Origin of the sequence: Alcaligenes faecalis (genome assembly GCF_002443155.1) — a bacterium.
Lineage (GTDB): Bacteria > Pseudomonadota > Gammaproteobacteria > Burkholderiales > Burkholderiaceae_B > Alcaligenes > Alcaligenes faecalis.
In genome coordinates this window covers 3,660,385-3,718,055 of sequence record NZ_CP023667.1, presented here as the reverse complement: position 1 = coordinate 3,718,055, position 57,671 = coordinate 3,660,385, and the positions used below count along the sequence as shown (strand labels likewise).

The 57,671-nt window shown below is 56.7% G+C and carries 50 protein-coding genes (2 of these 50 only partly in view); 36 read left to right on the top strand and 14 right to left on the bottom strand.

What is annotated here, in order from left to right:
• From CPY64_RS19330 to rpsQ, 12 genes are all read left to right on the top strand, one after another.
• Positions 1–1,810, top strand: partial view of a glycine betaine ABC transporter substrate-binding protein gene (locus tag CPY64_RS19330; RefSeq protein ID WP_042489249.1) — the 3' portion only. 125 nt of this gene lie to the left of the window's left edge; only the last 1,810 of its 1,935 coding nucleotides appear in the window; its start codon lies beyond the left edge, outside the window; its stop codon occupies positions 1,808–1,810.
• Positions 1,807–2,649: an ATP-binding cassette domain-containing protein gene (locus CPY64_RS17270; RefSeq protein ID WP_042489264.1), complete on the top strand. Its 843-nt coding sequence runs from the start codon at positions 1,807–1,809 to the stop codon at positions 2,647–2,649. The genes CPY64_RS19330 and CPY64_RS17270 overlap by 4 nt, the downstream gene beginning before the upstream one ends.
• 240 nt (positions 2,650–2,889) lie before the next feature.
• Complete coding sequence (gene rplC, locus CPY64_RS17265; protein WP_003803046.1) at positions 2,890–3,564, top strand: 50S ribosomal protein L3; 675 nt, start codon at positions 2,890–2,892, stop codon at positions 3,562–3,564.
• 3 nt (positions 3,565–3,567) lie between these two features.
• Entirely contained in the window at positions 3,568–4,188 is a 621-nt protein-coding gene (gene rplD / locus CPY64_RS17260; RefSeq protein ID WP_009462425.1) for a 50S ribosomal protein L4, read from the top strand.
• Entirely contained in the window at positions 4,185–4,481 is a 297-nt protein-coding gene (gene rplW / locus CPY64_RS17255; protein ID WP_003803043.1) for a 50S ribosomal protein L23, read from the top strand. The genes rplD and rplW overlap by 4 nt, the downstream gene beginning before the upstream one ends.
• Before the next feature lies 1 nt (position 4,482).
• The gene (gene rplB, locus CPY64_RS17250) at positions 4,483–5,310 is read left to right on the top strand and encodes a 50S ribosomal protein L2 (RefSeq protein WP_042489246.1); all 828 of its coding nucleotides are present in this window, start codon (positions 4,483–4,485) and stop codon (positions 5,308–5,310) included.
• 12 nt (positions 5,311–5,322) lie between these two features.
• Positions 5,323–5,598 carry a 30S ribosomal protein S19 gene (gene rpsS / locus CPY64_RS17245; RefSeq protein ID WP_003803039.1) on the top strand — a complete coding sequence of 92 codons (276 nt, stop codon included), beginning with the start codon at positions 5,323–5,325 and terminating at the stop codon, positions 5,596–5,598.
• 3 nt (positions 5,599–5,601) lie between these two features.
• Positions 5,602–5,931: a 50S ribosomal protein L22 gene (gene rplV, locus CPY64_RS17240; protein ID WP_009462426.1), complete on the top strand. Its 330-nt coding sequence runs from the start codon at positions 5,602–5,604 to the stop codon at positions 5,929–5,931.
• A gap of 9 nt (positions 5,932–5,940) precedes the next feature.
• Positions 5,941–6,714 (top strand): 30S ribosomal protein S3, encoded by a 774-nt coding sequence (gene rpsC / locus CPY64_RS17235; RefSeq protein ID WP_003803035.1) that lies wholly within the window; start codon positions 5,941–5,943, stop codon positions 6,712–6,714.
• Positions 6,715–6,717: 3 nt separating this feature from the next.
• Positions 6,718–7,134, top strand: a complete 417-nt coding sequence (gene rplP / locus CPY64_RS17230) for a 50S ribosomal protein L16 (RefSeq protein ID WP_003803033.1) — start codon at positions 6,718–6,720, stop codon at positions 7,132–7,134.
• 9 nt (positions 7,135–7,143) lie between these two features.
• The gene (rpmC, locus tag CPY64_RS17225; protein WP_003803032.1) at positions 7,144–7,335 is read left to right on the top strand and encodes a 50S ribosomal protein L29; all 192 of its coding nucleotides are present in this window, start codon (positions 7,144–7,146) and stop codon (positions 7,333–7,335) included.
• Between the two features lies 1 nt (position 7,336).
• Complete coding sequence (gene rpsQ, locus CPY64_RS17220; protein WP_003803027.1) at positions 7,337–7,612, top strand: 30S ribosomal protein S17; 276 nt, start codon at positions 7,337–7,339, stop codon at positions 7,610–7,612.
• A 201-nt stretch (positions 7,613–7,813) separates the two neighbouring features.
• Here rpsQ and CPY64_RS17215 read toward each other — a convergent pair whose 3' ends face one another.
• On the bottom strand, positions 7,814–8,782 hold the full coding sequence (locus CPY64_RS17215) for an AraC family transcriptional regulator (protein ID WP_042489240.1): 969 nt from the start codon (positions 8,780–8,782) through the stop codon (positions 7,814–7,816).
• 129 nt (positions 8,783–8,911) lie between these two features.
• Between CPY64_RS17215 and CPY64_RS17210 the strand changes: the two genes are divergently transcribed.
• The 5 genes from CPY64_RS17210 to CPY64_RS17190 all read left to right on the top strand — a co-directional run bounded on the left by CPY64_RS17210 (position 8,912) and on the right by CPY64_RS17190 (position 13,388).
• Complete coding sequence (locus CPY64_RS17210; RefSeq protein WP_009462432.1) at positions 8,912–9,472, top strand: carboxymuconolactone decarboxylase family protein; 561 nt, start codon at positions 8,912–8,914, stop codon at positions 9,470–9,472.
• Positions 9,457–10,548, top strand: a complete 1,092-nt coding sequence (locus CPY64_RS17205; RefSeq protein ID WP_042489237.1) for an acyl-CoA dehydrogenase family protein — start codon at positions 9,457–9,459, stop codon at positions 10,546–10,548. The genes CPY64_RS17210 and CPY64_RS17205 overlap by 16 nt, the downstream gene beginning before the upstream one ends.
• Positions 10,545–11,354: an ABC transporter ATP-binding protein gene (locus CPY64_RS17200; RefSeq protein WP_042489234.1), complete on the top strand. Its 810-nt coding sequence runs from the start codon at positions 10,545–10,547 to the stop codon at positions 11,352–11,354. The genes CPY64_RS17205 and CPY64_RS17200 overlap by 4 nt, the downstream gene beginning before the upstream one ends.
• Before the next feature lie 10 nt (positions 11,355–11,364).
• Entirely contained in the window at positions 11,365–12,561 is a 1,197-nt protein-coding gene (locus tag CPY64_RS17195; protein WP_042489231.1) for an ABC transporter substrate-binding protein, read from the top strand.
• Positions 12,562–12,638: 77 nt separating this feature from the next.
• On the top strand, positions 12,639–13,388 hold the full coding sequence (locus CPY64_RS17190; protein ID WP_042489260.1) for an ABC transporter permease: 750 nt from the start codon (positions 12,639–12,641) through the stop codon (positions 13,386–13,388).
• Between the two features lie 257 nt (positions 13,389–13,645).
• On the opposite strand, the gene cysG is transcribed toward CPY64_RS17190, so the two are convergent.
• From cysG to CPY64_RS17125, 13 genes are all read right to left on the bottom strand, one after another.
• Positions 13,646–15,100, bottom strand: a complete 1,455-nt coding sequence (gene cysG, locus CPY64_RS17185) for a siroheme synthase CysG (protein ID WP_042489228.1) — start codon at positions 15,098–15,100, stop codon at positions 13,646–13,648.
• A 1-nt stretch (position 15,101) separates the two neighbouring features.
• Positions 15,102–16,811, bottom strand: coding sequence for an assimilatory sulfite reductase (NADPH) hemoprotein subunit (gene cysI, locus CPY64_RS17180; protein ID WP_042489225.1), 1,710 nt, complete (start codon positions 16,809–16,811; stop codon positions 15,102–15,104).
• Between the two features lie 11 nt (positions 16,812–16,822).
• Complete coding sequence (locus CPY64_RS17175) at positions 16,823–18,655, bottom strand: assimilatory sulfite reductase (NADPH) flavoprotein subunit (RefSeq protein WP_042489222.1); 1,833 nt, start codon at positions 18,653–18,655, stop codon at positions 16,823–16,825.
• Positions 18,656–18,809: 154 nt separating this feature from the next.
• The gene (locus tag CPY64_RS17170; RefSeq protein WP_042489219.1) at positions 18,810–20,474 is read right to left on the bottom strand and encodes an AMP-binding protein; all 1,665 of its coding nucleotides are present in this window, start codon (positions 20,472–20,474) and stop codon (positions 18,810–18,812) included.
• Positions 20,475–20,497: 23 nt separating this feature from the next.
• The gene (locus tag CPY64_RS17165) at positions 20,498–21,070 is read right to left on the bottom strand and encodes a chalcone isomerase family protein (protein ID WP_042489216.1); all 573 of its coding nucleotides are present in this window, start codon (positions 21,068–21,070) and stop codon (positions 20,498–20,500) included.
• Positions 21,071–21,089: 19 nt separating this feature from the next.
• Positions 21,090–21,608, bottom strand: coding sequence for a DUF4442 domain-containing protein (locus CPY64_RS17160; protein ID WP_026484839.1), 519 nt, complete (start codon positions 21,606–21,608; stop codon positions 21,090–21,092).
• Between the two features lie 9 nt (positions 21,609–21,617).
• Positions 21,618–22,943, bottom strand: a complete 1,326-nt coding sequence (locus tag CPY64_RS17155; protein WP_042489213.1) for an OmpP1/FadL family transporter — start codon at positions 22,941–22,943, stop codon at positions 21,618–21,620.
• Positions 22,944–23,068: 125 nt separating this feature from the next.
• Complete coding sequence (locus CPY64_RS17150) at positions 23,069–25,012, bottom strand: 3-hydroxyacyl-CoA dehydrogenase NAD-binding domain-containing protein (protein WP_042489208.1); 1,944 nt, start codon at positions 25,010–25,012, stop codon at positions 23,069–23,071.
• Positions 25,009–26,304 (bottom strand): acetyl-CoA C-acetyltransferase, encoded by a 1,296-nt coding sequence (locus CPY64_RS17145; protein WP_042489205.1) that lies wholly within the window; start codon positions 26,302–26,304, stop codon positions 25,009–25,011. Before CPY64_RS17145 ends, CPY64_RS17150 begins: the two co-directional genes overlap by 4 nt.
• A complete protein-coding gene (locus CPY64_RS17140) occupies positions 26,301–28,646 on the bottom strand; it encodes an acyl-CoA dehydrogenase (RefSeq protein WP_042489202.1) in 2,346 nt (781 codons plus the stop codon). The genes CPY64_RS17145 and CPY64_RS17140 overlap by 4 nt, the downstream gene beginning before the upstream one ends.
• A gap of 203 nt (positions 28,647–28,849) precedes the next feature.
• On the bottom strand, positions 28,850–29,503 hold the full coding sequence (locus CPY64_RS17135) for a TetR/AcrR family transcriptional regulator (protein WP_042489201.1): 654 nt from the start codon (positions 29,501–29,503) through the stop codon (positions 28,850–28,852).
• Between the two features lie 106 nt (positions 29,504–29,609).
• Positions 29,610–31,037 carry an NAD-dependent succinate-semialdehyde dehydrogenase gene (locus CPY64_RS17130; protein ID WP_042489195.1) on the bottom strand — a complete coding sequence of 476 codons (1,428 nt, stop codon included), beginning with the start codon at positions 31,035–31,037 and terminating at the stop codon, positions 29,610–29,612.
• Between the two features lie 958 nt (positions 31,038–31,995).
• Positions 31,996–32,964: an IS5 family transposase gene (locus CPY64_RS17125; protein WP_054513305.1), complete on the bottom strand. Its 969-nt coding sequence runs from the start codon at positions 32,962–32,964 to the stop codon at positions 31,996–31,998.
• A gap of 107 nt (positions 32,965–33,071) precedes the next feature.
• On the opposite strand from CPY64_RS17125, the gene CPY64_RS17120 reads away from it, so the two are divergent.
• The 19 genes from CPY64_RS17120 to secY all read left to right on the top strand — a co-directional run.
• Positions 33,072–34,589: a TolC family outer membrane protein gene (locus CPY64_RS17120; protein ID WP_080723860.1), complete on the top strand. Its 1,518-nt coding sequence runs from the start codon at positions 33,072–33,074 to the stop codon at positions 34,587–34,589.
• Positions 34,590–34,631: 42 nt separating this feature from the next.
• Positions 34,632–34,853 carry a hypothetical protein gene (locus tag CPY64_RS17115; RefSeq protein ID WP_022983326.1) on the top strand — a complete coding sequence of 74 codons (222 nt, stop codon included), beginning with the start codon at positions 34,632–34,634 and terminating at the stop codon, positions 34,851–34,853.
• Positions 34,837–37,020, top strand: a complete 2,184-nt coding sequence (locus CPY64_RS17110) for a type I secretion system permease/ATPase (RefSeq protein ID WP_223253974.1) — start codon at positions 34,837–34,839, stop codon at positions 37,018–37,020. The genes CPY64_RS17115 and CPY64_RS17110 overlap by 17 nt, the downstream gene beginning before the upstream one ends.
• 71 nt (positions 37,021–37,091) lie before the next feature.
• On the top strand, positions 37,092–38,378 hold the full coding sequence (locus CPY64_RS17105; protein WP_223254112.1) for an HlyD family type I secretion periplasmic adaptor subunit: 1,287 nt from the start codon (positions 37,092–37,094) through the stop codon (positions 38,376–38,378).
• Positions 38,379–38,486: 108 nt separating this feature from the next.
• Entirely contained in the window at positions 38,487–39,101 is a 615-nt protein-coding gene (locus CPY64_RS17100; RefSeq protein ID WP_042489187.1) for a response regulator transcription factor, read from the top strand.
• A 175-nt stretch (positions 39,102–39,276) separates the two neighbouring features.
• Entirely contained in the window at positions 39,277–49,818 is a 10,542-nt protein-coding gene (locus tag CPY64_RS17095) for a retention module-containing protein (RefSeq protein ID WP_096917406.1), read from the top strand.
• Positions 49,819–50,242: 424 nt separating this feature from the next.
• The gene (locus CPY64_RS17090; protein WP_042489415.1) at positions 50,243–50,875 is read left to right on the top strand and encodes a transglutaminase-like cysteine peptidase; all 633 of its coding nucleotides are present in this window, start codon (positions 50,243–50,245) and stop codon (positions 50,873–50,875) included.
• A 99-nt stretch (positions 50,876–50,974) separates the two neighbouring features.
• The gene (locus CPY64_RS17085) at positions 50,975–52,915 is read left to right on the top strand and encodes a bifunctional diguanylate cyclase/phosphodiesterase (RefSeq protein WP_042489412.1); all 1,941 of its coding nucleotides are present in this window, start codon (positions 50,975–50,977) and stop codon (positions 52,913–52,915) included.
• 278 nt (positions 52,916–53,193) lie between these two features.
• The gene (gene rplN / locus CPY64_RS17080; RefSeq protein ID WP_003805375.1) at positions 53,194–53,562 is read left to right on the top strand and encodes a 50S ribosomal protein L14; all 369 of its coding nucleotides are present in this window, start codon (positions 53,194–53,196) and stop codon (positions 53,560–53,562) included.
• A gap of 13 nt (positions 53,563–53,575) precedes the next feature.
• Entirely contained in the window at positions 53,576–53,896 is a 321-nt protein-coding gene (gene rplX / locus CPY64_RS17075) for a 50S ribosomal protein L24 (RefSeq protein WP_003805373.1), read from the top strand.
• Between the two features lie 12 nt (positions 53,897–53,908).
• On the top strand, positions 53,909–54,448 hold the full coding sequence (rplE, locus tag CPY64_RS17070; protein ID WP_042489408.1) for a 50S ribosomal protein L5: 540 nt from the start codon (positions 53,909–53,911) through the stop codon (positions 54,446–54,448).
• 10 nt (positions 54,449–54,458) lie between these two features.
• A complete protein-coding gene (gene rpsN, locus CPY64_RS17065; protein ID WP_042489405.1) occupies positions 54,459–54,764 on the top strand; it encodes a 30S ribosomal protein S14 in 306 nt (101 codons plus the stop codon).
• Positions 54,765–54,775: 11 nt separating this feature from the next.
• Entirely contained in the window at positions 54,776–55,171 is a 396-nt protein-coding gene (rpsH, locus tag CPY64_RS17060) for a 30S ribosomal protein S8 (protein WP_026484822.1), read from the top strand.
• Between the two features lie 12 nt (positions 55,172–55,183).
• The gene (gene rplF, locus CPY64_RS17055; RefSeq protein WP_042489402.1) at positions 55,184–55,717 is read left to right on the top strand and encodes a 50S ribosomal protein L6; all 534 of its coding nucleotides are present in this window, start codon (positions 55,184–55,186) and stop codon (positions 55,715–55,717) included.
• 21 nt (positions 55,718–55,738) lie between these two features.
• Positions 55,739–56,092: a 50S ribosomal protein L18 gene (gene rplR, locus CPY64_RS17050; protein WP_009459977.1), complete on the top strand. Its 354-nt coding sequence runs from the start codon at positions 55,739–55,741 to the stop codon at positions 56,090–56,092.
• 12 nt (positions 56,093–56,104) lie between these two features.
• Complete coding sequence (gene rpsE, locus CPY64_RS17045) at positions 56,105–56,626, top strand: 30S ribosomal protein S5 (RefSeq protein WP_003805367.1); 522 nt, start codon at positions 56,105–56,107, stop codon at positions 56,624–56,626.
• Between the two features lie 3 nt (positions 56,627–56,629).
• Positions 56,630–56,815: a 50S ribosomal protein L30 gene (rpmD, locus tag CPY64_RS17040; protein ID WP_003805366.1), complete on the top strand. Its 186-nt coding sequence runs from the start codon at positions 56,630–56,632 to the stop codon at positions 56,813–56,815.
• A gap of 11 nt (positions 56,816–56,826) precedes the next feature.
• Complete coding sequence (gene rplO / locus CPY64_RS17035) at positions 56,827–57,267, top strand: 50S ribosomal protein L15 (protein ID WP_022983333.1); 441 nt, start codon at positions 56,827–56,829, stop codon at positions 57,265–57,267.
• 12 nt (positions 57,268–57,279) lie between these two features.
• Positions 57,280–57,671 carry the start of a preprotein translocase subunit SecY gene (gene secY / locus CPY64_RS17030; protein WP_003805363.1) on the top strand. The gene runs 934 nt beyond the window's last position, so 392 of the gene's 1,326 nt are visible here — the first part of the coding sequence; its start codon is at positions 57,280–57,282; its stop codon lies beyond the right edge, outside the window.

The window sequence follows — 57,671 nt, the reverse complement described above, 5'->3', positions numbered from 1 at the left end:
TCTGAGTTGGGAAAGCGCAGCATTCAGCACCGAGCTGTATCAGCAGATTCTGGAGAAGGCTTACGGTTGCAAGACCGAGCGGGTGCCAGGGTCCTCGGCGGCTCTGGAAAGTGCGCTGGCACAAAATGATATTCAGGTGATTGGCGAGATCTGGTCAGGACGTACCGAGATCATCGAAAAGGCCATCGAAGCTGGTCAGGTCCAGGTGCTAGGCAATACTTTGAAGGGCGGAGCCGAGCAGGGCTGGTATGTACCGGACTATGTCGTCGACGGCGACCCGGACAAGGGAATCAAGCCAACTGCTCCCGATCTACAGAAAGTGGAAGATCTAGGGCGCTACGCCACTGTTTTCAGCGACCCGGAGCAGCCGAATAAAGGCCGCTTCTATAACTGCCCCTCCGGTTGGGTATGTGAAACCTTCAATAGCCGCTTGTTCGATCTCTATGGGCTGGGCGAGCATTATCAAAACTTCCGGCCTGGCACAGGTGCGGCGCTGGACGCCGCAATCAGTGCGGCCTATGACAGGCGAGAACCCATCCTGTTCTACTACTGGCAGCCTGCTGGCCTTATGGCCAAATACTCCTTCAAGAAGCTGGCCAGTGCTCCTTTTAATGAAGGCTGCTGGGAGGCTGCAGTTTCCGGCAAGGGCAAGATTTGCCCGACGGACTTTATCCTGGCGCATATAGGCGTAGCGGCTTCTACTCCTTTCGTGGAGTCTTATCCCGAGCTGGTGGCTTTGTTTGAAAAGATCCAGCTGGAGCCCGAGCAGATGAACAAGATCATTTTGGGCATGACCGAAGGCGGGCAGAACGCCAGCACGCAGGTACAGAAGTTCCTGAAAGAAAACGAAGAGCAATGGCGTCAGTGGATGCCGGTGGCGCAGGCAGATCGCTTGCAGGCTGCCTTGGAGCCACAGGCGACAAAACCCGCAGCCACCGCGCAGTCCCGTTTCTTCCCGGAGTGGTCCGCTGCTGATTGGGTGAACCGTCAGTTGCTGGTTGCCGTACAGGATTGGGGCACGGGTTTTCGCCAGATCAGCGCCTGGATTCTGACGCATGCCATCTTGCCGGTAGAGCGTGTCTTGCAGCAGGTGCCGGCCTGGGCGATTCTGGCCTTGACCGGTTTGTTGGCCTGGTGGGGGCAGCGACGTTTTCTGCCCGTCCTGCTCTATGTGGGTGGCTTGTATCTGATCGGAGCCATGGGTCTGTGGGACAAGCTGATGCAAACCTTCACTCTGGTGCTGGTAGCGACCGTCTTCTCCGTGCTGATCGGTGTTCCGGTTGGCATTCTGAGTGCTCGCAGTCGCCTGCTAAGAAAAGTGCTGACGCCTGTGCTGGATGTGATGCAGACCATGCCCAGTTTTGTGTATCTGATTCCGGTGCTGATGCTGTTTGGCCTGGGCAAGGTGCCCGCTGTTCTGGCTACCGTGGTTTATGCCGTCCCTCCTTTGATTCGTCTGACCAGCCTGGGTCTGCGACAGGTGGACAAGCATGTGATGGAGGCGGCACAGGCCTATGGGGTCACGCGCTGGCAAATGCTGACCAAGGTCACCTTGCCCTTGGCGCGGCCCAGCATTATGGCGGGCATTAATCAAACCACTATGATGGCCTTGTCCATGGTGGTGGTTGCCTCCATGATTGGTGCTCAAGGTCTGGGTGAGGACGTATTGGCCGGCATTCAGACCCTGGATATAGGACGTGGCTTGCAGGCGGGGGTAGCGATTGTGATCCTGGCCATTGTCATTGACCGAATCTCTCAATCCTTTGGTCGCTCCCAGCGTCACCGCCGCAAGGTCAGGAGGCAAGCATGAATACCATTCCTACGTCGTCCGGCGAGCAGGCCTGCAAGATAGAGTTGCGAGATGTCTATAAAGTCTTTGGCAATCGGGCACCCGAAGCTGTGGAACTGTTAAAGCAGGGAGCCGACAAACAGGCCGTACAAAAGCAGACGGATTGCATCGTGGGCCTGGCTGGCGTGGATGCCTGCTTCCCCGCGCAACAGATATCCTGCGTCATGGGCTTGTCCGGTTCGGGCAAGTCCACCTTGGTGCGTCACATCAATCGCCTGATTGACCCCAGTGCCGGACAGGTGCTGGTGGACGGACAGGACATACTGCAACTGGACATGGCCAGCTTGCGACAATTCCGTCGCTATGGAATCAGCATGGTTTTTCAGGCCTTTGGTTTGCTGCCCCATTTAACGGTGGTGGAGAACGTTGCCTTTGGCCTGGAAGTGCGGGGTGACAAGCGTTCACAAGCCAGAGAGCAGGCTCGGCTATGGCTGGAGCGTGTGGGTCTGCAAGACTATGCGGATAACTACCCTGATGAATTGTCAGGCGGGATGCAGCAACGGGTTGGTCTGGCCCGAGCCTTGGCCGTTGATGCCGATATTCTGTTGATGGACGAGGCCTTCTCGGCCCTGGACCCCCTGATTCGCTACGAGATGCAGGACGAGCTGCTACGCCTGCAAAGCAGCCTGAACAAAACCATCATCTTTATTACTCACGATATTGATGAAGCATTGCGGCTTGGCCAACACATCGTGGTGCTGCGCGAGGGCAGGGTGGAACAAAGCGGTACTCCGGCTCAAATTCGTGATGAGCCGGTGAACGAATACGTGGCCCGTTTCGTCAATAAGGCACATCAATAGAAAATTGGTCATGAATCAATTTTCCTGATCATGACCGCATGGCCACGACGGCCAAATTCGAAAAAACTGTTGTCAATCAAGCAGTTTAGGGCAGATTTTTGCAGTAAATCTTGCTTGGCTTTACAGCCACGTGCTATATTTACTAGCTTAGCCAAAAAGTTTTGGCTATGGTCGTCGCGCAAATCATTGCGTGTACTCTCAGTTAGCCCTGACCAATCGTAGTCAGGAATGGAGAAAACGATGTCGAACTCGACACCTACGCCTGCCGCGTGGCGGCTGGGCCTTGTTGGGCGTAAAGTTGGCATGACCCGTGTGTTTACAGAGGAAGGCGAGTCCATCCCTGTGACCGTTCTGGACGTGTCCAACAACCGCATCACCCAGGTCAAGACGCCCGCAGTTGACGGTTACGCTGCTGTACAGGTTGCCTTTGGCACCCGTCGTGCAACACGCGTTACCAAGCCCCAGGCAGGGCACTATGCAAAAGCTGGCGTTGAAGCTGGCAGCATCCTGAAAGAATTCCGCCTCGACCCCGCTGCTATCGCCGAGCTTTCCGCCGGTTCCGTAGTTGCTGTGGAAAGCATTTTCGAAGCGGGTCAGAAGGTTGACGTTACGGGCACCACGATTGGTAAAGGCTTTGCCGGTACCATCAAACGCCACAATTTTGGCGGCCAGCGTAACAGCCACGGTAACTCGCGCTCGCACCGCGTACCCGGTTCCATTGGTCAAGCCCAGGATCCAGGCCGTGTGTTCAAAGGTAAAAAAATGTCGGGCCATATGGGTGACGTTACCCGTACGGTTCAGAATCTTGACGTGATCCGCGTCGACGCCGAGCGTGGCTTGTTGCTGGTCCGGGGCGCTGTCCCAGGTCACAAGAATGCCAATATCGTTGTGCGCCCTGCTGTGAAAGGAGCCTAATCCATGGAACTGAAGCTCCTGAACGAACAAGGCCAAGCTGCATCCACATTGCAGGCCAACGAAACCGTTTTCGGTCGTGAATTCAACGAAGCACTGGTTCACCAGATCGTTGTTGCATACCAAGCCAATGCTCGCAGCGGTAACAGCAAGCAATTGACTCGTGCCGAAGTCAACCACAGCACCAAGAAGCCATGGCGCCAGAAAGGCACCGGCCGCGCTCGTGCTGGTATGACATCCTCGCCCGTGTGGCGTGGAGGCGGTCGTGCATTCCCCAACACCGGTGAAGAAAACTACGCACACAAGGTCAACAAGAAGATGTACCGCGCCGGTATCAGCGCGATTCTGTCTCAGTTGGTCCGTGACGAGCGTCTGTTGGTTGTTGATTCCTTCACTCTGGAAGCACCCAAGACCCGTCTGGCAGCCAACAAGCTGAAAGACCTGGGCCTGGAATCCGTGCTGATCATCACCGACGCGCTGGACGAGAACGTGTACCTGGCTACGCGTAACCTGCCTCACGTTGCTGTGGTTGAACCACGCTACGCTGACCCGCTGTCCCTGATCCACTACAAAAAAGTGTTGGTCACCAAAGCGGCTGTCGCTCAGTTTGAGGAGATGTTGGGATGAACGCCGAACGTCTATTGCAAGTAATTCTGGCTCCTGTCGTGACTGAAAAAGCCACGTACGTTGCCGAAAAAAATCAGCAAATCGCTTTCCGCGTCGCTCCTGATGCTACCAAGCCTGAAATCAAAGCTGCTATTGAACTGCTGTTCAAGGTAGAAGTTGAATCGGTGCAGGTGCTCAATCAGAAGGGCAAGGAAAAGCGCTTTGGCCGTTTCATGGGTCGCCGCCGCAGTGTGCGCAAGGCATATGTCTCGCTCAAGCCCGGTCAGGAACTCGACTTTTCTGAGGTGAACTAATATGGCATTGGTAAAAGTAAAACCAACGTCGCCAGGTCGCCGTGGCATGATCAAAGTAGTTCACCCTGAACTGCACAAAGGCGCTCCTTACGCTGCTCTGCTCGAGAAAAAATCCAGCAGCGCTGGCCGTAACAACAACGGCCATATCACGGTTCGTCACCGTGGCGGCGGTCACAAGCAGCACTACCGTATTGTCGACTTCCGTCGCAACAAGGACGGTATTCCTGCGAAAGTAGAACGTCTGGAATACGACCCTAACCGCAGCGCTCACATCGCATTGGTGTGCTACGCAGACGGCGAGCGTCGTTACATTATCGCCCCTCGTGGTCTGGCAGTGGGTGCAACGGTTGTGTCTGGCGCGGAAGCTCCTATCCGTTCCGGCAACACCTTGCCTATCCGCAACATTCCTGTGGGTCAAACCATTCACTGCATCGAGATGCTGCCTGGTAAGGGTGCTCAAATCGCTCGTTCCGCTGGTGGTTCCGCTGTGTTGCTGGCTCGTGAAGGCACGTACGCTCAAGTACGTCTGCGTTCCGGTGAAGTCCGCCGCATTCACATCGACTGCCGCGCCACGATTGGCGAAGTCAGCAACCACGATCACAGCCTGCGTCAAATCGGTAAAGCCGGTGCTGTTCGCTGGCGTGGTATTCGTCCTACCGTTCGCGGTGTGGCGATGAACCCAGTCGATCACCCGCACGGTGGTGGTGAAGGTCGTACGGGTGAAGGCCGTGAGCCAGTCAGCCCATGGGGTACGCCTGCCAAGGGCTACCGCACCCGTCGTAACAAGCGCACAGACAACATGATTGTTTCGCGCCGTAAGCGCAAGTAAGGGGCGAACACTATGTCACGTTCGATTAAAAAAGGCCCATTCGTTGATGCTCACCTGATCAAAAAGGTTGACGCAGCCGTTGTGGGTAACGACAAGCGACCAATCAAAACCTGGTCGCGCCGCTCTACCATCCTGCCCGAGTTCATTGGGCTGACGATTGCCGTTCACAATGGCCGTCAACACATTCCCGTTTACATCAACGAGAACATGGTTGGCCACAAGCTCGGCGAGTTCGCTTTGACCCGTACTTTCAAGGGTCACGCTGCGGACAAAAAGGCCCGGAGATAAGTGATGGAAACTACAGCAATTATTCGTGGAGTCCATATTTCGGCGCAAAAAGCACGTCTGGTTGCGGACATGGTCCGCGGCAAGTCCGTCGCTCACGCTCTGAATACGCTGACTTTCACTCCCAAGAAAGCCGCTGGCATCATCAAGAAAGCTCTGGAATCGGCTATTGCCAACGCTGAGCACAATGACGGCGCCGACATCGACGAACTGAAAGTCACCTCCATTTACGTGGACAAGGCCCAGTCGTTGAAGCGTTTTTCTGCACGAGCCAAAGGCCGCGGTAACCGTATTGAGAAGCAGACTTGCCACATTGTGGTCAAAGTCGGCGCTTAAGGAGTCACAATGGGACAGAAAATCCACCCAATTGGGTTCCGCCTGGCTGTTAACCGTAACTGGAGCTCGCGTTGGTACGCTGACGGTGCTGAGTTCGGTACGATGTTGGCTGACGACATCCGTGTGCGCGAATACCTGAAACGCAAGCTGAAAAGCGCCTCCGTTGGCCGTGTGGTCATCGAGCGTCCTGCCAAAAATGCTCGCATCACTATTTACTCGGCTCGTCCTGGTGTAGTGATCGGCAAGCGCGGCGAGGACATCGAAAGCCTGAAGGCTGACCTGCAGCGCCTGTTGGGCGTGCCAGTGCACGTTAACATCGAAGAAATCCGCAAACCTGAAACCGACGCTCAACTGATCGCCGACTCCATTGCCCAGCAATTGGAAAAGCGCATCATGTTCCGTCGTGCGATGAAGCGTTCCATGCAAAACGCCATGCGTCTGGGTGCCCAAGGCATCAAGATCATGAGCTCGGGTCGCTTGAACGGCATCGAAATCGCTCGTACCGAATGGTACCGCGAAGGCCGTGTGCCTCTGCACACCCTGCGCGCTAACATCGATTACGGCACTTCCGAAGCGCACACGACGTACGGGATCATCGGTATCAAGGTCTGGGTCTACAAGGGCGACATGCTGCCTAACGGCGAGATGCCTGTTGACACCGTAGCCCCTGAAGAGCGCCGCCCACGTCGTCCACGTGGTGACCGCCCTGAAAACCGCCGTCCAGGTGGTCGTGGTCGCGGTCCTCGTAAAGACGCTGCTCCTGCTGCGTCCGAAGGAGAATAAAACATGCTGCAACCTTCTCGCAGAAAGTACCGCAAAGAGCACAAAGGCCGTAACACCGGTCTGGCAACTCGCGGTGCGCAAGTTTCGTTTGGCGAATTTGGTCTGAAAGCCACTGACCGTGGCCGTCTGACTGCTCGCCAGATCGAAGCAGCACGTCGTGCAATTAACCGTCACATCAAACGTGGTGGCCGCATCTGGATCCGTATCTTCCCCGATAAGCCAATTTCGCAGAAACCTGCCGAAGTTCGTATGGGTAACGGTAAGGGTAATCCAGAGTTCTGGGTCGCTGAGATTCAACCAGGCAAGGTCCTGTACGAAATGGAAGGTGTTAGCGAAGAGCTGGCACGCGAAGCATTCCGTCTGGCCGCTGCCAAGCTGCCTATCTCGACGACGTTCGTAACGCGTCAGATCGGTGCTTAAGGAGACGTCATGAAAGCCAGCGAACTCCGTACCAAAGATGCCGCCGAGCTCCAGAAAGAGCTCGAGAGCCTGTTGAAAGCACAATTTAACCTGCGCATGCAGCGTGCTACTCAACAGCTTTCCAACACCAGCCAATTGGGCAAAGTACGTCGCGACATCGCTCGTGTCCGTACTGTCATGGCTGAGACCGCAGGAAAGTAAGATGAGCGAAACTCAAACTACCGAAAAACGTCAACGTACCCTGATTGGTCAAGTTGTCAGCAACAAGATGGACAAAACTGTCGTCGTTCTGGTTGAACGCCGCGTTAAACATCCCTTGTATGGCAAGATCATCGTCCGCTCCAATAAATACAAAGCGCACGACGAGACCAACCAGTACAACGAAGGCGATACCGTTGAGATTTCCGAAGGCCGTCCTATCAGCCGCAGCAAGTCCTGGACTGTTGTGCGTCTGATCGAAGCAGCCCGCGTGATCTAAACGCTTGCTCAGATGCCCAGGCTTCGGCCTGGCTCTGGTAGGTCAAAAAAACCCCGATCTGGTTACAGATTGGGGTTTTTTTATGCCCGGTTGTTTGTCGACGGGCACGGGAACAAAATCCTAGGCTCGGGCCATTGACCTGCATGGATGATTGGGCTGAAAACAGAGGCTGGTTGCGGCCGTAAGTTGCATACAGTCGACTTAGCTACGCGAGTCTTGCTTGCGCCACTGTGCCGGGCTGACCCCCACACTACGCCTGAATGCGGCGCTGAAGGCGGCGGCGGAGCTATAGCCGATACGTTCGGCTATCTGTTCCATGGTCAGACCTTGTTCCAGCTGACGTTTGGCCAATTGCATACGTAGCTGCAGCAGCACCTGGGCTGGTGCCATGCCGCACAGCAAGGTAAAGCGGCGGTGAAAGGCAGCGCGCGACATGTTCAGATAGGCAGCCATATCATCAACTGACCAGGCTTTGGCAGGCTCACGCAGCAGTTGTTCTATCAGGCCGCCAAACGCAGAATCGCTGGCCAGATGAATCAGGCCAGCTGGCAGAGCTCCTTCAGCCGGTGTCTGCCCGATTTGCTGGCGCAAGGTATAGAACAACAATAGCTCCACCAGCTTTTCCAGCAAGCTGGAGTTGGCCTGTGGCTGACGCTGCATCTCGGCCTGGATCAAGTCCAGCAAAGGACGTCCAGAGTCCGCATCTGCCTGAGAACCATCAATCAACAAAACATCAGGCACGGTTGCCAGCAGCAATTCGCTCAAACCACGGCCCAGATCCAGAAAACCACAGAGCAAACCCGTGCTTTGCGGCACCTGCGGCTCCAGATTCTGCATGGTTTGCCGCTGCATGGCCGCGTTCCAGTCTGGCGGCGTGGGCGATGAGCTTAGGCGATGGGGCACATCCCGCAAGAAGAACACCGCATCACCCGCCTGCAAGGCCAGGGCGTCCTGATGCTGAATATGCAGCCAGCACGGCCCATGCAAGACCACATGAAAGCCTGCCCGTTGATGTCCGTGCAGGCTGCTTTCCCATTGATTGCAGTACTGGCCCAAGTGAAACAGGCTGGCCGAGATCTCCAGCCCGGACAAGAGCAGTTCCTCCACAGGGTGTCCTGTGTCTTTGGAATCGACAGCGCAATGGCTGTCAGGAAAGGCAGAGTCGCTCATGCAGAAAATATGCTTATTTCTTTTCGTGGATATTTTTAATATGAATACCGCTATGTTCGCACATGGAGATAAGGCGCCAGTCAATCGACAATAAAACCTTCTCGGATTAACTAAGGAATTGTCGCCATCATGACCCGCTTAACTTTGCATACTGTGGACTCCGCACCAGAGGCGGTCAAACCAGCCCTTGAAAAAGCTGTGCGTGGTAGCGGCTTTTTGTCCAATCTGCTGGCTATTTTGGCCAATGCGCCTGTTGCCCTGCAAGCCTATCAGGATATGTCCGCCCTGAACGCCACCGCCAGCCTGTCGCTGGTCGAGCGCGAGGTGGTGCAACTGGTAGCTGGCACCACTCACGGTTGCCGCTTCTGCGTGGCCGGTCACACTGCCATTGCGACCAATAAAGCCAAGCTGGACCCGGAAATCCTGGCTGCCTTGCGTGCGCGTGGCTTTGATCAGATCAACGACGAGCGCCTGCAAGCATTGGCTTTGTTCAGTCGCGCCGTGATCGATACTCGTGGTCAGGTATCCGACCAAGCCCTGGCTGATTTCCGTGCCGCCGGTTACGGCGACCAGCAGGCTTTGGAAGTGATTACCGGCATCGGCTTGGCGACGATCTGCAACTTTGCCAATAATCTGGCCCGTACGCCGCTCAATAGCCAGCTGGAGGCCTACGCATGGGAAACGCCTTAAAACGCGCTGAGCAGCCTGTGCTGGCCTCAGAGCGCCCTGTTTTGTCGCCCGGCTTGGCCCAGTGGCTGGAGGAGCACGCTCTATCGCTGGACAACGATGCATCCCAGGCGCAGGCCTTGTTGCCTCGCCTGGCGCAAGACGGTTTGTTGAGCCTGGGCTTGAAAGCAGATTTTTCCGACTTTGGCGATGCTGTTCAGTCCATCGTGGAAGTGGCCGAGCATTCGCTGACAGCGGGTTTTGTCCTGTGGAGCCAGCGTACCTTTATTGAATACCTGCGTGATGTTCAGGACCCCGCGATGCGCGAGCGCTATCTGCCCGGTTTGCTGGACGGCAGTATTGCCGGTGCGACCGGCCTGTCCAACGCCATCAAGTTTTTGGGCGGCATTGAAGAGCTGCAAGTGCGTGCTCAGCCCGCACAAGGGCAATGGCAGTTTGAAGGCCGCCTGCCCTGGATTACCAATCTGCGTCCCGGGAACTGCCTGGTTGCCATTGTGGCCGCCATGCCCGAGGATCAGGCTGGTATCTGGGTGGCAGAGCTGGGCGATCAGGGATTGGAGCGTTCGGCAGACCTGGATCTGGTCGGATTGCGCGGCAGCAGTACGGCGGCCTTGACGTTCAATAACGTGCGTCTGGGACAGGAGCGCTTGCTGCATCCCGATGCAGGCCACTTTGTGCGCACGGTACGCCCCCGTTTCATGGCGCTGCAATGCGGTATGACCATGGGTCTGGCACGTCGCTCCTTGAAGCAAGTGCTGGACGCGCCCCGCTGCCAATGGGTACAGGAACAGCCCGCCCGCCGTTTGCTGGATCGTGTACAGGAATTGTCGGATGTGCTGGTTGATGCCGTGCATAAGCCCGGCTCGGCCACGCCGCCTGACCTGTTCAAAGTCCGTATCGAGCTAAGCAGTCTGGCGTCGCAGGCTGTGGCCTTGGAAAGCTCTGCAATCGGCGGTGCAACCTATATGCAGGGCAAGCATCCGCAACTGTTGCGCCGTTATCGCGAAGCCATGCTGGTGCCTTTGATTTCGCCCACTGTGGCGCAGTTGAAAGCCGAACTTGGGCAGGATGCCGTATGAGTTCCTCCGCCCCCTCGCATACCGATTCTGAAGGGGCCGGGCTCTTGTCCGCACGGGGGATCAGTCTGGCCTACGGTGGCCAGACGATCTTGCAGAACCTGGACTTGACCGTGCGCGCGGGCGAGATCGTGGCGTTGCTGGGTCCCAGTGGGGTGGGCAAGTCCTCCTTGTTGCGGGTTCTGGCCGGTTTGCAAGCGCCCACTCAGGGCGAGGTGTCCTTTCTGGGGCAGGCCGTGCGTGGAGTTCATCCCGCTTTGGCCATGGCTTTTCAGGAAGCCATTCTCTTGCCGTGGCTGAACGTGCAGGCCAATACCGGCTTTGGCCTGGGCTTTGCTCGTCAACCTTCCGTATCGGCAGCAGAGCGCCGCCAGCGCGTTGAACAGGCGCTGCGTCAGGTCGGCCTCTATGAAAACCGCCATCAGCGTCCTGGCGCCTTGTCGGGCGGGATGGCACAGCGTGTTGCCATTGCGCGTTGTCTGGCTCGTCGTCCGCAGGTCTTGTTGATGGATGAGCCTTTTGGTGCGCTGGACGAAGTAACCCGCCGGCAGATGCAGGAGCTGATTCTGTCGATACGCGACCAGACTGGCTGCGCCATTGTGCTGGTCACTCACGATATTGATGAAGCCCTCTTGCTGGCGGACCGCGCCCTGCTTCTAGGTGGCCGTCCTGCCGGCTTGCAGCGTGAATGGAGCTGCCCGGCACATCCCCGATCTCATTTGGATAACTGGCTTCAGGCCATACGCCTGGAAATTGTGGCCAGCCTGGAGCAAAGCCTCTCCCAGGCGGTTCACGCTTCTGTTTTGTAAGGTGCACTTCATGATTGAATCTCCTACGTCCCGTACCCGTCGCGACCTGTTGAAACTGGCGTCCTTGTTGACGGTAGCGGGCGCTGCACCTTTGCTGGCCCAAGGGGCAGCCCGTGCACAAAGCGAGTCGAATGCGCCTTTGCGTATCGGCTATTTGCCGATTACCGATGCCACCGCCATGTTGGTCGCGCATCACAATGGATACTTTGAAGAAGCAGGCATTGCGGTGGAAAAGCCTGTGATGGTGCGCAGCTGGGCGCAACTGGTTGAGGCCTTTATCTCTGGTCAGGTCAACCTGGTGCACTTGCTCTCGCCCATGACGGTGTGGGCACGCTACGGCAGCAAAGTACCTGCAAAAGTGGTGGCCTGGAATCACATGAGTGGCTCTGCCATCACGGTGGCGCAGAACATCAGCTCGGCCGAGCAATTGGGCGGGCAGACAGTGGCTATTCCTTTCTGGTACTCGATTCACAATGTGGTGTTGCAGCATGTGCTCAAAGCACACGGCCTGACGCCCGTCGTGAAAAACGCCGGTGCGCTGGCACCCAATGAGGTCAATCTAGTGGTGATGGCCCCTGCCGATATGCCTCCGGCCTTGGCTTCGGGTCGAATTGCCGGTTTTACTGTGGCTGAACCTTTCAATGCCTTGGCAGAAACTCAAGGCATGGGCCGCATCCTGCGCTTTACCGGCGACGTTTGGCGCGATCATGCCTGTTGCGTAGCCTTCATGCACGAGCAGGATTTGCAGACTCGACCCCAATGGTCGCAAGGCGTGGTGGATGGCCTGGTCAAGGCACAGATCTGGATACGCAGTAACCGTGCGGAGGCGGCCCAGATTCTGTCGCGCGAAGGGGGTAACCGTTATACCCCGCATACTCAGGAAAATCTGTTGAAAGTGCTGTCCCCGGACCCGGCAGATCGTGCGCAATATGTGAAGTCTGGCGTGATTCGTCATCCGGACTGGGACGACCAGCGTATCGATTTTCAACCTTATCCTTTCCCCAGCTACACCGAGTCTTTGGTGCAAATGTTGCAAGGGACCTTGATCCAAGGCGAACGTGGCTTTCTGGAAGGGCTGTCTCCTGAGCACGTAGCCAGTGATCTGGTGGATGACCGCTTTGTCCGTGCCGCGTTGGAAAAGCAGGGTGGTCTGGCGCAGTTTGGCTTGTCCGAGCAATACAGCCGCAACGAGAGCATTGTTGTATGAGTTTGAGTGTGTCTGCTTCTTCTTCGCCATTGGCGCAGTCCGATCCGCGATCGGCTGCGTCTTTGCGACGTCCAAAATTGAATGCCTGGATTGCCAGCACCCTGTGGGGGCTGGGCGGTTTGTTGGCGGGAGTCGTGCTGTGGTACCTGGCCACGGCCTGGTCCAGCAGCTCTTTAATGCAGCAATTCGGTCCTGCAGCCTCGTTTCATAGCTTGCTGGAAATACTGGGCTGGTCAGAGACCTGGATGCACGTAGGCGCCAGCTTGCAGCGTATTTTTGTGGGCCTGGCCATTTCATTGGGGGTTGGCGTGCCTGCTGGATTGCTGCTGGGCTTGTCAGCCCGAGCCCACGCCGCATTGACTCCCTTGTTCCAGTTCCTGCGCATGATCTCGCCCCTGTCCTGGATGCCTATTGCCGTCATGGCCTTCGGGATTGGCGATGCTCCGATTTATTTTCTACTGGGTGTGGCTGGTGTCTGGCCTGTCTTGCTGAATACGGCTTCGGGTGTACGTCATTTGAATCCGCGTTGGCTGATGCTGGGGCGCAGTCTGGCAGCCACCAAGATGGAAACGCTTTTGTATTTGATTCTGCCCGGCATTGTCGGCTCGGTACTGACGGGTAGCCGACTGGCTATCGGTGTCTTGTGGATTGTGTTGGTGCCCTGCGAAATGCTGGGTGTGTCAGCCGGTTTGGGCTACCTGATTCTGGATACGCGTGATCGCATGGCGTATTCCGAGTTGATGGCCGTAATTGTCCTGATTGGTCTGATTGGCTATCTGCTGGATAGTGCGTTGCGAGCCATGTTTGCGGCTTTTGGACAGCGTTAAAAACATAGGCTTGCCCTTCGACTTCATGAAGGTTGAGGCAGTTGACCGCTCGGTGCTTTCAAGAAGTGCAGGGTAGCGAAAATGGCCACGGAACCCGCCGTTTCACACTTTTGCTGCATCGCTCGTTAACGGTGGTGTGCGTGTTTGGCGGCTGTTGCAGAAGCACCGAAATACCGACTAGAAAGGCCCTCAGCAAGACATGTTGAGGGCCTTTTCATGTTCATCTTGGTGCAGCTATTACTCTAGGGACGGCGGGTTCAGGCTGCGACTAGCGTACTATCCGCGTCCTGTTCAATTGCCGCACGTGGACTGAGTTGATCAATCAACTCGCCATACCAGGACAGGGTGGTGCCCAAGGTGGCGACCTGACCAATTACCAAAATGCAGGGGCTGGCAAACTGATGTTGCTGTGCATCCTGGGCAATATTTTCCAGTGTGGACAGCAAAGTGCGCTGTTCAGGGCGCGAGCCGTTTTCAATCAAGGCGCAGGGCGTGGCGGCACTACGGCCACGCTGTACCAGCTCATGGCTAAAGCCCAGGATTTGCTGCAAGCCCATGTACACAGCTACTGTCTGGCTGGTATCCAGCAGCGGGTTCCAATCCTCGATACCGTGACCACTTTTACGATGTGCCGTCACAAACTGTACGGACTGAGCGTGATCACGGTGTGTCAGGGGAATGCCGCTGTAAGCCGCACATGCAATCGCAGCCGTGATGCCGGGCACCACTTCAAAGGCGACACCGTGCTCGGCCAGATATTCCAATTCTTCACCGCCGCGACCAAAAATAAAGCCATCGCCGCCTTTCAGGCGCACCACAGTTTGGCCGGCACGAGCGTGTTCAATCATCAGCTGATGAATGCGGTTCTGGGTTTGATGATGATCTTCGCCCAGTTGTTTGCCGACAAAAATGCGGTGAGCGTCACGACGGGCCAGTTCCATTACCTGATCGGACACCAGGCGATCGTACAGAATCACATCAGCGCGATTCAGTGCACGCAGGGCATGCAAGGTCAGCAGACCTGGATCACCGGGACCTGCTCCCACCAGAATCACACGGCCTTGTGTGGCGCGGGGCGATTCCGGCTGTTGCAGCGCGCTTTCCAGACTCAGGCGTGCCTGTTCATTCTGATGGCTGCGCAGTGCCGACCCCACCGGGCCATCCAGCAGCCAGTCGTAAAAACGGCGGCGCGCACCCAGCTCGGGGCGGGCGCGCCGAATGGCGCTGCGGTATTCCTGCGCCAGACGGCTGATCGCACCCAGGCTGTGGTCCAACATGGTTTCCAATTGCTCCCGTACTCGCCGTGCCAACATGGGGGCTGATCCCGCTGAGGAAATCGCAATAATCAGCGGTGAGCGATCCACAATGGCAGGCACCTGAAAACTGGACAATTCGGGGTCGTCCACCACATTGACCAGAATGCGTGCTTCTTGTGCGTCCTGGGCAATGACCTGGTTCACGTCCCGTTTGTCAGTGGCGGCAATAATCAGCCAGGCTCCTTGCAGATGCTGGGCCTGATAGCGCTCCCGAATCAGGGTAATGCGCCCTTGATTAGCCAGCTCTTCCAGACTGTCCACCACATAGGGGGCGACCAGCGTGACCTGGGCACCGGCCGCCAGGACCAGACGCACTTTGCGCTCGGCGATTTCTCCACCGCCGATCACCAGTACGGCGCGCTGCTTCAAGTTGGCGAATAAAGGAAAGAGGTTCATATCAGGCCGGTTGCAAAACCAAAGGAATCAAACGGCTTGAAGGCTCGGCAACTACGCCAGCGCGAACCAGAAAATCACCGAAGTGTTCGCCTTCCAGACGCTCGGCAGCAAAGCGGCCAAACAGCTCGTCCAGAATGCTCAGAATTTCAGGTTCGGCAATATTTTGGCGATAGATCACGTTCAGGCGTTCGCCGCTGAAGTTTGCGCCCAAGCGCAAGTCATAACGGCCCAGAGCACGGCCAACCAGGGCGATTTCACCGAGGTAAGGGCGGGCGCAGCCGTTGGGGCAACCGGAGATACGCAGCACAATGCGCTCATCACGCAGCTGGTACTTGTCCAGCAGGGTTTCCAGCTTGGGCAGCAAGATGGGGGCGTAGCGTTCGCTCTCGGCCATGGCCAAACCGCAAGTGGGTAGAGAGACACAGGCAATCGTGCTGCTGCGTATGCCGCTTTGTGTCTGGTACACATCCAGTTTGTGGTCAGCAACCAGCTTGTCGATCTTGGCCTTATCTTCTTCAGGCACATCGGCAATGATCAGGTTCTGGTTGCAGGTCAGACGGAATTGTCCCTGGTGAATCTTGGCAATTTCACGCATACCCGTCAGCCAGGGGCCAACTTCGGTATCCATGATGCGGCCCGAATCTATGCGCAGGCTCAGGTGCCAGCGGCCATTGCTGCCTTGGGTCCAGCCGAAGCGGTCGCCATTGTGGTCAAAGTGATAGGGGCGCGAAGGCTCCAGCGTTTGGCCACTGCGGTTTTGCACTTCTTCCAGGAACCAGTCGGCACCCAGCTTATCCACGGTGTATTTCAGACGGGCATGACGGCGTTCGTCGCGGTTGCCATGGTCACGCTGTGTGGTGATAACGGCTTCGCAAACGGCCAGCAATTGCTCGGGGCGGACAAAGCCGATTACGCTGCCCAGTCGCGGGTAGGTGGTGTCGTCGCCATGAGTGGCACCCATGCCGCCGCCAATGGCGACGTTAAAGCCCAGCAACTGATTGTTTTCAATAATCGCGATCAGGCCGATGTCCTGCGCAAATACGTCCACATCATTCAGGGGAGGCACGGCAATGCCGATCTTGAATTTGCGGGGCAGGTAAGTCTTGCCGTAAATCGGCTCAAAGTCTTCGCCGTCAATGGCGTCTTCGACTTTTTTGCCGTCCAGCCAGATCTCGGCATAGGCGCGGGTTTTGGGCAGGAAGGTTTCGGAAATCTTGTCAGCCCACTCTTGAACCAGACCGTGCTGCTCGGACAACAAGGGATTGGTGGCGCTGACCACCTGACGGTTCACGTCGCCGCAAGTGGCCAATGTCGTGGACATGGCCTTGTTGATGGCTTGCAGGGTGGGCTTTAAAAAGGGCTTGCGCACGCCGTGCCATTGAAAGGTCTGACGGGTGGTGATGCGCAGGCCAAACTGGGCCCAGTCACAGGCGATCTGGTCAAAGGCCAGCCACTGGGCGGGCGTAACCACGCCGCCGGGCAAGCGGGCGCGAATCATGAAGCTGAACGCCGGTTCCAGCTTTTGTTTGCGACGCTCTTCGCGCTGGTCGCGGTCGTCTTGCTGATAGCTGCCGTGAAATTTCAGCAGCTTGTTGTCGTCTTCGCTGATGGCACCGGTAATGGGGTCTGCCAGACCCTCGGTAATGCCACCGCGCAGATAGCGGCTATCAATTTTTACTTGCTCGATAGCGGCGATTTTCTTTTCTGTCATGTCCTTGCTTCTCAGTAAACGTCGCGGGCGTAGCGGCCCTGCGCCGAGAGTTCTTCCAACCAGCTGCGAGCCTGGTCTGCGTCCAATCCACCTTCCTGGCGGGCGATTTCCTGCAGGGTCTGGTGTACGTCCTTGGCCATCTGGTTGGCATCACCGCACACATAAATGTGGGCGCCGCCCTGAATCCAGGCATAGACCTCGGCTGCTTTTTCCAGCAAGCGGTGCTGTACGTAAACCTTGTTTTCCTGATCGCGCGAGAAGGCCAGGTCCAGGTGTTGCAACTGGCCGTCCTGCAAGGCGCGTTGCCATTCGGTCTGGTAAAGAAAATCAGAATGAAAGTGCGGGTTGCCAAAGAACAGCCAGTTGCGGCCTTCACCACCCTGAACGCTGCGCTCCTGCACAAAGGCACGGAAGGGGGCAACGCCGGTGCCGGGACCAATCATGATCACGTCACGGTTGCTGTCTTCAGGCAGGCGGAAGCGGGTATTGGGGTCGATAAAGACCGGCACGGTGTCGCCTTCGTTCAGGCGGGCCAGATAGTCGGAAGCCACGCCCCAACGATCTTGTTCATTGAACTGGTAGTGCACATTGGCCACAGTCAGATGCACTTCTTCGTCCACCTCGGACTGGCTGGAGGCGATGGAGTACATGCGGGGTGCCAGGGGGCGCAAGGCTTGCACCAGTTCGGCAGCGCTCCAGCTGGCTGGGAAGCGTTCCAGTACATCCAGCACTTGATGGGTTTTCAGCAGCTCTTGCAGGGTGCTCAAACCATCTGGGCCCACAGCCGCTTGCAGCACGGCATCGTTGTTGCGCTTGGCCAGTTCCACCAGAAAAGGTTTGGTCAGTTGCGTCAGTTCACGGTAATGGCTCAGCCACTCTTGCAGCGTGTGCGACTTGTCCTGAATGGCGACGGTCTCTTGCGGGTCCAGCTTCAAAGTCTGAATAACCGCTTCGACCAGCTTGGCGTTTTGCGTAGGCCAGACACCCAAGGCATCACCGGGTTGGTACTTCAGACCACTGCCTTCCAGCGACAACTCGTAGTGATAGATATCGCGGGTGCTGTCGCGACCGGTAATGCTTTGGCTTTGCAGCACGGTGGCCTGGAAGGGATTGTCGCGAGTAAAGCTGCTGCGAGCCTGGGTTTCCAGCACCGTAACGTTGTTGGACTGGGCGGCAGGAACTGCCGCCGCGGCGTGGGCCTGGTGATCTGTTTCCAGAAAACCGAAGGCCTTGTCCTGCCAGGGGGCGGCAACCGTATCAATATCCAGATCGGCCAGGCCTGCGTCCAGAATGCGTTGCGCACCCAGAGCCAGCAGACGTTGATCGATCTTTTCTGCGATCCCACAGAACAGGGGGTAGCTGGAATCGCCCAGGCCCAGCACACCGAATTTCAGCTCGGGCAGCTTGGGAGCACGGGCACCGGACAGGAATTCGAAAAATGCGATGGAATCGTCTGGCGGGTCGCCTTCACCCTGGGTGCTGATAATGACGTACAGCAGACGCTCTTCTTTCAGCTCGCGCGTGGGGTAACGGTCGGCACGCAGCAGGCGCACGGGGATACCGGCGGCTTCGCAGCGTTGGGCAAAGGCTTCGGCGACGCGTTGGGCATTGCCTGTCTGGCTGCCAAACACAATAGTGGCAGGTCGTTGGGCGGGCGCAGCGGCGGCCGGGACCAAAGACAGTTCAGGAGAAACAGGCGCTTGAGCGGGAAGGCCGGTGTGGCGCACTTGCGCGACACCCGCGAGATAGCCGGACAGCCAGTTCAGGGACAGCGGATCGAGCTCGTCGGTAATTTGAGCAATCGCGGTGCGATTGGACTCCGAGAGGCGGGACAGGGCGTGCATTCTGACACTCGCTTATATAAATAGTTTGTCCCATTCTAAAGAGCGGTATCAGGGCTACGAACGATCCGATTCTTATTTGTTTATGAATCCTTCGGTTAATGAAAAAGGGGCATAAGCCCCTTTCATCTTGGTCTAAGCGCGTGCGAAATACGTGTTATGGACGTAGTTCCCGGCGCAGGATCTTGCCTACGTTGGTACGTGGCAGGTCGTCGCGGAACTCGACAATGCGCGGGGCCTTGTAGCCGGTCAGGTTCTTGCGGCAGAAGGCTATTACGTCTTTTTCCGTCAAATCGGGATTACGGCTGATGACATAGAGTTTGACGATTTCGCCTGCTTTTTCATCCGGCACACCGACGGCGGCGGCCTCGACAATATCTGGGTGCTGGGCGGCGACGGCTTCCACTTCATTGGGGTAGACGTTAAAGCCAGAGACCAGAATCATGTCCTTTTTGCGATCCAGCAGGAAGACATAGCCTTGCTCATCCATATAGCCGATATCACCTGTGCGCAAGAAGCCGTCACGATCAAAAACCTTGGCGGTTTCATCGGGGCGTTGCCAGTAACCGGGGGTGACTTGCGGCCCGCGAATGCACAGCTCGCCCGTTTCGCCCAAAGGCAGATCGTTCTGGTTTTCGTCACGTATGCGTATGTCGGTAGACGGTACAGGCAGACCAATCGAGCCGGTGAACTCTTGTTTGTCCAGCGGATTGATCGTGGCGGCGGGAGAGGTTTCAGTCAGTCCATACGCCTGTGCCAAAGGCTTGCCCGTGGCTTCCAGCCAGCGCTTGGCGACCACTTCCTGTACGGCCATACCGCCGCCCAGCGTAAAGCGCAGGGAGGAAAAGTCCAGTTTGCGGAACTCGGCATTGTTCAGCATGGCATTGAACAGGGTGTTCACCCCGGTAATGGCAGTAAAACGCAGCTTGGACATGTCCTTGATCATGGACGGAATGTCGCGCGCATTAATGATCAACAGGTTTTCGGCACCCAGACGCAGGAACACCAGCAGGTTCGCGGTGAAGGCGAAGATATGGTAGAGCGGCAGGGCGGTAACAACGCAGTCGATCTGACCTTCTTTCAGATACGGGCGAATCCAGGACAGGGCCTGGCTCAGGTTTGAAACCAGATTGCCGTGGGTCAGAATGGCCCCTTTTGCAACGCCTGTCGTGCCCCCGGTGTATTGCAGGCAGGCAATGTCATCGTGGGTCAGCGTGACGGGGGCGGGTGCGCGGCCCCGTCCTTGTGCCAGTACAGCTTTGAACGAGACAGAGCCAGGCAAGGACCAGGCCGGCACGCCCTTTTTAATATGGCGTACCACTTGATTGACCAGCCAGCCCTTGAAGCCGCCCAGGCAATCGCCTACGCTGGTCACAATGATTCGCTTGATCGGCGTTTCGTGCAGGATTTCCTGCAGCACGTGGGCAAAGTTTTCCGCAATGATGATGGTTTCCGCGCCGCTGTCTTGCAACTGGTGGCGCAGTTCGCGGGCGGTATAGAGCGGGTTGGTATTGATAATGGTGGCCCCACTGCGCAATACCCCATACAGGCTGATGGGGTACTGCAGCATATTGGGCATCATCAGGGCGACACGGTCGCCTTTTTTCACGCCTTGGCTTTGCAGCCAGCTGGCCAGGGCCAAGGCATTGTCCGACAGCTCGCGGTAGCTCATGCGTTTGCCCATGCTGATATAGGCCGTGCGCTGCGCGAACTCGGTACAACTTTGTTCAAATACATCCAGCAAGGACGAGTACTGCTGGGCCTGATCTTCGATAGTGGCAGGAATACCAGTGGGGTAGTTCTGCAGCCAGACTTTATCCATGAAGCGCTCCGAGGCGTGTAGGTTCAAGACAATCCCAGCAGGGCCTTTTTGAGCGATTCTTGAGCAGGCTTCTTGCCTAGCCAGATTTTCAACAAAGCAGGGGTCAGATCAGGGTGAGAGAGCTCGCCCAGGACCTTGTCGTTAAACAGGATCTTGACCTGTGCTGCGTTCATGTCCAGCACCACGATGTCGCCTTCCTTGGCTTCGCCAACCTGACGCATCAAATCTTCAAATTGCTTGATGACGGGGTCCAGTTCCTGCCTTTCAGGATCAGTCAGGTTGTTGTGAATGCCGTCTTTGAGGGCATCAATCAGGGTTTGGGCGTCCAGGTCACGTTTAAGGACCAGCCGTACTTGATGGGGTCCGGGTGACTGGATAATGGCGTCGGCATCCTGGGAAGGAGACGCGGTATAAAGAGCGGCAACGTACACATCAAAAACAACTTTCTTGCGCAGGCCTGCCCCATTCAGTTTCAGGCTTTGCTGCTCGACGGTGACCGTGTCCGGCACGGTGACATTCGCAACAGTGGCGGCCTGGGCAGCGGGTAGCCCCAGGGACAGACTTAAAATCAGGGCGGCACAGCGGGGGGTAAACATGAAGCGGTCCTCCGGCAAATTAGCGTGATTGTGATTTCTGCTTGTAGAAGTGGGCGTCGGCGATGTAGATGGTGCGTTCCACCGTGGTGTAGATCTGGCCTTCCGGGTCCTGGATCTGTACGGTAAATGTGGCTTCAGCCTCGTGGTATTGGTCTAGCTGTCCTCGTATTGCGTCCAGTTCATCTGGATTGATTTGAAAGTTGGCATACAGCGTCTGGTAGCCAGGGCGGCGATACTGGATCTCTGCATTCTTGTCCCAGACAATCACATGACGTTGCAGGCCGGCCAGGAGCATGGTGGCGTGCACGCCGTCTGTAATGGCAAACAGGGATCCACCAAATAAAGAACCATTGATATTGCGAGTGCGTCGACGCAATGGCAGGCGTACGACGATGTGTTGCAAGTTCGCTGAAACTTTGTGGACCCGCCCGCCGGTTGCCCGGAAGGCGGGGTGCCAGTTAAAGCCCAGCTGCAAAAAGCGCGCACGCCATGTGGGGGGCAGACGTGCGAGCAGCTCCATGCGGCGACTGCGGGCCATAGTGCATCCTTAGAAGCGATAGCTGAACTGCACGCCCAGGATGTCACCACTGTTTTTGTAGGTACCGCGTGTCAGACCACGGCCAGCCGGATCCGTGTTGTTGTTCATGTCGGTATTTTTCAGGAACAAGTGGGTGTAGCCGATATCCCAAGTGGCATTCTTGCTGGCGCGATACTGAGCACCCAGGGATACCCAGTAACGGTCGCTGTCAGGCAGGGCGGTTGGGCGGTAGTTCTTGTCGCGTACTGGTGATTGGTCCCAAGCAATACCACCCTTGAAGGTCCACTGTTCGTTGTAGTGGTAGTTGGCGCCCAGGGCGACGCGCCATGCGTCCTTGAATTTCAGCTCCAGGCCGGAATTCTTGGCGCCGGGGCCGCTGTTTTCAATGGTCAGGCGCGGGATGCTGCTCCAGCCTGTCCAGGACACGTCGGCCAGCAACTGCCAGCGCGAATTCAGGTCGTGCACCAAGCTGACAATGGCGGTGTCAGGCAGCTTGATGGTGGCTTCGGCATCCCAGTTGATGTTGGGAGCAGGAATGCCTGCTGGTACGTTGCGGTTGCGCAGCTTGGTGTCGCCGTCAGCCGTGACCTTGATTTGCGAGCGATAGGAAACGCCCAAACGAGTGCTGGGGGTAATTTGGTACAGCAAACCGGCGTTCCAGCCCCAGGCGTCGCCCTTCATCTTGACGCGGGTGTCCATGTCCAGTGGGCCCAGTGCCGGGTGATAGCCGACGGGGGTAGCCAGACGGTAGTCGGCATCAATGTGCAACCAGTTCACACCCACACCGAAGGACAACTGATCGTTGACCTTGTAGGCCACCGACGGGTTGACGTTGATGGTTTCAATGGCAAATTTTTCGGAGTGGTAACGGCCAACCCAGCCTTCGTCATATTCGGTTGTCAGACCAAACGGGACACCAATACCCAGGCCCACCCACCACTTGGGCGAGAGCTGGTGGGACAGATAAATATTGGGAACAGCGGCGACTTTACCGGCATCACCACCTGAACCGCCGGTGGCGGGACGGCTGGCGCCACCCGTCAGGGCCAAGGGGTCGGTACTGCCTTTATCGGAGAACTTGAAGGTAGGTTTAATCGCATTAAAACCTGCCGAGAAGTTGGTCTCGGGCAACAAGGTCATGCCGGCCGGGTTGAAGTAGATCGTGCTGGCATTGTCACCGATGGCGGCCGAGCCTGCGTAGGCATTACCCAGGCCGCTCGCATTCTGTTCCAGCAAGTTAAAACCAGCCGCTTGGGCTTGACCCATTCCCATGCTCATTCCCAGAGGAATCAGCAAAGCGGGGATGGTACGCAAAGCTACAACCGTCTTTTTCATGTCTCTTCTCCAAGGTATAGGTGCGACGTCTGACAGAGGCTTATGACAAGTTTTAAAACACCTGTTTGTTTTCTATGGTGCATGACCTAGGCCAATCGGCGTATAGGTATTTGTGCCAATCCGAACTAATTGCGTTGTTTTTGTGTTGCTTTGTAATGCAACGGACCTCCGCGGAAAGGGGCAAAGCCGGTACCGAAAATGACACCTGCATCGGCCATGTCATCGTTCTCCACAACCCCAATCCGAACCTGATGCTCGGTCTGTTCGATAAGGGGTTTAATCAAGCGATCTGCCAGACCGCTTGGAACCGTTCCCGCAGGAGACTTCTGGGCTTTGCCATCCTTCCAGGTGTAGAAACCCTGGCCGGTTTTACGGCCCAGTTCCTGGCGATCCAGATGGGATTTCAGGCAGGCTGGCATGGCCGCTTGCTGGCTAAGTTGCGCGCCCGCATCACGGGCAATATCCAGGCCCACGGTGTCTGCCAATTCAAGTGGGCCCATAGGCATGCCGAACTGCAGCATGGCTTTGTCCACGGTGGCCGGGTCCAGTCCTTCGTCCACGCAACGCATGGCTTCCAGCATATAGGGAGCCAGGACGGCATTGACCAGAAAGCCGGGGCTGTCCTTGACGGGCAAGGGCAGCTTGCCGATCTGGTTCACAAAGGCGTAGGCGGCACTGCGCACCTCTGGGGCCAGCAGTTCGCTTTCCACCACTTCCACCAAGGGCATGCGAGAGACCGGGTTAAAGAAGTGAATGCCTACCAGTCGTTCCGGATTGATCAGATTCAGGCTGAGCTCGGATAAAGGCAGGCTGGAGGTATTGCTTGCCAGCACAGCACCAGGCTTTAGCAAGGGCTCAATGGTGGCGTACAGGCTGCGCTTGGCATCGGCGTTCTCGAAGATGGCTTCCAGAACCAGATCTGCCGAAGGGATGCCGTGGCCGTCCGGGTCCGGAATCAATCGGTCCAATGCGGCTTGTACCAGCCTGCGGTCTTTGAGACGGCGCTGGAACAGCTTGGCGGCACGACCTTGAGCCTGGGCGATACGCTTGCGGTCCTGATCCTGCAGCGTCACACGCATGCCTTTCAGCGCACATACGGCGGCAATATCGCCCCCCATGACACCAGCACCGACCACGTGAATATGCTTGATCTCCTGAGTCGACGAATGCTTGCCTACGCTTTTCAGACGCTCTTGCAAATGGAAGACACGCAGCAGATTGGCTGCGGTGTTGGAACGGGTGATTTGCTCGATCAGCTCGGGAGCCTTCAAGGCATTGCCGTTGTGCTTTTCCCATATCTCCAAAATGGCACGAGGGGCCTGATAGTGCTGATACGGATCGCGCTTTTCCAACTGCTTGCGCACTTGGCCAGCCACCAGGGGGCGCAGCAGCTTGGTATTCATCAGGCGTGGCAGACCTTTGGCACGACGTGGTTTCTTGCCACTGAGCACCTGCTTGACGGCGGCTTGCTTGGCCAGACGGACAGGGACGCAAGCATCGACCATACCTAGACGGGCGGCCTTGCGAGCATCCACGCTTTTGCCACTGAGCATCAAGTCCATGGCAGCGGCAGGGCCTATATATTCAGGCAGGCGCAACATGCCGCCCCAGCCGGGGAAAATACCCAGCATCACTTCAGGCAGAGCCAGCCGCGTGTCGTCCTGATCTACCGCCAGGCAATAGCGGCAGGCCAGGGCCAGTTCCAGACCACCGCCCAGGCAGTGACCTTGCACCAGCGCCAACGTGGGGTAGCTTTGCTTGGCCAGCTTGTTGAACACTGTCCAGCCACGAGTCACCAGGGCCAGGCCCTTTTCCGGGTTGTTGTTGTGTTCGGAGAATTCATCAATGTCGGCGCCTGCAATAAAACCGGCGGTTTTGCCCGAGTAAATAATCAGGGCTTTGGGAGGATGGCTGCTCAGGTAATCCAGGGCCTGGTTCAGCTCCTGCAAAACAGCGGCAGAGAGTCGGTTGACCGAGCTGCCCACGCAATCGATTTTCAGCCAGGCAATTTGCTGATCGTCCGTGTACAGCGTGAAGTCTTGCAAATTCAAGGTAGCGACGGGCATCATGATTCAGTTCCTTGCAGCGATTCGATCAGCATGGCACCGCCTTGACCGCCGCCAATACAAATAGCGGCCATGCCCAGGCGCAAGTTGCGACGACGCAGGGCATTCAAGCAATGCAGCACAATTCGGGCGCCGGAGGCACCCACCGGATGGCCGATTGCAATAGCACCGCCGTCCACATTGAGCTTGTCCATATCCAGCAGTCCCAACGCATCACGACCCAGGTGTTTTTGGCACCACTCCTGATCGTCCCATGCAGCACGACATGCTAGTACTTGTGCTGCAAAGGCCTCGTTGATTTCCCACAAGTCGGGGCCATTTAGGGCCAGACGGTTGCGCTCCAAAATAGGTGTCGCGGCGAACACAGGGCCCAGGCCCATGGTGGCCGGGTCCAGACCGGCCCATTGCGCATCCACAATGCGGCCAATGGGTTTGAGCTGATGTTCCTTGACGGCCGCTTCACTGGCCAGAATCAGTAGGGCTGCGCCGTCAGTGACTTGAGAGCTGTTGCCGGCCGTGATATTGCCCCAGGGCGGGTCAAAGACCGGGCGCAGCTTGGCCAGTTTTTCGGGTGTGGAGTCTTCGCGTACACCATCATCTTGCGGGTAGTTATTACCGCGCGTGTCGCTAAGCGGCACGATTTCTTCAAAAGCGTTTTCTTGCTGGGCGCGCAAGGCCAGACGGTGACTGCGGGCCGCAAATTCATCCATATCCTGACGGGTAATGCCAAATTCGTGCGCCAGATTTTCAGCGGTCTGGCCCATGGACAAACCGACCACGGGATCGGTCAGCCCTTTGAGCAGGCCGATGACAGGCTTCAAGTAGGACAGGCGCAGACTACGCAGGGCTTTCAGACGTGCGCCTGCACTGCGGGCCTTGCCCCAGGTGGCCAGCCAGCGCACCATGTCGTCGCTGAACAGGATGGGGGCGTGAGACAGCGCATCGACACCACCGGCCAGCACCAGATCCGAGCGGCCGGTTTGAATGGCCTGCACGCCCGAATCCAGTGCTTGCATGCCCGAAGCGCAGTTACGCATCACGGTCCAGCCCGGCACTTTGTGACCTGTGCCCAGACGCAGACCCAGAACCCGGCCGATATTGGTTTCATCGGGCGAGGGGGCGGCGCAACCCAGAATGACCTCGCTTAGTTGCGGGGCCTCAAAGGGTTGGCGCAGCAGCAGCTCGCGTCCTGTTTGTACGGCCAGATCCCCAGCGGAGAAGGGGCCAGGCGCATTACGCGCTTTCAGAAACGGGCTGCGCGCGCCGTCAATAATATAGACCGGTTGAAAACTCATACTTGGCTCCCACTGGCGGCTTCAGCGGCAGGATTTTCCCGACGCAGATCGAAGGGGAAATCATCCACGGCAATAACGCGGTCGCGCACGATATCACGGGCCTGGATTTGTTCATATTCCTGGGCGGTGATGCCACCGGCCTGGAAGACGGCTTCGGCCAGATCGCGCACGTTGGCTTTGGGGTTGTCCTGCAATTGACCGCTTTTCTCGAATTGACGGATTTTGGCGTCAATATCGCGAGTGTTCAGCGTCGCCAGCAAGGCAGCTTCAATCGCGCCGACGGGTTCCATATCGTCCTCAGGCAAGTAAGTGTCGTAAGTCAGGCGATCACGAGTGGCACCGGGTTTGGTCAGCAGCTTGGCGACGGTGTGATCCAGCTTGTCATCGGGACCCAGACGGCGCAGGCCCAGAGGGAAGACCAGGAAGCGCAGCACGGCAGCCAAAGGACGGTTCGGGAAGTTTTCCAGTACCTTGTCCAGCGCATGTTGAGCGCGCATCAAGGCGTCTTGAGCCGCCCAGTGAGCCAAAGGCGCATCTTCTTGCTGGCGACCTTCGTCCTGGTAACGCTTGAGTACGGCGCTGAGCATGTACAGCTCGGACAACACATCGCCCAGACGCGAGGACAGACGCTCACGCATTTTCAGCGAACCACCCAGCACCAGCATGGACGCGTCGGCCAGCAAGGAGAAGGCGGCACTGTAACGGCTGGCCTGGCTGTAGTAGGTGTGCATGGCCTTGGAGGTGCCGGTAGGGCCGCTTAGCAAGCGCCAGCCACCCAAGCCCAACCAGAAGGAGCGACCTGTGTTGGCCAGTGTGTAGCGGATGTGCGCCCAGAAAGCCTGGTCAAATTTACGCAAACCGGCTTCGCGGTCAGGGTCCAGTGCGGCTGTCATCTCTTCCAGAATGAAAGGATGGCAACGAATCGCGCCTTGGCCAAAGATGATCAGGCTGCGCGTCAGAATATTGGCGCCTTCCACCGTAATGCCGACGGGAATTTGCTGGTAAGCCCGGCCCAGGAAGTTGGAGGGGCCAAGGCAAATACCTTTACCACCAATCACGTCCATACCGTCGTTCACTACAATGCGCCCACGTTCAGTCACGTGATATTTCACAATGGCTGATACAACGGAGGGTTTTTCGCCCAGATCGACAGCCGCCGCCGTCATGGTGCGGGCGGCATCCATCGCGTAGGTATGGCCGGCAATGCGGGCCAGTGCTTCTTCCACGCCTTCAAATTTACTGATGGCGCTGCGGAACTGGGTACGCACGGCGGAGTAACCACCCACGGCGCGGCTGGTCAGTTTGGCCATGCCGGTAAAGGAGGAGGGCAGGGAGATGGAGCGGCCGGCAGCCAGACATTCCATCAACATGCGCCAGCCTTGGCCAGCCATGTCGGGACCACCAATAATGAATTCCAGCGGCATGAACACGTCTTTGCCGCGGGTGGGGCCGTTCATGAACATGGCATTCAGGGGGAAGTGACGGCGACCGGTATCAACGCCAGGGTGATCGCTAGGGACCAGGGCGCAGGTAATGCCAATGTCTTTTTCGCCACCCAGCAAACCGTCCGGGTCATAGAGGCGGAAGGCCAGACCCAGCAAGGTGCACACCGGAGCCAGCGTGATGTAGCGCTTGTCCCAGGTGACGCGCATGCCCAGCACTTCCTGACCTTCCCATTCGCCTTTGCAAACAATACCTACGTCAGGAATGGAGGCGGCATCGGAACCGGCCCAAGGGCTGGTCAGTGCGAAAGCGGGAATGTCACGGCCATCTGCCAGACGGGGCAGGTAGTGTTGTTTTTGTTCGTCAGTACCGTAGTGCAGCAGCAATTCTGCCGGCCCCAGCGAGTTGGGCACCATCACCGACACGGACAAGGCCGAGTTGCGGGTGGATAGCTTGGCCACGACTGCCGAGTGCGCTTGCGCCGAAAAACCGCGACCGCCGTATTCCTTGGGAATAATCAGGCTGAAGAAGCGATTTTCTTTCAGATAGTTCCAGACCTCGGCAGGCATGTCGAAGTCTTCCTGGCTGACTTGCCAGTCGTCAATCATGGCGCAAGCCACGTTGACCTCATTGTCCATGAACTGGCGCTCTTCATCGGTGAGCCGGTAGGCCGGATAAGAGCTCAGGGTGTTCCAGTTAGGTTTGCCGCGAAACAGCTCGCTTTCCCACCAGACCGTACCCGCTTCCAGCGCATCGCGCTCGGTTTGGGACATGGCAGGCAAAACGCTGGAAAAAGCGCGGTAGATTGGGCGGCTTAGCCACTTGGTACGTAGATTCCGGTTTTTGAGAACGTAGACGCAGCCAAGCACTAGCACTATCAATAGCAAGGTCACAAACATAGCAACTCCGGACTAGCTCAGAAAAAAAAGAAGAAGGATGCCCCCACGCTGCACCTTCGGCTTGCTGCCCCCCGAGGGGGCGCTTTTTACCTTGGGAGCGGCCCGGCGGTAAAAAATACCCCCACGCTGCACCTTCGACTTGCTGCCCCTAAAAGAGGGGCGTGGTTCACCTTGGTGTAGTTTGGTGGTCAGGACCGTTCAGCTCAGGCGCTGGCCGGCAAAGGAGCTCGTAATCCACCCAGCAGGAAACTCATCAGACGTTGTTGCAGTTGTTGCTCACTTTCGGGGCTGTCGCTAAGGGGTAATTGCAAGGTCCGACGTAGTGATTGGGTGCCCATTAATGCGTAAGACGTGGCACCCAGCATGAAATGGAATCGCCAGATGATTTCTTCTTCCGGCACAGTGGGCAGGGCTTCGTGTAAAGCCTGCTTGAAGGGCAGGAAGATGGCGACTTGTTCGTCCCAACAGATGGACTGAATGAAATCCTGCGGTGCCGGGCGGTCTTGCCCGGGCAAAGGAATAAACGAGCGGGGGGTGCCGTTGCCTGAGCCTGCCAGGCGGATCAGAGGGCCAAAAAAGGCGTCCACCACCTGGGAGGCTTTCAACGGACCTTCACCGGCTTGCTGGCGATAAAAAGCCAGCTTTTCCAGACGCTCTTGATTGATGCTGTTCAGGCGGCGCTGGAACACAGCCTGCGTCAGTCCGTCTTTACTGCCAAAGTGATAATTGACGGCAGACAGGTTTACCTTGGCCTGCGCCGTAATTTGGCGCATGGAGGTGTTTTCGTGACCGTACAGCGCGAACAGATGTTCGGCTGCATCAAGAATGGCGGACTGTGTTCGATCAGAGCGTTTCACCGTTATTTCCTAATTTCAAACGAGTGTTTGAATAATGTAACGGGAATGCGGAGTTAGTACAGTAGGGGTTCACCCTAGCCCCGCAAAGCGAGGCCAGGGGCCAGTCTTAGATCTGGGTCACAAATTTGGTGACTAAGTATCCGTCAAAGGTTTCAGCTCCGCCTTCGCTGCCTATGCCGCTGTCCTTGACGCCACCAAACGGAGTCTCGGGCAGGGAGCTGCCAAAGTGGTTGATATTGACCATGCCCGATTCCAGCTCTGTGCCCAGTCGATGCGCATCTTGCAAAGACTGTGTAAAAGCATAGGCAGACAAACCATAAGGCAGGCTGTTCGCGCGGGCGATGGCATCGTCCAGGTCGCTGTAGCGGGTCAAGGGGGCGATGGGGCCGAAAGGCTCCTCGGTCATGACCAGGGCATCGTCAGGTAAATCCGTCAGCACCGTGGGCGAGAAAAAGAAACCGTCACGCTTGATCTGCTCACCGCCCAACAACACTTTGCCGCCCAGAGAGCGGGCGTTGTCGACAAACTTTTGCATCATGGGGATGCGGCGCTCGTGAGCCAAGGGGCCCATTTGCGTATCCGGGTCCAGACCATCACCTACCTTCACATTGGCCAGCTCTTCGGTGAAGCGGTCCACGAAGGCTGTGTAAATATCGTCATGGATATAAAAGCGCGTGGGGGAGATGCAAACCTGCCCGGCGTTACGGATCTTGAAACGAGCCAGCTGACGAGCAGCCCGGGCCACATCGGCATCGGGCAGGACCAGTACGGGCGAGTGACCGCCCAATTCCATGGTGATGCGTTTCATATGAGCACCGGCCAGTGCAGCCAGTTGCTTGCCTACAGGCACAGATCCGGTAAAGGATACTTTACGTACGATGGGCGAGCGGATCAGGTAGTCCGATACCTCTTGCGGCACACCCCAGACAATGTTCAGCACGCCGGGCGGCAGGCCGGCATCGTGGAAAGCTTGGGCAATGGCCATGACGGCGCTGGGAGAGTCCTCGGGGCCTTTCAGAATAATCGTGCAGCCAGCACCGATAGCGGCGCAGATTTTGCGAATAGCCTGGTTGTAGGGAAAGTTCCAGGGCGTAAAGGCGGCGCAGACCCCAATAGGCTCACGCAATACCATTTGCTGCACTTTGGGGTTGCGGGCGGGAATGACACGGCCATAAATACGACGACATTCTTCGGCGTGCCAGTCTGCATGATCGGCGCAGGACATGATCTCGCCGACGGCCTCGGCCAAGGGTTTTCCTTGGTCCAGCGTCAGATTGCGGCCAATTTCCTGGGCGCGCTCGCGGGACAGCTCCGCCACCTTGCGCAGAATCGCACTGCGATCCATGGGCGAGCTGTGACGCCAGCTTTTGAATGCGGCTTGAGCGGCATTCAGAGCGGCATCCAGATCCGCCTGGGACGCCAGGGGCAGTTGGCCCAAGCTACTGCCATCGGCTGGGTTGATGACGGCCTGGGTCTGGCGACCTTGCCCGTCCAGGAATTGACCATTGATATACAGGGCCAGGTGTTGATACATGTGCGGCCTCCAAGTTGTCTGTGTTGCTAACTAGATACGTACCGTTCGATGGTATCGGGCGCGCAGAAACGGGACAAGCGTGGGCGGTGGATATTGCAGCAACGGATTGTTCAGAGAAGCAACAAACGGGCGCGAAACAGGGAGCCCTTCATGCGATTGTTATAAGTTTTTGATTTCATATCTCTTTTTGAACGCCTGACAAAGAGAGGGAAATCGACATCAAGTTTCAATAAGAAATCGTTACAAATGCAGCATTCTTAATGTGAGCGATTGTTATGCTTTTAACAGTGAAAATGTTTTTATCGCTTGGTGATAACTCGGTTTTACCTTGATGTAACCTAAATGCTTATTAAGGTGAAAGTTTTTTGTAAATTATTACCAACGATCAAGCCAAGTGGGACAGGCGCAACAGTTATTGGTTTAGTGCCTAATCGCCCGAAATCGTTTAATTTCAGTGTATTGTTGCCTTTTTTATCACAGGCTATTTATCATTTTTAACATTGTCATCCACGAAGGCTCTTGTAATCTAAGATACAATTTGTCCCGTGATCTACGTGATGGGTTTCACTATGCGTCACGTAAAAAGTCACAATCAGACACAAGGTTATGCTCCAAGAATACAGGTCAGAAGCCTGTAGCTCCGCCTTGTCTTGCCCCGGTCCATTATGAACATACTGCTGCGGCTGGCGATGTATTTACCAGTCTTAGGTGTAAAGCCCATGTGCAATACATAGGTGTTGGGCCCTCGGGTGGTGTTTCTTTCGCTTTGTTTGAGCGACACACCGAACCCATTCTTCTTTCATTTTTGTACTTAAGGACGGTCTGATCAATCAGCCAGCCGACCCAAATTCCCCACTGGTTGTCGCCTGATTTCAGAAAATCAGAAAAAAACGTCCAAAATCCCGATTTTCCGTTGTGTTTTCGCTCAGAATAGCCCTTTTCCGGGCCTTTTGATGTCCTATGGGCGCACCTCTGCCATCAAATGTCGTCGCGCCATCCACAGATTGCTCAACGTGAACAGCGTCAGCAACTGCGCGGTGTTTTTCGCCAGCCCCCTATACCTCACCTTCGTGTAGCCGAACTGCCGTTTGATCACCCGAAACGGATGCTCCACCTTGGCCCGCAGGCTGGCCTTGGTGTATTCATAGGCGTCTTGCAACGATTGCACCGTCTTGCTCAATCTCTTGCGCAGGCTCGGGCGCAACGCAATATGCCACTGCACATCGCGCCCCTGGTGCTCTTCGCGCTTGCCCACACCTTGATAGCCCGCATCACCCAAGACCAGTTCTTCCTCACCGTGCAGCAGCCCATCGACCTGCGTCACATCCGCCACGTTGGCCGCGGTACCTACCATCGAATGCACCAGGCCCGTATGCAGATCGACCCCAATGTGCGCCTTCATGCCGAAGAAATAGTTATTGCCTTTCTTGGTCTGGTGCATCTCGGGGTCCCGCGCGCCCTGGGCGTTCTTCGTCGAGCTGGGCGCATCGATGATCGTCGCGTCCACAATCGTTCCCCGGCGCACCATCAGCCCATAGTCTTGCAGCAGCAGGTTCACGCCTTCGAACATTTCTTCGGCAATGTTGTGCTTCTCAAGCAGGTGACGAAAGTTCAGAATCGTCGTCTCGTCCGGCGCACGACCACCGGGCAGCTTGGCGAACTGGCGCATCGAAAAACTGTCGTACAACGCCTCTTCCATCGCCGGGTCGCTCAGGTTGAACCATTGCTGCATGAAGTGAATCCGCAGCATCGCCTCAATGGGATACGGCTGGCGACCCACCTTGCCTTCTTGCGGGTAGTGCTTGGCAATCTCACCGGCCAGGTAATCCCACGGCACCGTGCGATCCATCTCGTTCAAGAACTTCTCACGGCGTGTCTGCTTGCGCTTACCGGCAAATTCCGCTTCAGAAAAACTCAGTTGGCTCATGATGAACAGACTCGTGAGGGTGTGACAGACGAAGTTTACCGTTGCGCGGGGGAATTGTTCAGAGATTCCTTAAATTTGATCTGGCAATGCGTTGCAACGCTGACGTGATGGCGTCTGTTGCGGACGTGGCACAGGATCTTACGGAGGCCGACGTGCGTGGTAAGAAAACTCTAACAGTAAGTTCGCTGCTGACAGCGTTACTGCTTGCGCAACCAGCGCTTGCCCAGCAGGAAAACAGCTTGAGCTTCAAGGACAGTATTGAGCGGGCAATCATGTCCAATCCTGAACTTGGTGCTCGCTTCCAGGATTTCCAGTCTGCGCTTGAAGGCCAGAATGTCGGCCGTGGCGCCTTGATGCCTGAAATCAATGCTCAAGGTTGGGTTGGCAAAGAGTGGCGTGGCAGCACATCGGGTGCTCCGTCTACGGACTGGTCCCGCCGTGGTTACAGCCTGCAGCTGCGTCAGTTGATTTTTGATGGTTTCTCCTCGATCAACCAGGTGCGTCAGCTGGGCTACGAAAAACTGGCTACCTACTACGAACTGCTGGCATCGGTAGACTCCCTGGCTCTGGAAGCGGCTAACGCGCACATCGACGTGCTGCGCTACCGTGAAATGGAAAAGCTGGCCCGTGAAAACTACGGCATGCACATGAACATCCTGGGCCAGATTCAGGAGCGTTCGGCATCGGGCGTAGGTCGTGGCGTTGACCTGGAACAGGCGTATGGTCGTCAGTCCCTGGCTCAAAGCAACATGATGACCGAGGCCGGCAACCTGAACGACGTGTTGCAACGCTACCGTCGTATCGTGGGCGTGGCTGCTCCTGAAGTCATGCAAGCGGCGCCTAGCCTGAGCGAGTCGATTCCCGCCAAAACAACTGATTTCTTGCCATCCTTGCGCACCAGTCCTGTGATTCTGGCCAAGCAGGCTTTGTATCAAGCTGCCGAGTCGGGTAAGCACGTGGCTCAAGGCCGCATGTCGCCGACGCTGGAGTTTCGTGCCGCCACCGGTAAAGACAAAAGCGACCCTCCCGGTTCCGCTTACCGCGATTCGCAAAGCAGCAATATTCAGCTGATGCTGTCGTACAACCTGTTCCGCGGTGGTGCCGATGCTGCTCGCATCCGTCAGACAACGGCTCAGCAATACGCTGCCCGCGACGTGCGTGACTACACCTGCCGCAACGTGCAACAAGACCTGGCTGTAGCCTGGAACAACATTGAGCGCCTGCGTGCTCAGCTGCCATTCCTGAAACAGCACGAACTGGCTACGTCCAAGGTTCGCGTTGCTTACATGCAGCAGTTCCAGATCGGTCAGCGCTCTTTGCTGGACTTGCTGGATACGGAAAACAAATTGTTTGATGCGCGTCGTGCTCTGGCCAACGCCACTTACGACCTGCAGCAAGCTGAATACCGTTGGCTGACCTTGTCGCACCGTCTGGTGTCGGCAGTTGGCCTGTCCCAGCCGTACTCGGAGCAGCCTGAAGAGGCCGCCAAGCTGGACTTCCCCGAAGAGGCATTCAAGGCATGCATGACGCCTGTCCCAGATACCAGCAACCTGACTCCTGTTTCTGTTGATTACCGCGACGGCATGGCTCCGCCAGTCCTGCGCGAGAAACCAGCCGGGCTGTAAGTCGCTGCTTCTTGGCGTTATTAGATAGAAAGGGAGGCACGTATGAGTCAAAACGAAGATGACTACAAACAAGAGCTTTCAGTCTCGGATGCCAGTTTTATCCGGGTACTGGAGGATTTGATTGACGCACTGGTTGCAAACGGTGTGCTTCGTATGACTGATCTGCCTCCCCAGGCCTTGGCCAAATTGAACGAGCGCAAACGTACCCGTCAACGCCTGCGGGATTCGCTGGATTTGATTAATGACGATGAACCACTCATCTGACAGCACGACACCAAAAAGCGGGGAATTCAGTGTCCCGCCTCATCTGACACATGATGATCCTCTTTTGACCTGCCTGGCAGAGATCACCCGTATTCACGGTAATCCCTGCACACCGCAGCATTTGTCTGCGGGTCTGCCCTTGCAGCGTGGACGGCTGACGCCGGCGCTCTTGAATCGGGCGGCGGCGCGAGGCCATTGCACGGCGCGAGTGTGGCGCCGCGCCTTTACCGAACTCGACACCAATCTGTTCCCGGTTATTTTGTTGCTGAACAATAACCGCGCATGTGTCTTGTTGGGTCTGGAAGGAGAGCATGCCCGGGTGCATTTCCCGGAAAGTGGCAGCCCCAGCGAAATCAGCCTGGAAGATCTGCAAGCGCAGTACTCCGGGCTGTTGGCTGTGGTGCAGCCGGATTTTCGTGTCGAAGCGCGTGCTAAAGATGGGGTAGCCCCCATGAAGGGCAAGCACTGGTTCTGGACAGCCGTAGTGCAAAACTGGCGTCTGTATCGTGACGCCATTGGCGCTGCCTTGCTGATCAACCTGTTTGCCCTGGCCATTCCGCTCTACACCATGAACGTGTACGACCGGGTGGTGCCCAATAAGGCGATTGAAACCCTGTGGGTGTTGTCGATCGGGATTGGATTGGTTCTGGTCATGAACATGGTGCTCAGCACTGTGCGAGCCTATGTGGTCGATGCGGCCAGTAAACGGGTGGATATTCAGTTATCTGCGCGGATTATGGAGCGTGTGCTGGACTTGCGCATGGAGAACCGACCGCCGTCGGTGGGCTCCTTTGCTGCCAATCTGCGCTCCTTTGAATCGGTGCGCGACTTTATTGCTTCGGCCAGTTTGACCACACTGGTCGATTTGCCTTTTGTATTGCTGTTTTTGGCTGTGCTGGCCTGGATCTCGCCCTGGATGCTGATCCCGCCGGTAGTGGCCATTGTGATCATTCTGGGTATTTCCTGGTTTGCGCAGGCCCGCATGGAGCGCCTGACCAAGCAGACCTTCCAGGCTGCCGCCCAGCGTAATGCCGGGCTGGTTGAGTCCTTGGCTGGCATGGAAACCCTGAAGGTCCTGAATGCGCAAAGCAATGCTCAGCGCGATTGGGAGCAGTCAACCGAATATCTGGCACGTCAGGGTGCCCGTATCAAGATGACCTCCACGCTCACCGTCAATACGGTGCAAATGCTGCAGCAGATGGTCACTATCAGTGTGGTGATTATCGGGGTGTATCTGGTTCAGGAAACCAAATTGTCCATGGGGGGCATTATTGCTTCCTCCATGATCGCAGGCCGTTGCCTGGCTCCATTGGGGCAGGTGGCTGGCTTGATGATGCAGTATCAAAATGCCCGTACCTCCTTGGGCTCGGTCGATTCATACATGAATATGCCGGTAGAGCATCCCGAGGAGCGTCACTTTGTGCCACGTCCTTATCTGGAAGGCTCTATCGAGTTTCGTAACGTCAGTTTCACCTATCCCGGTGCAACTCAGAACGTGCTCGACAAGGTCAGCTTTTCGTTGAAGGCTGGCGAGAAGATCGGCATTATCGGCCGTATCGGCTCCGGTAAAACCACCTTGTCCAAGCTGATCCTGGGTCTGTACAAACCAACGGGCGGCACAGTGGTGCTCGACGGAATTGATAATCAGCAGATTGATCCGGCAGACGTGCGTCGCTCCATGGGCTATGTCTCGCAGGACCCCATGCTGTTTTATGGCTCCTTGAAGCACAACCTGATGATGGGGACACCCTACGCAACCGACGACCAAATGTTGGCAGCAGCGCGTCAGGCCGGCGTGGACGACTTCGCACGACGCCATCCTGATGGCTACGACATGATGATTGGCGAGCGTGGTGAATCCCTCTCGGGTGGTCAGCGCCAGGCGATTGCGGTAGCCCGTGCCTTGATTGGTAACCCATCCATTCTGTTGCTGGATGAACCCAGCAGCAATATGGACAACCAGAGCGAATCGGCTCTGCGTCGCAGTTTGCAGAAAGAATGTGAAGGCAAGACCGTGGTGCTGGTGACACATCGCACCGCTTTGCTGGAGCTGGTTGATCGTCTGATCGTGATGGATATGGGGCGTATTGTGGCGGATGGTCCCAAGGATCAGGTTATTGCCGCTTTGCGTAGTGGGCAGATTGGCAAGGCCCGGAGTGCAGCATGAAGATAAAGAACCTGTTTCATTGGGTGCGTGCACAACTCCAGGACACCAGCGCGCCGCCTCCTGGCAGCAACATGCTCAAAAACGCCTCGTGGACGGCTCGCTACCAAGAGGTACGCGGTTCCACGCTGCTGATCTGGCTGACGTTATTGGCAATTTGCGTGCTGATCGTCTGGGCCAGCCTGGCCAGTATTGATGAAGTGGTGCGCGGTGAAGGCAAGGTTGTGCCATCTCGCCAGGTTCAGATTGTGCAAAGTCTGGACGGCGGTGTGGTGGAAGAAATTCTGGTCCGCCCTGGCCAGTCCGTGGAAGCGGGCGAAGTCCTGCTGCGTATTGATCCAACCCGTGCCTCGTCCTCTCTGGGCGAGAACGAAGCAGAATCCTTGTCCTTGAAGGCCAAGGCTGCTCGTCTGGAAGCCATTGCCGCAGATCAGCCTTTTGATATGCCTGTTGAGGTTCTGGAAAAAGCCCCCGACTTGGCGGAAATGGAACGTCGTGTCTGGCAGGCTCGTACTGAAGAGCTGCGCTCCAATATTTCGGTGGCCCAGGAACAGTTGAACCAGCGTCAACAGGAATTGCGTGAAACGCAGGCCAATCGTGATCAGGCAGCCTCCAGCTGCGGGCTGACCTCGCAAGAACTGCAAATGACTCGCCCCTTGCTCAAGAGCGGGGCTGTGTCTGAAGTGGACTTGCTGCGTCTGCAGCGTGATGTGGCTCGTTACTGCGGTGAGCAAAAAGCAGCCACAGCACAAATCAGCCGTATCCAGGCCTCGATTCAGGAAGCCCAGAACCGGATTGGTGAAGTGGAAATTACCTTCCGCAACCAGGCCCGTACTGAACTGGCTGAAACACGTGCCAAGCTGGCATCCCTGGAACAAGGACAACGTGCCTTGGCCGACCGTGTGCGACTGGCCGAAGTGCGCTCGCCCGTGCGCGGCACCATCAAGACTCTGTCTGCCAATACGGTGGGCGGTGTGGTGCAGCCTGGTAAAGATATTCTGGAGATCGTGCCCACTGACGACACCCTGCTGTTGGAAGTGCGCATCAATCCGCGCGATATCGGGTTTCTGCACTCGGGCCAGACTGCCGAGGTCAAGTTCACCGCCTATGACTTTGCCGTTTACGGTGGCCTGCCCGGCGTGCTGGAACAGACCAGTGCCGACACCATTACCGATGAAAAAGGCAATTCATTCTATATAGCTAAAGTACGTACTGACACGGTGTATGTCGGTGACGATAACCGTCCGATCCTGCCCGGTATGGTGGCCGAAGTGCACATCATGACAGGCAAGCGGACCGTTATGCAGTACTTACTCAAACCTATTCTCAGGGCCAGATCCAACGCGTTCAGGGAGCGTTAAGGCCGATCGGTCCGTTGGGGGAGTAGCGCTGACGATAGAGGTGTAATACCCGAGTCAGACCAAGAGCTGATGGCTTATAGCTCGTGTTACCAGTAAGGGAAAAGCGGTATGCGACAAGTAAATTCGGTTTTATTTCTGACTGCCGATGAGGCGTTGTGGCAGCATTGGCGTCATCTGGATTCCGTCACCTGGTTGCCTGCCAGAGGGCAGGGCATGGACGATTTATTGCGTTGGAAACAACAGCAACGTGACCTGGTGGTCATTGATAGTGCTTTGGCTTTGTGGAACCACCCTCAGTGGAGCCAGGCAGTACAAGGCATGAAGGTCATTATTGCCAGCCCACGCCCATTGGATACCGAAGGTCAGGCGGTCTTGGCTTTGGGAGCCCGTGGTTACGTTCACGCCTACAGTTCCTCAGCCCTGCTGGTGCAGGTTTTGGATCATGTGGCCAGCGGTCAAATCTGGGTTGGGGAGTCCTTGCTGAGCCGTTTGCTCAGCGATGTCACTCGTCGGCTGGAACCTAAAGCTGGCTGGGAACGCACATTGACCAGCCGTGAAGTCGAGGTCGCGCAACGCGCCTCGCTAGGCCACTCCAATCAACTGATTGCCAACGACTTGGGAATCACTGAAAGAACGGTTCGCGCCCATCTTCAGGCGGTTTTTGAGAAGCTGGATGTAACAGATCGTTTGATGTTGGCGCTAAAAGTACACGGCATAGCCTAAACCCCTGCTCGCCGTCCCGTTCGTATTGTTAAGTAAGGTCAATAACAATAAATAAAACAGCGAACTGGCGGCGACGCCAATATCGACTAGCGGACCAACTCGCTATTCTCTGATCAAAGAAAGTCCATTTCTGACTGCTGCTTGGCGGCGGTCTTTTTTTAGGAATCAGACAGGCATGGCACTGGATACTGTTTTAGTGACACGAGTTGAAGGTACGGCATGGGTTCGTACCAGCGATGGCTCCAAAGTAGCTGTCAAGGAAGGGATGCGCGTCCCCGTTAACGCCGAAATCATTACCGAGACTGGCGCCAGCGTCGAACTCGAAATCCCAGGCAGCCCGCCTATGACGATTTCCGACAACCGGGAGTTCCTGGTTAGCGGCGATATCGCAGAAGTTGATGTGGACCCGGTGGCCGCCGCCCTGGCCAACCCGGACGATCCAGCCATTACGGCTGTGTTAGCTGCTTTGGAAGCAGGCGATGACCCCTTCGCGCAGCTGGATCCTACTGCTGCCGTATTGACCGGTGGTGGCGAAGGCGGTGGCAGCAGCTTCACCCGTCTGGTCAGCATTGTGGAGACCACGCGGCCACTGGCTTTGGAATACCCACGTCCTGGCGTGCCTGACGTTGAAAACGTGCGTTTGGGTGGCTATTCCGGTAGTGATGAAGATCCAACATTGGTGACTGGGACAAGCACAATCACGTTGGAGACCCCGGAGCGAGTTACTGAAGGCGATTCCTATGAGATCGTTGCCCGTGTAGATAGGCCAGTAACAGGGCAAGACCTGATTATCACCTTGACCAATGGCAGCACCATTACCATTCCTGTAGGCGAAACAGAAGGCCGTGTCATTGTCGACAATCCGTACCCGGATGATGTTTATGAGCAGGGCGATCGTCCGGAGATTATCGGTATCGATAGCACAACCGGCGGTAATTACGAGAACCTGGATACCAGCAGTACGTCTGGCAGTGACATTGTTGACGACGACGATGCCACGACTATTACGTTGGAAGGCCCTGAAACCGTAACGGAAGGTGATGAGATTACCATCACGGCTACCGTAGATAATCCACCGCAAGGCAGTGACCTTGTGATAAAGCTTACCAACGGCCAGGAAATTGTCATTAAAGACGGTGAGACCACCGGTTTCGTTACCTATCCCGCGCGTCCAGATGACAGTACGGTACAAGGCAACATTCCAGAAGAAGTGGGTATTGAAAGCAGCACCGGCGGCAACTACGAAAAAGTTGAACATGGCGGCCCTGTCACTACGACTGTTGAGGATAACGATACGCCGTCGATTACAGTGACTGACACGCTGATCAGCGAAGGCGGTACGGGCAGCTTCAATGTGAATTTTGGCAAGCCGGTTGACAATGTCACCACGGTCACGTTGAAGCTGGAGCACGGCAAGACCGATGACAGTGATGTGGATTCCCGCGTGCCACCGGTGGTGACCGTTGGCGGAAATACGGTACCCGTGACTGACAATGGCGACGGCACGTTCAGCTTTGAACTGCCCCCGAATACGGTTGATGGCGTGATTGTCACCGTGCAGACCGGAGACGATGATGTTTTTGAAGGCGAAGAAGACTTTACGCTGATCGTTACCCAGGAAGGGGAAACGGCCAATGGCACTAAGCTGCCTGAAGGGATCCGGGGAGAGGGTACGGGGACGATTATTGACGACCGCAACAACGACGGTCAGGACGATGATGCACTGGCAACGGTGAACATTGCCGGCGTAGCCGAGATCGCGGAAGGTCAGGCTGGCACCTTCACGGTGACCCGTGATGGTGGGGATGCTGAGCAAGCGGCGAAGGTGAAGCTGGGTCTGACCCACGTGGACACCGATGCGGCTGATTTCGAGGGCACGCTGCAGATCAAGGTGGGTGATAGCTGGGTCGATGTGGATCCGACGGCGGAATACGAAGTGCCGGCCGACGGTGGCCTGGAGCTGCGTGTGCGCACGGCGCAAGACACGGTGTACGAAGGCCCTGAGGACTTCAAGGTAGAGATCACCGAGGTGATCAACGCGCTGGAAGGCACGTTGGTGGCTGACAGCAGCATCATTGACGACCGCAACAACGACGGTCAGGACGATGATGCACTGGCAACGGTGAACATTGCCGGCGTAGCCGAGATCGCGGAAGGCCAGGCTGGCACCTTCACGGTGACCCGTGATGGTGGGGATGCTGAGCAAGCGGCGAAGGTGAAGCTGGGTCTGACCCACGTGGACACCGATGCGGCTGACTTCGAGGGCACGCTGCAGATCAAGGTGGGTGATAGCTGGGTCGATGTGGATCCGACGGCGGAATACGAAGTGCCGGCCGACGGTGGCCTGGAACTGCGTGTGCGCACGGCGCAAGACACGGTGTACGAAGGCCCTGAGGACTTCAAGGTAGAGATCACCGAGGTGATCAACGCGCTGGAAGGCACGTTGGTGGCTGACAGCAGCATCATTGACGACCGCAACAACGACGGTCAGGACGATGATGCACTGGCAACGGTGAACATTGCCGGCGTAGCCGAGATCGCGGAAGGCCAGGCTGGCACCTTCACGGTGACCCGTGATGGTGGGGATGCTGAGCAAGCGGCGAAGGTGAAGCTGGGTCTGACCCACGTGGACACCGATGCGGCTGACTTCGAGGGCACGCTGCAGATCAAGGTGGGTGATAGCTGGGTCGATGTGGATCCGACGGCGGAATACGAAGTGCCGGCCGACGGTGGCCTGGAACTGCGTGTGCGCACGGCGCAAGACACGGTGTACGAAGGCCCTGAGGACTTCAAGGTAGAGATCACCGAGGTGATCAACGCGCTGGAAGGCACGTTGGTGGCTGACAGCAGCATCATTGACGACCGCAACAACGACGGTCAGGACGATGATGCACTGGCAACGGTGAACATTGCCGGCGTAGCCGAGATCGCGGAAGGCCAGGCTGGCACCTTCACGGTGACCCGTGATGGTGGGGATGCTGAGCAAGCGGCGAAGGTGAAGCTGGGTCTGACCCACGTGGACACCGATGCGGCTGACTTCGAGGGCACGCTGCAGATCAAGGTGGGTGATAGCTGGGTCGATGTGGATCCGACGGCGGAATACGAAGTGCCGGCCGACGGTGGCCTGGAACTGCGTGTGCGCACGGCGCAAGACACGGTGTACGAAGGCCCTGAGGACTTCAAGGTAGAGATCACCGAGGTGATCAACGCGCTGGAAGGCACGTTGGTGGCTGACAGCAGCATCATTGACGACCGCAACAACGACGGTCAGGACGATGATGCACTGGCAACGGTGAACATTGCCGGCGTAGCCGAGATCGCGGAAGGCCAGGCTGGCACCTTCACGGTGACCCGTGATGGTGGGGATGCTGAGCAAGCGGCGAAGGTGAAGCTGGGTCTGACCCACGTGGACACCGATGCGGCTGACTTCGAGGGCACGCTGCAGATCAAGGTGGGTGATAGCTGGGTCGATGTGGATCCGACGGCGGAATACGAAGTGCCGGCCGACGGTGGCCTGGAACTGCGTGTGCGCACGGCGCAAGACACGGTGTACGAAGGCCCTGAGGACTTCAAGGTAGAGATCACCGAGGTGATCAACGCGCTGGAAGGCACGTTGGTGGCTGACAGCAGCATCATTGACGACCGCAACAACGACGGTCAGGACGATGATGCACTGGCAACGGTGAACATTGCCGGCGTAGCCGAGATCGCGGAAGGCCAGGCTGGCACCTTCACGGTGACCCGTGATGGTGGGGATGCTGAGCAAGCGGCGAAGGTGAAGCTGGGTCTGACCCACGTGGACACCGATGCGGCTGACTTCGAGGGCACGCTGCAGATCAAGGTGGGTGATAGCTGGGTCGATGTGGATCCGACGGCGGAATACGAAGTGCCGGCCGACGGTGGCCTGGAGCTGCGTGTGCGCACGGCGCAAGACACGGTGTACGAAGGCCCTGAGGACTTCAAGGTAGAGATCACCGAGGTGATCAACGCGCTGGAAGGCACGTTGGTGGCTGACAGCAGCATCATTGACGACCGCAACAACGACGGTCAGGACGATGATGCACTGGCAACGGTGAACATTGCCGGCGTAGCCGAGATCGCGGAAGGCCAGGCTGGCACCTTCACGGTGACCCGTGATGGTGGGGATGCTGAGCAAGCGGCGAAGGTGAAGCTGGGTCTGACCCACGTGGACACCGATGCGGCTGATTTCGAGGGCACGCTGCAGATCAAGGTGGGTGATAGCTGGGTCGATGTGGATCCGACGGCGGAATACGAAGTGCCGGCCGACGGTGGCCTGGAACTGCGTGTGCGCACGGCGCAAGACACGGTGTACGAAGGCCCTGAGGACTTCAAGGTAGAGATCACCGAGGTGATCAACGCGCTGGAAGGCACGTTGGTGGCTGACAGCAGCATCATTGACGACCGCAACAACGACGGTCAGGACGATGATGCACTGGCAACGGTGAACATTGCCGGCGTAGCCGAGATCGCGGAAGGCCAGGCTGGCACCTTCACGGTGACCCGTGATGGTGGGGATGCTGAGCAAGCGGCGAAGGTGAAGCTGGGTCTGACCCACGTGGACACCGATGCGGCTGACTTCGAGGGCACGCTGCAGATCAAGGTGGGTGATAGCTGGGTCGATGTGGATCCGACGGCGGAATACGAAGTGCCGGCCGACGGTGGCCTGGAACTGCGTGTGCGCACGGCGCAAGACACGGTGTACGAAGGCCCTGAGGACTTCAAGGTAGAGATCACCGAGGTGATCAACGCGCTGGAAGGCACGTTGGTGGCTGACAGCAGCATCATTGACGACCGCAACAACGACGGTCAGGACGATGATGCGCTGGCAACGGTGAACATTGCCGGCGTAGCCGAGATCGCGGAAGGCCAGGCTGGCACCTTCACGGTGACCCGTGATGGTGGGGATGCTGAGCAAGCGGCGAAGGTGAAGCTGGGTCTGACCCACGTGGACACCGATGCGGCTGACTTCGAGGGCACGCTGCAGATCAAGGTGGGTGATAGCTGGGTCGATGTGGATCCGACGGCGGAATACGAAGTGCCGGCCGACGGTGGCCTGGAACTGCGTGTGCGCACGGCGCAAGACACGGTGTACGAAGGCCCTGAGGACTTCAAGGTAGAGATCACCGAGGTGATCAACGCGCTGGAAGGCACGTTGGTGGCTGACAGCAGCATCATTGACGACCGCAACAACGACGGTCAGGACGATGATGCACTGGCAACGGTGAACATTGCCGGCGTAGCCGAGATCGCGGAAGGCCAGGCTGGCACCTTCACGGTGACCCGTGATGGTGGGGATGCTGAGCAAGCGGCGAAGGTGAAGCTGGGTCTGACCCACGTGGACACCGATGCGGCTGATTTCGAGGGCACGCTGCAGATCAAGGTGGGTGATAGCTGGGTCGATGTGGATCCGACGGCGGAATACGAAGTGCCGGCCGACGGTGGCCTGGAGCTGCGTGTGCGCACGGCGCAAGACACGGTGTACGAAGGCCCTGAGGACTTCAAGGTAGAGATCACCGAGGTGATCAACGCGCTGGAAGGCACGTTGGTGGCTGACAGCAGCATCATTGACGACCGCAACAACGACGGTCAGGACGATGATGCACTGGCAACGGTGAACATTGCCGGCGTAGCCGAGATCGCGGAAGGCCAGGCTGGCACCTTCACGGTGACCCGTGATGGTGGGGATGCTGAGCAAGCGGCGAAGGTGAAGCTGGGTCTGACCCACGTGGACACCGATGCGGCTGACTTCGAGGGCACGCTGCAGATCAAGGTGGGTGATAGCTGGGTCGATGTGGATCCGACGGCGGAATACGAAGTGCCGGCCGACGGTGGCCTGGAACTGCGTGTGCGCACGGCGCAAGACACGGTGTACGAAGGCCCTGAGGACTTCAAGGTAGAGATCACCGAGGTGATCAACGCGCTGGAAGGCACGTTGGTGGCTGACAGCAGCATCATTGACGACCGCAACAACGACGGTCAGGACGATGATGCACTGGCAACGGTGAACATTGCCGGCGTAGCCGAGATCGCGGAAGGCCAGGCTGGCACCTTCACGGTGACCCGTGATGGTGGGGATGCTGAGCAAGCGGCGAAGGTGAAGCTGGGTCTGACCCACGTGGACACCGATGCGGCTGACTTCGAGGGCACGCTGCAGATCAAGGTGGGTGATAGCTGGGTCGATGTGGATCCGACGGCGGAATACGAAGTGCCGGCCGACGGTGGCCTGGAACTGCGTGTGCGCACGGCGCAAGACACGGTGTACGAAGGCCCTGAGGACTTCAAGGTAGAGATCACCGAGGTGATCAACGCGCTGGAAGGCACGTTGGTGGCTGACAGCAGCATCATTGACGACCGCAACAACGACGGTCAGGACGATGATGCACTGGCAACGGTGAACATTGCCGGCGTAGCCGAGATCGCGGAAGGCCAGGCTGGCACCTTCACGGTGACCCGTGATGGTGGGGATGCTGAGCAAGCGGCGAAGGTGAAGCTGGGTCTGACCCACGTGGACACCGATGCGGCTGACTTCGAGGGCACGCTGCAGATCAAGGTGGGTGATAGCTGGGTCGATGTGGATCCGACGGCGGAATACGAAGTGCCGGCCGACGGTGGCCTGGAACTGCGTGTGCGCACGGCGCAAGACACGGTGTACGAAGGCCCTGAGGACTTCAAGGTAGAGATCACCGAGGTGATCAACGCGCTGGAAGGCACGTTGGTGGCTGACAGCAGCATCATTGACGACCGCAACAACGACGGTCAGGACGATGATGCACTGGCAACGGTGAACATTGCCGGCGTAGCCGAGATCGCGGAAGGCCAGGCTGGCACCTTCACGGTGACCCGTGATGGTGGGGATGCTGAGCAAGCGGCGAAGGTGAAGCTGGGTCTGACCCACGTGGACACCGATGCGGCTGACTTCGAGGGCACGCTGCAGATCAAGGTGGGTGATAGCTGGGTCGATGTGGATCCGACGGCGGAATACGAAGTGCCGGCCGACGGTGGCCTGGAACTGCGTGTGCGCACGGCGCAAGACACGGTGTACGAAGGCCCTGAGGACTTCAAGGTAGAGATCACCGAGGTGATCAACGCGCTGGAAGGCACGTTGGTGGCTGACAGCAGCATCATTGACGACCGCAACAACGACGGTCAGGACGATGATGCACTGGCAACGGTGAACATTGCCGGCGTAGCCGAGATCGCGGAAGGCCAGGCTGGCACCTTCACGGTGACCCGTGATGGTGGGGATGCTGAGCAAGCGGCGAAGGTGAAGCTGGGTCTGACCCACGTGGACACCGATGCGGCTGACTTCGAGGGCACGCTGCAGATCAAGGTGGGTGATAGCTGGGTCGATGTGGATCCGACGGCGGAATACGAAGTGCCGGCCGACGGTGGCCTGGAACTGCGTGTGCGCACGGCGCAAGACACGGTGTACGAAGGCCCTGAGGACTTCAAGGTAGAGATCACCGAGGTGATCAACGCGCTGGAAGGCACGTTGGTGGCTGACAGCAGCATCATTGACGACCGCAACAACGACGGTCAGGACGATGATGCACTGGCAACGGTGAACATTGCCGGCGTAGCCGAGATCGCGGAAGGCCAGGCTGGCACCTTCACGGTGACCCGTGATGGTGGGGATGCTGAGCAAGCGGCGAAGGTGAAGCTGGGTCTGACCCACGTGGACACCGATGCGGCTGACTTCGAGGGCACGCTGCAGATCAAGGTGGGTGATAGCTGGGTCGATGTGGATCCGACGGCGGAATACGAAGTGCCGGCCGACGGTGGCCTGGAACTGCGTGTGCGCACGGCGCAAGACACGGTGTACGAAGGCCCTGAGGACTTCAAGGTAGAGATCACCGAGGTGATCAACGCGCTGGAAGGCACGTTGGTGGCTGACAGCCTGATCGTGGACTCCAATATGCCACCATCTGTTGAAAATGGCAGTGGCTATGCTTCGGGCAAGGAAGATACGGATCTGATTTTGAAATGGGAAGATTTCAGAATCAGTGATGTGGATTCTCCCTTGGAAAACCTATCCATTACGATTACTGGCTTGCCTGCAGATGGAATTCTGCTGCTGAACAATCAGGAAGTTCAACAAGGGACGGTGGTTTCTTATCAAGATATTGCCGCTGGTAATCTCGTCTTCCGCCCCGATCCCGACGAGTCGGGCTTCGATGGTCATGACACGGAAGGTGTAGGCAACCAGCATCAAGACTATGCTCACTTCCAGTTCGTGCCGACAGATGGCATCACGGCAGGAGAAGCGTCGACGTTTGTTGTCGATATTCGCCCTGTAGTGGATGCGCCTTCCTTGAGCCTCGAAAATGCTGGCGTTGTCTCGTCGGTTCGCGAGACGATGATTCGTGTTACCGATGGCAATGGATCCACCATTGAAATCATTGATGGCGTGCCGAACGTCGAAGGCTACGACGTTACTGAGTCACCCTTCCCCCAACAATGGGGTGGTAACAAACAGGATGATGCCAATCCTGAACTGGTTGTTCTGCGTGGCGATTTCGACCAGTTGACGACGAATGGCCAGGGCTATCCCATTCCGATGAATACCATCAATGGTGGCGACAAGGACTTCCTGTTCCTGACCAAGGATCGTGAAAAATATGAAATCCAACTCGGGGATTTGCATAGCGATTCTGGTTATGACGGTAGTATCAAGGACCTTGATACGGGCATCACGATTCAAGTGAATAACATTCGTGGTTTCATCTTTGGTGACGGTGCGACGATTGTTCACCCGGATGTCACTTCGGAAATTGTCATTACCGGCTACGATGAAATCGCTCTGAATCTGGATGCGGAACTTGGTGATATGGACGGCAGTGAAACACTGTCGGATGTTGTGATCAGCGGCCTGGAAAACGGTGCGGAAATCACGTCGGTGAAGGATGCCGATGGCCATGATATCCAGTTCAGTTCCAATACCGATGGTACCTGGACGATCGTGAATGATGGCAAGACCAACATGAACGATGTGACTGTTACGGTCAAGGTACCCACCGAGGCAGGCAACCTGAACATTCGCGCGGAAGTCTCTGCGAACGAAAAGGGCTTGTCAGATGGCGATGCGCTGACGGCAGATGATAGTGTGACTCTGGCCGTGCACACGACAGTGTCCGGATCTGTGGGCGATGACAACCTGGTAGGCAGCAGCGGCAATGATGTCATGATTGCCGATGTGGCTGGTTTGCAGATTCTGCCGGGGCAGAACTACAACATTGCCTTCCTGGTGGATACGTCCGGCAGTATGGGTGACAAGGGTGTTAGCGATGCGAAGGCATCGTTGCTGCAGGTGTTCGATGCGCTGCTGGCAAATGCTGGTGGTGAAAATGCAGGCACGGTGAATGTGTACCTGTCGGATTTCGACAACCATGTCCAAGGCAGCGTCAGTGTCAACCTGGCAGATCCGGATGCGCGTGCCAAGCTGGTCCAGTTGGTTGACAGCATGACCAGTGGTGGCGGTACAAACTATGAGGATGCTTTCAAGCAGGCTGCCAATTGGTTTGATTCCACTGCCGTCAAGGGCAACGATGGCAACAACCTGACGTATTTCATCACGGATGGAACACCGACGTTCTACGTGAATGAGCGAGGTTCTACTAATCCTAAGGTTCTGGATTTTCCTGGAAATAATAATGATCGAACATTATCGCAAGTTATTAATTCCGCCGGCGGGTACAAACCAGGTACTGAAATTAGAGTAAGTGGCTATCGCGTAGTCGATGAGTTGGGCCTAGTGTATAACAACAAGGGAGAGCGCTTGGGTGCGCTGCGCAAGGTTGGGAGCGGTTATGAGTACACCCCACTAGGCGGTACTGGTAGTTCGACTGACGGGACTACGTCGGCAGATTCTTTGGCGGCATTTGCCTTGCTGAATGGCAAGTCGACCGTCGAGGCCATTGGGCTTGGGCCAACCTTGAGTGTCAATGACCTGAAGTCCTACGATTCCGACGGCAATGTTCTTGCCAACATCGATCCTGCAGATTTGGCGGATGCGATTCTGGGCAAGGATAGTTTGTTGCCGTCCGGCAAGGACACGCTGGAAGGCGGCGCGGGTGATGACATCCTGTTTGGCGACCAGATTCGCTTTGACGGTATCGAGGGCGGCGGATTGACGGCCTTGCAGGCTTACATTGCAGGCAAGTTGCCTGGTAATGTTGAGCCGTCAAGCCTGACCGCTCAGCAGGTTCACGAGTACATTACCGAGAATCCAGCCGAGTTCAATCAGTCGCATCAGAATGACGGTGACGACACCCTTGACGGCGGCACAGGCAACGACATTCTCTACGGCCAGGGTGGCCACGATACCCTGATCGGTGGTGCCGGTGACGATATCCTGTTCGGCGGCGAAGGTGATGACACCTTTGTGTGGAACAAGGGCGATGAAGGTACCTCCAACAAACCGGCTGTGGATTACGTGATGGACTTCGGTGATTCGGGTACTGACACCTTGGATATTACTGATCTGCTGTCGGGCCATGACCTCAACAACGGTGACCTGAGCCAGTACCTGACAGTAAGCCGTTCGGATAGTGGCAAGATGGAAATCGGTATCAGCTCTCAAGGTAACGGCCAGATCGATCAGAAGATCATTCTGGACAACATCGACTTTGACGCGGAGAAGGCAGCTCAGATCGCCAACTTGCTGAAAGACGGTACTTTGAAGTCTTCTGATTTCTAAGCTGTTCACCGGATAGGCACTATCTGTGGGTAGTGCCCAAACCCCACAAGCCTTTTTGGTTTGTGGGGTTTTTTTATGTCTGCAGCTTGTCGTCAGCGCCAATAGTGGGCGCTTGGCATTTGTGACTATGATCGTGATGTGTCACAGGAAAGAGGGTGCATGCAGCAGGATTGTTGGCTCAGACTGAGCGGTTAAGCGTTGACCCTGCGGTTTTGTAGACCAGTTGTTGCTTTTCGCAGGAGTGGTTCGAGGCCGTTTAACCGCCTGCTCTATATAGAGAGGGACTAGGCGTGTTGTCGATTGCCAAGCGTTCACTAAATAGGCAAGCTATAACGCCGTTATAAGGGTTTGCTTATTTGGGATTGACGTGCTCTTGTCTCTTGCCTGGCTACGCCTTTTTCTTCGATCTAGGATTGCGCTGTTTGTGCTGGTCACACTGCTGGTTTTGGTGTGGCTGCCTTTGTCGGCGCCTGCCTTGCAGTTCGAGGTCAGCAAGATTCGCCAGACCGCCGTCTCCCGCTTTGGCGCCCGTGCCGGTACTGCTGTGGATCGGTGGATGGCCAATCTGGAGTCTGCCCGAGGTTTCAGCGAGCGTCGTCAGCTGGATGCCGTCAATGATTTCTGGAATATGAATGTGATGGCTGGCGAGGACATTCATATTTGGGGCCAGCTGGATTACTGGGCCACGCCTGTCGAGACGTTGGGCAAAGCGGCAGCTGACTGCGAGGACTTTGTCATCGGCAAGTATTTTTCCTTGTTGCACTTGGGCGTACCCAATGAAAAGCTCCGTTTGATTTACGTACGAGCCCAGGTAGGTGGCCAGAGTATTGCGCACATGGTGCTGGGCTACTACCCCACACCGCAGTCCGAGCCTTTATTGCTGGATAATTTAAGCGGCTCGATTCGCCCCGCCAGCCAGCGCCCTGATTTGACCCCTGTGTTCAGCTTCAACTCCCAAGGGGTGTATGTCGGTAACGCCCAGAAAGGTTCGGTAGACAGTATCAGCCGCTGGCGTGGCTTGCTGGAAAAAATGCGTAAGGAAGGGTTTGTTCCTTGATGATGCGCCAGCCCTTGGGCTCGGTGCTGATCAAACTACATCCCAGGACACCCTTGTGGGGTGGGCCAGACCAGAATTTATGGAATATACGGAAGCGCTATGTCTTTACTTAAACAGCTCCTGCTAAGTGTCTCGTGCGCGATTCTTGCCATCTTGATTGGTACGCTGTGGTTCAGCGTTGATTCGGCAAGGCAGTACTTGAGCAGTCAGTTGCAGGCTCAGGGTGAGTCGGCTGCGACTTCACTGGCCTTGACCTTGTCCCAGCCCAGCAACCAGGACCCGGTGACGCAGGAGCTGCTGATCGCGGCCTTGTACGATACCGGGCAGTTTGAGCGCATCCGCTTTGTTGACACCTCCGATACGGTCTTGGTGGAGCGTAGTACTCAGCAAGAATCGCAGCTCAGTGGATCTTCGCCTTCGTGGTTCGCCAACTCTTTGCCTGTTGATGTACCTGTGGCTTCGGCTCATGTCAGCAATGGCTGGAACCAGATTGGCACAATCGAAGTCAAACCCGCCGATGAGTACGCCCGCGCCAGTTTGTGGAAAAGTTTTGTGCGCGTCACCTTGCTGGTGCTGGGTGCCGGGATTGCCTGGGGCGTGTTTGTCTTGATGGTCATGGCCTGGTTGCGCCGGGCTCTGCGCGAGCATGTACAGTTCGAGCTGCAACAGATGGATCAACACGAATCTGTGCCCAGTCGCAAGAAAGTACGCACGATTCGTGAGCTGGAAGCCGTGACACATACTTTGAGCACAGTGCAAAAGCGTATCCGTGTCAGCAGTCAGGAGCAAAATGCCCGAATCGAGCAGTTGCAGCTGGAGTTGAACTGCGATCCGGTGACCGGGCTGGCCAATCGCAAGTATTTCGTGAACCTGTTCCGTCAGGTACTGCAGCAAAACGAAGGCGGCCACGTGCTGCTGTTCCGTCAGCGGGACTTGCTGCCATTGAATACCTCCTTGTCACGCGATGCCGTGGATGCCTGGTTGAAGCTGGTTACCCAGCGCTGTACCGAGCTATTGCAGAAAAATGGCATGGATGCAGGTGATCTGGCTCGTTTGAATGGCTCTGACTTTATTGTGTTGCTCAAGGGCCAGACGGGTCCCCAGGTAATGGGGTTTGCCCAGGAGCTGCGCAAGGCCTTGCAAGAGCTGCGTCAGCCACTCAAGGATGGCAGTCTGTGCCGTTGGTCCATGGCCATGACTAACTACGAAGGCCATGATTCCCTCAGCGCTGTGATGACACGCCTGGACAATGCCCTGATGCGTGCCGAAGGGGCAGGGCATCAAGAGGTGGAGTACCGTCCGTCTGAAGGGGCGCATGCTGAGGCCAGCTCTTCTATTGGCGAGCAGGAATGGCATTCACGTATCGAGCGGGGTTTGGCGCAGGGCCGAATTGAACTGAATGTGAAGCCGGGCGTCGAAGTCTGGGGTCAGACAGGTCAGATCCATGATGCCACCTTGAGTTTATTGCCCGAGCAGCCCGAGCAGGCCAGTTTGCCCGCGTATCTGTTCATTCCTGTAGCGGTGCGCCTGGGCCTGTCGGGACAGTGCGACTTGCGCACAATGGAGCTGGCCAGCGACTGGCTGGCCAATAACGACGATTATCTGAGTGTTCGTGTGTCGTGGGCTTCGGTGATCAAGCCGGGGTTTGCGGACCAGGTAGCCCAGGTTCTGGCCAAGGCCGGTGACAGGGCCCAGCGTCTGATTATTGAACTGGATGCCTATTGCCTGAGCGAACACGACGTGGAAACGGTGGCTTTTGTGGATAAATTGCGCCCCTTGGGTGTGCAGTTTGGTTTGCGTCGTGTTCTGGAACAGCCCGAGTCGATCCTGTGGCTGCACATGATGGCGCTCAAATATATTGTCCTGGACGATGAGCGTGCCCAGACGCTGCAGGCTGAAGTAGGAGGCCGGCATTTGCTGACGGCCTTCCTGCAAAGCCTGCAGGAATTGGGGATTGGTTTGCGCCGGGTAACGCGAACCGGCAATAGTGCCCAGCTGGACGAGTTGTTGCGCGAAAACGCCGTCGTGCCAAGGCCTTAGCAAATAAATCCTTGTTTTTCTGGGGCTTATTTGCTAGTATATGTGGCTTACCTCTTTATTTTGACCGGAGAGGCTTAGTCGCCTATCCGGATTGAAGTTGGTAATACAACGTTTTGTCTCTCGCAAGATTTCAACCTAGGGTTCGGCTTGCCGGACCAGATCGAGATCGGGTTTACGGTATCGAACTGGCTGGATCCGAATCTGACGGGACCAAAACTGGTTGTGTGACCCAGTCATTTTGGCTGGATCGTTGCAATTAAGTTGGAACAGGAAAAATCATGATTCAAATGCAGACCACGCTGGACGTGGCCGACAACACAGGTGCGCGTTCCGTAATGTGCATCAAGGTGCTGGGCGGCTCGAAGCGCCGTTATGCCGCAATTGGTGACATCATCAAAGTTACCGTTAAAGAAGCGGCCCCGCGCGGACGCGTCAAAAAAGGCGAAATCTACAACGCTGTAGTGGTTCGTACCGCTAAGGGCGTGCGCCGTAAAGACGGTTCGCTGATTCGTTTCGGTGGCAATGCCGCCGTATTGCTCAATGCCAAGCTGGAACCCATCGGCACCCGTATCTTCGGACCCGTTACGCGTGAACTGCGTACCGAGAAGTTCATGAAGATCGTGTCCTTGGCTCCCGAAGTGCTGTAAGGAGCGCGAAAAAATGCAAAAAATTCGTAAAGGCGACGAAGTTATTGTGCTGACCGGCCGTGATAAAAAACGCCGTGGCACAGTACTGCAACGCGTCGATGCAGACCACGTTATCGTGGAAGGCATCAACGTAGTCAAAAAACACGTTAAAGCCAATCCTATGGCTGGCACGCAGGGTGGTATCGTCGACAAGACCATGCCTATCCACATCTCGAACGTTGCACTGTTCAACCCAGAAACCGGCAAGGGCGACCGCGTTGGTATCCAGGTGATCGACGGTCAGAAGACGCGTGTTTATCGTTCCAGCGGCAAAGCCGTTGGCGCCAAGGCTTAAGGGGCGGATAACATGACACGTTTACAAGAGTTCTACCGCGAAAAAGTGGTTGCCGACCTGCAAAAGCAGTTCGAGTACAAGAGCATTATGGAAGTACCCCGCATCACCAAGATCACTCTGAACATGGGTGTCTCGGAAGCGGTTGCTGACAAGAAGATTATCGAGAACGCGGTATCGGACATGACCAAAATTGCTGGTCAAAAGCCCGTTATCACGAAAACCCGCAAAGCTATTGCCGGTTTTAAGATTCGCGAAGATTACCCGATCGGTTGTATGGTGACCCTGCGCGGTCAACGCATGTACGAATTCCTGGATCGTCTGGTCGCTGTGGCTCTGCCACGCGTTCGTGACTTCCGTGGTGTGTCGGGTCGTGCGTTTGACGGCCGTGGCAACTACAACATGGGGGTTAAAGAGCAAATCATTTTCCCCGAAATCGAGTACGACAAAATCGACGCAGTGCGTGGTCTGAACATCAGCATCACTACTTCTGCCAAGACGGACGAAGAGGCCAAGGCGCTGCTTAGCGCGTTCAGCTTCCCGTTCCGCAACTAAGGGGCGCAACGTGGCTAAACTTTCCCTCATCAATCGCGACATCAAGCGCGCCAAGCTGGCTGAGAAATTCGCCGCCAAGCGTGCAGCACTGAAAGCGACTATTGACGACCAGTCCAAGTCTGACGAAGAGCGCTACGAAGCTCGTTTGCAGTTGCAACAATTGCCACGCAACGCGAACCCGACCCGTCAACGCAACCGTTGCGTTATCACCGGTCGCCCTCGTGGTGTTTTCAAGAAATTCGGTTTGACTCGCCATAAAGTGCGCGAAATGGCAATGCGCGGCGAGATCCCCGGTATGACCAAGGCCAGCTGGTAGGAGAAATACACATGAGCATGAGCGATCCAATCGCCGATATGTTGACCCGCGTGCGTAACGCGCAAATGGTCAACAAGACATCGGTCAGCATGCCCTCCTCGAAGCTGAAAGCAGCTATTGCTGCTGTGCTGAAAGACGAAGGCTACATCGAAGATTTCCGCATCGTTGGCGAAAAAGCCAAGCCAGAGCTGGAAGTCACCCTGAAATACTATGCCGGCCAGCCAGTCATCGAGCGCATCGACCGCGTTTCGCGTCCTGGACTGCGCATCTACAAAGGCAGCACAAACATCCCTCAAGTCATGAACGGCTTGGGTGTTGCAATCGTGTCGACGTCTCGCGGCGTGATGACCGATCGCAAAGCACGTGCAGCTGGCGTCGGTGGCGAAGTGCTGTGCTACGTGGCATAAGGAGAACATCATATGTCACGTATCGCTAAGTATCCCGTTTCCCTGCCTAAAGGCGTAGAAACGAACATTGCCGCTGATCAGATCACGGTCAAAGGCCCTCTGGGCACTTTGGTTCAACCTCTGACTGGCGACGTCACCATTGAACTTCAAGACGGTCAGCTGTCTTTTGTGCCTGCGAACGAAACTCGTCACGCAAACGCAATGTCCGGCACCGTGCGTCAACTGGTCAACAACATGGTTGTTGGCGTGAGCGCCGGTTTCGAACGCAAGCTGAGTCTGGTTGGCGTGGGTTTCCGTGCCTCCGTCCAGGGTAATGCCTTGAAGTTGCAACTGGGTTTCTCGCACGACATCGTGCACGACCTGCCTGAAGGCATCAAAGCCGAGTGCCCAACTCCGACGGAAGTCGTGATCAAGGGCTCGAACAAGCAGGTGGTTGGTCAGGTTGCCGCTGAAATTCGTGGCTATCGTCCACCAGAGCCTTACAAAGGCAAGGGTGTACGTTACGTCGGCGAACGCGTCATCCTCAAGGAAACCAAGAAGAAATAAGCCCGCAGGCAAGGACGAATCATGGACAAGAAACAATCCCGTATGCGTCGTGCAGTGGCTACTCGCCGCAAGATCGCCGAACTGCGCGTACACCGCCTGTCGGTGCATCGCACGAATACGCATATTTACGCGAGCATCATCTCGCCCGAAGGCGACCGCGTTCTGGTCAGTGCTTCCACTGTCGAGACCGAAGTTCGCAAAGAATTGGCCGTTGGCAGCAACGTAGCGGCAGCCAGCCTGGTTGGCAAGCGCGTCGCCGAAAAGGCGAAGGCTGCGGGCATCGAGACGGTTGCTTTTGACCGCTCGGGCTTCCGTTACCATGGCCGCGTGAAAGCGCTGGCCGAGGCCGCGCGTGAAGCCGGCTTGAAATTCTAAAGGAATTATCAAATGGCTAAAGCACAAGGCAGACAGGCTCCAGAGCAAGAGCGCGATGACGGCCTGAAAGAAAAGATGATTGCGGTCAACCGCGTCAGCAAAGTCGTTAAAGGTGGTCGCACCATGAGCTTTGCTTCGCTGGCCGTAGTCGGTGATGGCGATGGTCGCATCGGCATGGGTAAGGGCAAAGCCCGCGAAGTACCCGTTGCTGTTCAGAAGGCAATGGAACAGGCCCGTCGTGGTCTGATCAAAGTGCCTCTGAAGAACGGCACCTTGCATCACACCGTAGTTGGTAAGCACGGTGCAGCTACCGTTCTGATCTCTCCCGCAGCTGAAGGTACTGGCGTTATCGCCGGTGGCCCAATGCGCGCTATCTTCGAAGTGATGGGCGTTCGCAACGTCGTAGCCAAGAGCCTGGGTTCCAGCAACCCATACAACATGGTTCGCGCTACATTGAACGGTTTGCGTGCTTGCTCGACACCTGCTGACATTGCTGCCAAGCGCGGCAAGACAGTTGAAGAAATTCTGGGGTAAGTCATGGCACAGAAACAAATCAAAGTTACGTTGGTGCGTTCGGTCATCGGCACAAAGCAAAGCCATCGCGACACCGTTCGCGGCCTGGGTCTGCGCCGAGTCAACACCAGCCGTGTATTGGTTGATACTCCTGAGGTTCGTGGGATGATCCGCAAGGTGGATTATCTGGTTACGGTCTCGGAAGCCTGAAAGGAATCGGGATGTCTGAATTGCAATTAAACAATCTCAAGCCCGCCGCTGGCGCCAAACACGCAGCACGTCGTGTTGGTCGCGGTGTCGGTTCCGGCTTGGGCAAAACCGGCGGACGTGGTCATAAAGGCCAAAAATCCCGCTCGGGTGGTTTTCATAAAGTCGGTTTCGAAGGCGGTCAAATGCCTTTGCAACGTCGTTTGCCCAAGCGTGGTTTCACCACCCTGGACGACCACCTGTACGCAGAAGTACGTCTGTCCGAACTGCAAAAAATGGATGCCGAAGTTATCGACGTCCAGGCACTGAAGCAGGCTGGCGTGGTTGGCCAAATGGTGCGTTACGCTAAAGTCATCAAGTCCGGTGAACTTTCCCGTAAAGTTGCGCTGAAAGGCATTAATGCAACGGCCGGCGCTCGCGCCGCGATCGAAGCAGCCGGCGGCTCGCTGGAATAAAAAGGGGTCACGGTGGCAAAAGCTCAGGCACAGAGTAAGTCGGGTCCGCGCTACGGCGATTTGAAACGTCGTCTCGTTTTCCTGTTGCTCGCCCTGATTGTCTACCGCTTGGGTACGCACATTCCGGTACCAGGCATCAATCCTGATGCCTTGTCCGAACTGTTTACTCAAAACCAGAGTGGTATTCTGGGTTTGTTTAACATGTTCTCCGGTGGTGCTTTAGAGCGATTCTCAGTGTTCGCACTGGGAATCATGCCCTACATCTCTGCGTCCATCATCATGCAATTGATGACCGCTGTGGTGCCCACGCTGGAAGCAATCAAGAAAGAGGGTGAGTCGGGTCGTCGCAAGATCACGCAATACACCCGTTACGGAACGGTCTTTTTGGCTTTGTTCCAGGGAGT

Excerpts from the sequence above, each read along its gene's own strand:
- rplN (WP_003805375.1), top strand. The coding sequence starts at position 53,194 with ATGATTCAAATGCAGACCACGCTGGACGTGGCCGACAACACAGGTGCG.
- CPY64_RS17085 (WP_042489412.1), top strand. The coding sequence starts at position 50,975 with ATGTCTTTACTTAAACAGCTCCTGCTAAGTGTCTCGTGCGCGATTCTT.
- CPY64_RS17170 (WP_042489219.1), bottom strand. The coding sequence starts at position 20,474 with ATGGATAAAGTCTGGCTGCAGAACTACCCCACTGGTATTCCTGCCACT.
- CPY64_RS17125 (WP_054513305.1), bottom strand. The coding sequence starts at position 32,964 with ATGAGCCAACTGAGTTTTTCTGAAGCGGAATTTGCCGGTAAGCGCAAG.
- rpmD (WP_003805366.1), top strand. The coding sequence starts at position 56,630 with ATGGCACAGAAACAAATCAAAGTTACGTTGGTGCGTTCGGTCATCGGC.
- rplV (WP_009462426.1), top strand. The coding sequence starts at position 5,602 with ATGGAAACTACAGCAATTATTCGTGGAGTCCATATTTCGGCGCAAAAA.
- rpsE (WP_003805367.1), top strand. The coding sequence starts at position 56,105 with ATGGCTAAAGCACAAGGCAGACAGGCTCCAGAGCAAGAGCGCGATGAC.
- cysI (WP_042489225.1), bottom strand. The coding sequence starts at position 16,811 with ATGACAGAAAAGAAAATCGCCGCTATCGAGCAAGTAAAAATTGATAGC.
- CPY64_RS17115 (WP_022983326.1), top strand. The coding sequence starts at position 34,632 with ATGAGTCAAAACGAAGATGACTACAAACAAGAGCTTTCAGTCTCGGAT.
- rpsQ (WP_003803027.1), top strand. The coding sequence starts at position 7,337 with ATGAGCGAAACTCAAACTACCGAAAAACGTCAACGTACCCTGATTGGT.
- CPY64_RS17200 (WP_042489234.1), top strand. The coding sequence starts at position 10,545 with ATGAGTTCCTCCGCCCCCTCGCATACCGATTCTGAAGGGGCCGGGCTC.
- rpsC (WP_003803035.1), top strand. The coding sequence starts at position 5,941 with ATGGGACAGAAAATCCACCCAATTGGGTTCCGCCTGGCTGTTAACCGT.
- rplC (WP_003803046.1), top strand. The coding sequence starts at position 2,890 with ATGTCGAACTCGACACCTACGCCTGCCGCGTGGCGGCTGGGCCTTGTT.
- rplB (WP_042489246.1), top strand. The coding sequence starts at position 4,483 with ATGGCATTGGTAAAAGTAAAACCAACGTCGCCAGGTCGCCGTGGCATG.
- rplE (WP_042489408.1), top strand. The coding sequence starts at position 53,909 with ATGACACGTTTACAAGAGTTCTACCGCGAAAAAGTGGTTGCCGACCTG.
- rpmC (WP_003803032.1), top strand. The coding sequence starts at position 7,144 with ATGAAAGCCAGCGAACTCCGTACCAAAGATGCCGCCGAGCTCCAGAAA.
- rpsH (WP_026484822.1), top strand. The coding sequence starts at position 54,776 with ATGAGCATGAGCGATCCAATCGCCGATATGTTGACCCGCGTGCGTAAC.
- cysG (WP_042489228.1), bottom strand. The coding sequence starts at position 15,100 with ATGAACCTCTTTCCTTTATTCGCCAACTTGAAGCAGCGCGCCGTACTG.
- rplW (WP_003803043.1), top strand. The coding sequence starts at position 4,185 with ATGAACGCCGAACGTCTATTGCAAGTAATTCTGGCTCCTGTCGTGACT.
- rplF (WP_042489402.1), top strand. The coding sequence starts at position 55,184 with ATGTCACGTATCGCTAAGTATCCCGTTTCCCTGCCTAAAGGCGTAGAA.
- rplO (WP_022983333.1), top strand. The coding sequence starts at position 56,827 with ATGTCTGAATTGCAATTAAACAATCTCAAGCCCGCCGCTGGCGCCAAA.
- CPY64_RS17165 (WP_042489216.1), bottom strand. The coding sequence starts at position 21,070 with ATGTTTACCCCCCGCTGTGCCGCCCTGATTTTAAGTCTGTCCCTGGGG.
- CPY64_RS17160 (WP_026484839.1), bottom strand. The coding sequence starts at position 21,608 with ATGGCCCGCAGTCGCCGCATGGAGCTGCTCGCACGTCTGCCCCCCACA.
- CPY64_RS17175 (WP_042489222.1), bottom strand. The coding sequence starts at position 18,655 with ATGCACGCCCTGTCCCGCCTCTCGGAGTCCAATCGCACCGCGATTGCT.
- CPY64_RS17195 (WP_042489231.1), top strand. The coding sequence starts at position 11,365 with ATGATTGAATCTCCTACGTCCCGTACCCGTCGCGACCTGTTGAAACTG.
- rplR (WP_009459977.1), top strand. The coding sequence starts at position 55,739 with ATGGACAAGAAACAATCCCGTATGCGTCGTGCAGTGGCTACTCGCCGC.
- CPY64_RS17210 (WP_009462432.1), top strand. The coding sequence starts at position 8,912 with ATGACCCGCTTAACTTTGCATACTGTGGACTCCGCACCAGAGGCGGTC.
- CPY64_RS17120 (WP_080723860.1), top strand. The coding sequence starts at position 33,072 with ATGGCGTCTGTTGCGGACGTGGCACAGGATCTTACGGAGGCCGACGTG.
- CPY64_RS17100 (WP_042489187.1), top strand. The coding sequence starts at position 38,487 with ATGCGACAAGTAAATTCGGTTTTATTTCTGACTGCCGATGAGGCGTTG.
- rplX (WP_003805373.1), top strand. The coding sequence starts at position 53,576 with ATGCAAAAAATTCGTAAAGGCGACGAAGTTATTGTGCTGACCGGCCGT.
- CPY64_RS17150 (WP_042489208.1), bottom strand. The coding sequence starts at position 25,012 with ATGATGCCCGTCGCTACCTTGAATTTGCAAGACTTCACGCTGTACACG.
- CPY64_RS17145 (WP_042489205.1), bottom strand. The coding sequence starts at position 26,304 with ATGAGTTTTCAACCGGTCTATATTATTGACGGCGCGCGCAGCCCGTTT.
- CPY64_RS17155 (WP_042489213.1), bottom strand. The coding sequence starts at position 22,943 with ATGAAAAAGACGGTTGTAGCTTTGCGTACCATCCCCGCTTTGCTGATT.
- rpsS (WP_003803039.1), top strand. The coding sequence starts at position 5,323 with ATGTCACGTTCGATTAAAAAAGGCCCATTCGTTGATGCTCACCTGATC.
- CPY64_RS17130 (WP_042489195.1), bottom strand. The coding sequence starts at position 31,037 with ATGTATCAACACCTGGCCCTGTATATCAATGGTCAATTCCTGGACGGG.
- CPY64_RS17205 (WP_042489237.1), top strand. The coding sequence starts at position 9,457 with ATGGGAAACGCCTTAAAACGCGCTGAGCAGCCTGTGCTGGCCTCAGAG.
- CPY64_RS17140 (WP_042489202.1), bottom strand. The coding sequence starts at position 28,646 with ATGTTTGTGACCTTGCTATTGATAGTGCTAGTGCTTGGCTGCGTCTAC.
- CPY64_RS17095 (WP_096917406.1), top strand. The coding sequence starts at position 39,277 with ATGGCACTGGATACTGTTTTAGTGACACGAGTTGAAGGTACGGCATGG.
- CPY64_RS17270 (WP_042489264.1), top strand. The coding sequence starts at position 1,807 with ATGAATACCATTCCTACGTCGTCCGGCGAGCAGGCCTGCAAGATAGAG.
- CPY64_RS17215 (WP_042489240.1), bottom strand. The coding sequence starts at position 8,782 with ATGAGCGACTCTGCCTTTCCTGACAGCCATTGCGCTGTCGATTCCAAA.
- rplD (WP_009462425.1), top strand. The coding sequence starts at position 3,568 with ATGGAACTGAAGCTCCTGAACGAACAAGGCCAAGCTGCATCCACATTG.
- rplP (WP_003803033.1), top strand. The coding sequence starts at position 6,718 with ATGCTGCAACCTTCTCGCAGAAAGTACCGCAAAGAGCACAAAGGCCGT.
- CPY64_RS17110 (WP_223253974.1), top strand. The coding sequence starts at position 34,837 with ATGAACCACTCATCTGACAGCACGACACCAAAAAGCGGGGAATTCAGT.
- CPY64_RS17105 (WP_223254112.1), top strand. The coding sequence starts at position 37,092 with ATGCTCAAAAACGCCTCGTGGACGGCTCGCTACCAAGAGGTACGCGGT.